Annotated in this window: 43 protein-coding genes (2 of these 43 running past the window's edge); 15 read left to right on the top strand and 28 right to left on the bottom strand. The window is 71.4% G+C overall.

The window, feature by feature from the left end:
* Both TU31_RS03885 and TU31_RS03890 read right to left on the bottom strand, forming a co-directional pair.
* A protein-coding gene (locus TU31_RS03885; RefSeq protein WP_042148842.1) for an AIM24 family protein crosses the window boundary here: on the bottom strand, positions 1–617 show its 5' portion. Its footprint begins 34 nt before the window's first position; 617 of the gene's 651 nt are visible here — the first part of the coding sequence; the start codon lies at positions 615–617; its stop codon lies off the left edge, out of view.
* Positions 617–1,255 carry an AIM24 family protein gene (locus TU31_RS03890; RefSeq protein WP_042148845.1) on the bottom strand — a complete coding sequence of 213 codons (639 nt, stop codon included), beginning with the start codon at positions 1,253–1,255 and terminating at the stop codon, positions 617–619. The genes TU31_RS03885 and TU31_RS03890 overlap by 1 nt, the downstream gene beginning before the upstream one ends.
* A gap of 253 nt (positions 1,256–1,508) precedes the next feature.
* On the opposite strand from TU31_RS03890, the gene TU31_RS03895 reads away from it, so the two are divergent.
* Both TU31_RS03895 and TU31_RS03900 read left to right on the top strand, forming a co-directional pair.
* A complete protein-coding gene (locus TU31_RS03895) occupies positions 1,509–1,859 on the top strand; it encodes a DUF3817 domain-containing protein (RefSeq protein ID WP_042148848.1) in 351 nt (116 codons plus the stop codon).
* On the top strand, positions 1,856–2,167 hold the full coding sequence (locus tag TU31_RS03900; RefSeq protein WP_042148849.1) for an MTH1187 family thiamine-binding protein: 312 nt from the start codon (positions 1,856–1,858) through the stop codon (positions 2,165–2,167). Before TU31_RS03895 ends, TU31_RS03900 begins: the two co-directional genes overlap by 4 nt.
* A gap of 33 nt (positions 2,168–2,200) precedes the next feature.
* Here the strand turns inward: TU31_RS03900 and TU31_RS03905 are convergent, their stop codons facing one another.
* A complete protein-coding gene (locus TU31_RS03905) occupies positions 2,201–3,187 on the bottom strand; it encodes an ArsR/SmtB family transcription factor (protein ID WP_042148853.1) in 987 nt (328 codons plus the stop codon).
* A gap of 80 nt (positions 3,188–3,267) precedes the next feature.
* On the opposite strand from TU31_RS03905, the gene TU31_RS03910 reads away from it, so the two are divergent.
* The 4 genes from TU31_RS03910 to icmA all read left to right on the top strand — a co-directional run bounded on the left by TU31_RS03910 (position 3,268) and on the right by icmA (position 7,445).
* Entirely contained in the window at positions 3,268–4,629 is a 1,362-nt protein-coding gene (locus TU31_RS03910) for an MFS transporter (RefSeq protein ID WP_042148856.1), read from the top strand.
* A 43-nt stretch (positions 4,630–4,672) separates the two neighbouring features.
* The gene (locus TU31_RS03915; RefSeq protein WP_042148859.1) at positions 4,673–5,182 is read left to right on the top strand and encodes a MarR family winged helix-turn-helix transcriptional regulator; all 510 of its coding nucleotides are present in this window, start codon (positions 4,673–4,675) and stop codon (positions 5,180–5,182) included.
* A 60-nt stretch (positions 5,183–5,242) separates the two neighbouring features.
* Positions 5,243–5,575, top strand: a complete 333-nt coding sequence (locus TU31_RS03920; RefSeq protein ID WP_042148861.1) for a DUF3817 domain-containing protein — start codon at positions 5,243–5,245, stop codon at positions 5,573–5,575.
* A gap of 169 nt (positions 5,576–5,744) precedes the next feature.
* Complete coding sequence (icmA, locus tag TU31_RS03925; protein WP_042148863.1) at positions 5,745–7,445, top strand: coenzyme B12-dependent isobutyryl-CoA mutase large subunit; 1,701 nt, start codon at positions 5,745–5,747, stop codon at positions 7,443–7,445.
* A gap of 117 nt (positions 7,446–7,562) precedes the next feature.
* On the opposite strand, the gene TU31_RS03930 is transcribed toward icmA, so the two are convergent.
* A complete protein-coding gene (locus TU31_RS03930) occupies positions 7,563–8,960 on the bottom strand; it encodes a sensor histidine kinase (RefSeq protein ID WP_042148866.1) in 1,398 nt (465 codons plus the stop codon).
* A complete protein-coding gene (locus TU31_RS03935; RefSeq protein ID WP_042148868.1) occupies positions 8,957–9,679 on the bottom strand; it encodes a response regulator transcription factor in 723 nt (240 codons plus the stop codon). Before TU31_RS03935 ends, TU31_RS03930 begins: the two co-directional genes overlap by 4 nt.
* 57 nt (positions 9,680–9,736) lie before the next feature.
* Between TU31_RS03935 and TU31_RS03940 the strand changes: the two genes are divergently transcribed.
* Positions 9,737–10,897, top strand: a complete 1,161-nt coding sequence (locus TU31_RS03940; RefSeq protein ID WP_042148870.1) for a UDP-N-acetylglucosamine--N-acetylmuramyl-(pentapeptide) pyrophosphoryl-undecaprenol N-acetylglucosamine transferase — start codon at positions 9,737–9,739, stop codon at positions 10,895–10,897.
* On the top strand, positions 10,894–11,898 hold the full coding sequence (locus TU31_RS03945) for a GDP-mannose 4,6-dehydratase (RefSeq protein WP_042148877.1): 1,005 nt from the start codon (positions 10,894–10,896) through the stop codon (positions 11,896–11,898). The genes TU31_RS03940 and TU31_RS03945 overlap by 4 nt, the downstream gene beginning before the upstream one ends.
* A 52-nt stretch (positions 11,899–11,950) precedes the next feature.
* On the opposite strand, the gene TU31_RS03950 is transcribed toward TU31_RS03945, so the two are convergent.
* On the bottom strand, positions 11,951–12,595 hold the full coding sequence (locus tag TU31_RS03950) for a TetR/AcrR family transcriptional regulator (protein ID WP_042149936.1): 645 nt from the start codon (positions 12,593–12,595) through the stop codon (positions 11,951–11,953).
* A 407-nt stretch (positions 12,596–13,002) separates the two neighbouring features.
* Here TU31_RS03950 and TU31_RS03955 point away from each other — a divergent pair, with 407 nt between their 5' ends.
* From TU31_RS03955 to TU31_RS03970, 4 genes are all read left to right on the top strand, one after another.
* Positions 13,003–13,974, top strand: coding sequence for a tetratricopeptide repeat protein (locus tag TU31_RS03955; protein ID WP_042149940.1), 972 nt, complete (start codon positions 13,003–13,005; stop codon positions 13,972–13,974).
* A 610-nt stretch (positions 13,975–14,584) separates the two neighbouring features.
* The gene (locus tag TU31_RS03960; protein ID WP_006603038.1) at positions 14,585–15,202 is read left to right on the top strand and encodes a DUF6230 family protein; all 618 of its coding nucleotides are present in this window, start codon (positions 14,585–14,587) and stop codon (positions 15,200–15,202) included.
* 128 nt (positions 15,203–15,330) lie between these two features.
* A complete protein-coding gene (locus TU31_RS03965; RefSeq protein WP_042148884.1) occupies positions 15,331–15,897 on the top strand; it encodes a DUF6114 domain-containing protein in 567 nt (188 codons plus the stop codon).
* A gap of 88 nt (positions 15,898–15,985) precedes the next feature.
* Positions 15,986–17,143, top strand: coding sequence for a hypothetical protein (locus TU31_RS03970; RefSeq protein ID WP_245698391.1), 1,158 nt, complete (start codon positions 15,986–15,988; stop codon positions 17,141–17,143).
* 95 nt (positions 17,144–17,238) lie between these two features.
* Here the strand turns inward: TU31_RS03970 and pyk are convergent, their stop codons facing one another.
* The 3 genes from pyk to pta all read right to left on the bottom strand — a co-directional run bounded on the left by pyk (position 17,239) and on the right by pta (position 22,105).
* Positions 17,239–18,666, bottom strand: coding sequence for a pyruvate kinase (gene pyk / locus TU31_RS03975; RefSeq protein ID WP_042148890.1), 1,428 nt, complete (start codon positions 18,664–18,666; stop codon positions 17,239–17,241).
* A gap of 61 nt (positions 18,667–18,727) precedes the next feature.
* Positions 18,728–19,963, bottom strand: coding sequence for an acetate kinase (locus TU31_RS03980; RefSeq protein ID WP_042148893.1), 1,236 nt, complete (start codon positions 19,961–19,963; stop codon positions 18,728–18,730).
* A 45-nt stretch (positions 19,964–20,008) separates the two neighbouring features.
* A complete protein-coding gene (gene pta / locus TU31_RS03985; RefSeq protein ID WP_042148895.1) occupies positions 20,009–22,105 on the bottom strand; it encodes a phosphate acetyltransferase in 2,097 nt (698 codons plus the stop codon).
* 231 nt (positions 22,106–22,336) lie between these two features.
* Here pta and TU31_RS03990 point away from each other — a divergent pair, with 231 nt between their 5' ends.
* Positions 22,337–23,362: an ATP-dependent 6-phosphofructokinase gene (locus TU31_RS03990; RefSeq protein WP_042148898.1), complete on the top strand. Its 1,026-nt coding sequence runs from the start codon at positions 22,337–22,339 to the stop codon at positions 23,360–23,362.
* An 84-nt stretch (positions 23,363–23,446) separates the two neighbouring features.
* Here TU31_RS03990 and TU31_RS03995 read toward each other — a convergent pair whose 3' ends face one another.
* From TU31_RS03995 to TU31_RS04030, 8 genes are all read right to left on the bottom strand, one after another.
* Positions 23,447–25,996 carry an ABC transporter permease gene (locus TU31_RS03995; protein ID WP_042148902.1) on the bottom strand — a complete coding sequence of 850 codons (2,550 nt, stop codon included), beginning with the start codon at positions 25,994–25,996 and terminating at the stop codon, positions 23,447–23,449.
* Between the two features lie 80 nt (positions 25,997–26,076).
* Entirely contained in the window at positions 26,077–26,871 is a 795-nt protein-coding gene (locus tag TU31_RS04000; protein WP_042148905.1) for an ABC transporter ATP-binding protein, read from the bottom strand.
* Between the two features lie 191 nt (positions 26,872–27,062).
* On the bottom strand, positions 27,063–27,773 hold the full coding sequence (locus TU31_RS04005; protein ID WP_042149943.1) for a helix-turn-helix domain-containing protein: 711 nt from the start codon (positions 27,771–27,773) through the stop codon (positions 27,063–27,065).
* A gap of 122 nt (positions 27,774–27,895) precedes the next feature.
* Complete coding sequence (locus TU31_RS04010; protein WP_042149946.1) at positions 27,896–28,744, bottom strand: carbohydrate ABC transporter permease; 849 nt, start codon at positions 28,742–28,744, stop codon at positions 27,896–27,898.
* Between the two features lie 23 nt (positions 28,745–28,767).
* Positions 28,768–29,691, bottom strand: a complete 924-nt coding sequence (locus tag TU31_RS04015; RefSeq protein WP_078885530.1) for a carbohydrate ABC transporter permease — start codon at positions 29,689–29,691, stop codon at positions 28,768–28,770.
* Entirely contained in the window at positions 29,688–31,052 is a 1,365-nt protein-coding gene (locus tag TU31_RS04020; RefSeq protein WP_042148909.1) for an extracellular solute-binding protein, read from the bottom strand. Before TU31_RS04020 ends, TU31_RS04015 begins: the two co-directional genes overlap by 4 nt.
* A gap of 63 nt (positions 31,053–31,115) precedes the next feature.
* Complete coding sequence (locus TU31_RS04025; RefSeq protein WP_042148912.1) at positions 31,116–31,796, bottom strand: response regulator; 681 nt, start codon at positions 31,794–31,796, stop codon at positions 31,116–31,118.
* Positions 31,797–31,845: 49 nt separating this feature from the next.
* On the bottom strand, positions 31,846–33,507 hold the full coding sequence (locus TU31_RS04030; protein WP_042148914.1) for a sensor histidine kinase: 1,662 nt from the start codon (positions 33,505–33,507) through the stop codon (positions 31,846–31,848).
* A 165-nt stretch (positions 33,508–33,672) separates the two neighbouring features.
* Between TU31_RS04030 and TU31_RS04035 the strand changes: the two genes are divergently transcribed.
* On the top strand, positions 33,673–35,079 hold the full coding sequence (locus tag TU31_RS04035) for a cation:dicarboxylate symporter family transporter (RefSeq protein ID WP_042148915.1): 1,407 nt from the start codon (positions 33,673–33,675) through the stop codon (positions 35,077–35,079).
* Between the two features lie 295 nt (positions 35,080–35,374).
* Here TU31_RS04035 and glgB read toward each other — a convergent pair whose 3' ends face one another.
* From glgB to TU31_RS04065, 6 genes are all read right to left on the bottom strand, one after another.
* On the bottom strand, positions 35,375–37,933 hold the full coding sequence (gene glgB / locus TU31_RS04040; protein WP_370682695.1) for a 1,4-alpha-glucan branching enzyme: 2,559 nt from the start codon (positions 37,931–37,933) through the stop codon (positions 35,375–35,377).
* Positions 37,934–38,105: 172 nt separating this feature from the next.
* Entirely contained in the window at positions 38,106–39,614 is a 1,509-nt protein-coding gene (locus TU31_RS04045) for a maltokinase N-terminal cap-like domain-containing protein (protein ID WP_042148917.1), read from the bottom strand.
* 386 nt (positions 39,615–40,000) lie between these two features.
* A complete protein-coding gene (gene treS / locus TU31_RS04050; protein WP_042148918.1) occupies positions 40,001–41,719 on the bottom strand; it encodes a maltose alpha-D-glucosyltransferase in 1,719 nt (572 codons plus the stop codon).
* Positions 41,716–43,719 (bottom strand): alpha-1,4-glucan--maltose-1-phosphate maltosyltransferase, encoded by a 2,004-nt coding sequence (locus tag TU31_RS04055; protein ID WP_042148920.1) that lies wholly within the window; start codon positions 43,717–43,719, stop codon positions 41,716–41,718. Before TU31_RS04055 ends, treS begins: the two co-directional genes overlap by 4 nt.
* A gap of 645 nt (positions 43,720–44,364) precedes the next feature.
* The gene (locus tag TU31_RS04060; RefSeq protein WP_042148923.1) at positions 44,365–45,933 is read right to left on the bottom strand and encodes a sensor histidine kinase; all 1,569 of its coding nucleotides are present in this window, start codon (positions 45,931–45,933) and stop codon (positions 44,365–44,367) included.
* Positions 45,930–46,619 carry a response regulator transcription factor gene (locus TU31_RS04065; protein ID WP_042148926.1) on the bottom strand — a complete coding sequence of 230 codons (690 nt, stop codon included), beginning with the start codon at positions 46,617–46,619 and terminating at the stop codon, positions 45,930–45,932. Before TU31_RS04065 ends, TU31_RS04060 begins: the two co-directional genes overlap by 4 nt.
* Positions 46,620–46,783: 164 nt before the next feature.
* On the opposite strand from TU31_RS04065, the gene TU31_RS04070 reads away from it, so the two are divergent.
* On the top strand, positions 46,784–47,383 hold the full coding sequence (locus TU31_RS04070; protein WP_042148930.1) for a hypothetical protein: 600 nt from the start codon (positions 46,784–46,786) through the stop codon (positions 47,381–47,383).
* A gap of 181 nt (positions 47,384–47,564) precedes the next feature.
* Here the strand turns inward: TU31_RS04070 and TU31_RS04075 are convergent, their stop codons facing one another.
* From TU31_RS04075 to TU31_RS04095, 5 genes are all read right to left on the bottom strand, one after another.
* Positions 47,565–49,196, bottom strand: coding sequence for a M4 family metallopeptidase (locus tag TU31_RS04075; protein WP_042148934.1), 1,632 nt, complete (start codon positions 49,194–49,196; stop codon positions 47,565–47,567).
* A 287-nt stretch (positions 49,197–49,483) separates the two neighbouring features.
* Positions 49,484–51,763, bottom strand: a complete 2,280-nt coding sequence (locus TU31_RS04080; protein ID WP_042148937.1) for a M4 family metallopeptidase — start codon at positions 51,761–51,763, stop codon at positions 49,484–49,486.
* 453 nt (positions 51,764–52,216) lie between these two features.
* Positions 52,217–54,052, bottom strand: a complete 1,836-nt coding sequence (locus TU31_RS04085) for an ABC transporter ATP-binding protein (RefSeq protein WP_107070606.1) — start codon at positions 54,050–54,052, stop codon at positions 52,217–52,219.
* Positions 54,052–55,917: an ABC transporter ATP-binding protein gene (locus tag TU31_RS04090; RefSeq protein ID WP_045867291.1), complete on the bottom strand. Its 1,866-nt coding sequence runs from the start codon at positions 55,915–55,917 to the stop codon at positions 54,052–54,054. Before TU31_RS04090 ends, TU31_RS04085 begins: the two co-directional genes overlap by 1 nt.
* A gap of 26 nt (positions 55,918–55,943) precedes the next feature.
* Positions 55,944–57,671, bottom strand: the 3' portion of a protein-coding gene (locus TU31_RS04095; protein ID WP_042148941.1) for an ABC transporter ATP-binding protein. The gene runs 165 nt beyond the window's last position; only the last 1,728 of its 1,893 coding nucleotides appear in the window; the start codon falls outside the window, past its right edge; it ends in the stop codon at positions 55,944–55,946.

Raw genomic sequence — 57,671 nt, forward strand, 5'->3', positions numbered from 1 at the left:
GTGCCCTGGCCCGACAGCTCCAGCTGGAAGGCCTCGCCCGAGCCGCGGCCGACCATGTCGCGCCAGCCGAGCGCGGTGGACAGTTTGTTGCGGACGTCGCCGCGGTGGGCGACATAGGCCTGCGGGTCGACATGGACCGGGCGCTGGGGCGTGATCGGGAGTTCGATCACCCCGCCGTGTGCCATCACCGCGGCCGAGCCGACGCCCTGGAGGGTCGTGGTGAACAGGCCCTGGCCGGTGACCTGGCCGCGCACCATGCCCATCACCCCGCCCTGCGAGCCCATGAACATCGTGCCCTGCTGGAGCCCGCCGTCGAAGGCCAGCAGCCGGTCCGCCTCGACGTAGAGCGTCTCGCCGGTCAGGTCGACGACATGGACGTGGTGGCCGCCGTGGCCGAACATCACCGTTCCGGTGCCCTCGACGGTCATCAGGGGGGTGGCCTCGCCGGCGATCCGGCGGCCGATCATCGAGCCGATACCGCCCTGGCCGCCCTGGAGGTTCGGGGTGAAGGAGACCTCTCCGCGGTAGGCGAGCATCGCGCCGCGCTGGCTGAACATCCGCTGGCCCGGACCGATCCTGGCCTCCACCATGCGGGAGTTGAGCGTCGTGAACGGCATCAGACCTCACCGCCCACGGTGTTGCGCTCGCTGGGCTGGACGTACACCAGGCCCTCGCCCTCGAAGCGGATCTGGAAGGCCTCGCCGGAGCCCTCGCCGATGAAGGTGCGGAAATTCACGCCGGACTGGAAGTGCTGTTTGAGGTCGCCGGTGTGGGCGACATAGGCGCCCGGGTCGACCTGGAGGGGGTATTGCTTGGTGACCCGCAGCACCACCGCGGGGCCGTCGGAGGTGATCGCCGCCTGGCCGCTGCCCTCGACGGTGGTGGTGAACAGGCCGTTGCCCTGGGAGGCGCCGCGCAGGCCGGTGAAGGTCGTGCCCGTACGGAGCGCGGCGTCCGTGCACAGCAGATTGCTGGCCTCCACGAACAGCTTCTCGCCCTGCAACCGCACCAGGTTGATCTCGCTCGCGCGATCGGCGAAGTAGCAGGTGCCGTGGCCCTTCACCTCCATCACGTCCATCTGCTCACCCGTGAGCCGCCGGGTGACCATGCCGCGCAGGCCCTCGCCGCCGCCGGACATCTTCTTGAACGCCATCTGGCCGTCGTACGCGACCATCGCACCGTTTTTCGCCTTGACGGCGTCGCCGGTCATGTCGACGGCGAGCACCTTGCTCCCCTGGAGCCGAAACTGAGCCACGGATCAGACCGTAGTCGGCCGGGGCCGCGAGGGGCAGGTCCTTTGTCCCTGATATCGCCCTGAATCTCGTGCCGCGCACCGGTCTGTCGGTCCTTGCCTCCCCCCGGCGCGGTGATCGCCGAGGCGGCTGTAACAATGGGGCGAAGTTTGTGAACTCTTGCACAAGCAGTTGCGCCCGCCCGTCGCCCGACCTCCACCCCCAGAAGACGGCGCTGCGCGCCGACCGCCCACCTGCCACCCGAACGAGGTTCCCGTGGACATCAAGACCGCCGCCGCCCTGCACCGACTGCGCCTGGCCTCCATCCCCGAGGCCATCTCCTTCCCGGCGCTGCTGATCTTCGGCACCGGCTTCCGTCTGGCCTTCGACTACGACTCGCTGGTGATGCCGCTCGGCCTGATCCACGGCCTGCTCTTCCTCACCTACGTGGTGCTGCTGCTGGACGTGTGGAACCGCACCAAGTGGCCTTTCAAGCGCGTCGCCTTCTTCTTCGTGCTGGCGGTCCTGCCGTTCGGCGGTCTCTTCGGGGACCGGATCCTCAAGCGCGAGGAGGAGGCCGGAGTGATCGCGGCCCGCGCCCGTAAGGAAGGGGTCGTGAACGCATGATCGTCGCCTTCTCCGTCAGCCCGCTGGGCGTCGGCGAGGACGTCGGTGAGTATGTCGCCGACGCGGTCCGGGTCGTCCGGGAGTCCGGCCTGCCGAACCGTACGGACGCCATGTTCACCTCCATCGAGGGGGAATGGGACGAGGTCATGGACGTCGTCAAGCGTGCGGTCGCGGCCGTCGAGGCCCGCTCCGGGCGGGTCTCGCTGGTGCTGAAGGCCGACATCCGGCCCGGCGTCACCGACGGACTGACCTCGAAGGTCGAGACCGTGGAGCGGTATCTCACCGAGGGCGGCACTCCCCGGGCCTGAGCGGTCCCGGCCCCCCGGCGCCCCGACGGGGCGTCAGCCGCCCGTCGCCAGGGTGATCCCCAGCGGGGTGCGCTCGTAGCGCACCTGATGTCCGTGCCGACGCGAGACCAGCAGACCGGCGTCGCGCAGCACGGACAGATGCCCCGAGACGGAGGACGGCGCCAGGCCGAGGCGGTGGGCCAGGGCCGTCGTGGTCGACGGGGTGTCGAGCGCGGCCAGCACGGCCGCGCGGTTCGCCCCCAGCAGCCGGGCCAGCGCCGGGCCCGTCTCCGGTTCGGTCCACAGCCCGCCGATCCCGCGTGCCGGGTAGATCACGGTGGGCTGCCACGGCGGGTCGAACCCGCTGACCACGTCCGGCCACACGAAGACGCTGGGCAGCAGCAGCACCCCGCGGCCGTCCAGATCCTGTATCTGGGTGAAGTCGGTGCGGGTGCGCACCGTCAGGGTGTCGCCCGACCAGGACAGCCGCGGATGCAGATCGGCGAACAGCCGCTGGAGGCCGCCGCCCGCCAACTGCCGCGACCGGTAGGCGATCTCGGCCTCCAGCAGGGCCCGCAGCCGCGGCCAGTCCGGTGCGAGCAGCGCCCGCCAGGCCCGTTCGGTGACATCGGCCAGCTCCTGGACGGCCCGGGCCGGATCGGCCAGCGCCGCCCGGCCGCGCGCCGACTCCGCGGCCTCCGGCCTGCTCGCCAGCGACTTGGCCATCTCGGCGCGGGCCAGCGCCGGGTCGGTGGCGCGCAGCCGCGCCAGCTCCTCGTCGAAACAGGCCACCGGGGTGTCCGGCGGGCTGCCCAGGAAGTCGGGCGTGTAGCCCGGGGGGATCGACGGCATGAAGAGCCACAGCGGCGTCAGGTCCAGTCCGGCCAGCGTCTCGCGCATCCGGCGCAGCCACGGCGTGTGATAGCCGTGCCGGTCGGAGCGGCGCAGGGTCCGTACGGCCTCATGGGTCTCGCACAGCGGGGAGATGGCGAACCGGATGCGGAGCAGGTCATCGGCGCCGAAATGCAGGTTCACCGGCACGGCCGCACGCTCCCCCGACGCAGGATTCGGCTGGAGCCGAAAGAATACGGGGCGGTGCCGGGCTCCGGCAGGCTGCGGACATGCCCTCGCCTTCCGGGCCCGCGCCGTCGGGCCGCCTTCCCGCCTGCCCTGATGAGGGCGCCGCCGACGCCGGCCCGTCCACCGGTGTGGCCCGCCCGGACGGCTATCGCGCCGTCTTCGCCGTCCCCGAGTTCCGGTACGTCTTCGCCGCGCATCTGCTGTCCTCGCTCGGCGTGGTCGTGTGCGAGATCGCGCTGTCCGTCCTCGTCTTCCGGCTCACCGCGTCGCCGCTGCTCAGCGCCCTGACCTTCGCGCTGGGGCTGCTGCCGTACGTGGTCGGCGGGACGCTGCTGTCGGCGGTCGCCGACCGGTATCCGGCCCGGCGGGTGCTGGTCGGCTGCGATCTGCTGTGCGCGCTGGCGGCGGCGGGGATGGTGGCGCCGGGCACCCCGGTCGCGGTGCTGCTGGTGCTGCGCTGTGTGCTCGCGGCCATCGCACCGGTCTTCGCCGGGACCCGGGCCGCGACCCTGGGGGAGATCCTCGGCGAGGGGGAGCTGTTCGTGATGGGGCGCTCGGTGATCCGCATCGTGAACCAGAGCGCGCAGCTCGCCGGGTTCGCCGCGGGGGGCCTGCTGCTCACGGTGGTGTCCCCGGCGGCGGTGCTCGCGCTCACCGCCGGTGCGTTCCTCGGGTCGGCGCTGCTGCTGCGGCTGGGGACCCTGGCGCGTCCGGCGCGGGACGGCATCGGGGGCCCGGCGCGCGGGGCGCTGCTGGCGGCCTCGCTGGGCGGGGCCCGGTGGCTGCTGACCGACCGCCGGGTGCGGGCGCTGCTGCTGCTCACCTGGCTGCCGCCGGCGTTCGTCGTGATCCCCGAGGCGCTGCTGGTCCCCTACGCCGGCCTGCTCGGCACCGGGCCGGCCGGTATGGGGCTGCTGATGTGCAGCATGCCCATCGGTGCGGTGCTCGCCGAGAGCCTGGTGGGCGCGTTCCTCGGGCCGCGGGCACGCACCCGGCTGACCTTCCCCATGGGCGTCTTCGCCGTGCTGCCCTCGCTCGGCTTCGCCGCACAGCCCTCCCTCGGCTGGACGCTGCTGCTGCTCGTGCTGACCGGCACCGGGATCTCGTACAACTTCGGGGTCGACCGCTGGTTCGTCGCCGCGGTCCCCGACGCCCTGCTGGGCCGGGCGATGACGGTGATGCAGGCGGGGCGGATGACGGTGATGGGCCTGGCGATGGGGTTGGCCGGGGTCGCCGCGGAGTACGCGCCGCTGCGGGTGGTGATGCCGGCCGCGGGGGTGCTGGGGGCGGTCTGCGTACTGGCGGTGATCTTCGAGGTGCGGCGTACGGCGCCGGGGACGGACCGGACGTCCCCCGGGCCGGTGCGCGGGCCGGCCGGACCGGTGACCCGGACCGAAAAATGAGACGCGGCTGACCACCATATGGCCGCCCGGTAGGGTCGGAGGCGTGCCGAAGCCGCTCAGCCTTGCTTTCGATCCCATCGCGCGCGCCGACGAACTGTGGCAGCAGCGATGGGGCGCTGTGCCCTCGATGGCCGCGATCACCTCGATCATGCGCGCCCATCAGATCCTGCTGGCCGAAGTGGACGCGGTGGTCAAACCGTACGGGCTGACCTTCGCCCGGTATGAGGCGCTGGTGCTGCTGACCTTCTCCAAGGCGGGCGAGCTGCCGATGTCGAAGATCGGCGAGCGGCTGATGGTGCACCCCACCTCGGTGACCAACACCGTCGACCGGCTGGTGAAGTCCGGGCTCGTCGCCAAGCGGCCGAATCCGAACGACGGGCGGGGCACGCTCGCCACGATCACGGAGAAGGGCCGCGAGGTGTGTGACGCGGCGACCCGCGACCTCATGGCGATGGACTTCGGGCTCGGCGCCTATGACGCCGAGGAGTGCGCGGAGATCTTCGCGCTGCTGCGGCCGCTGCGGGTGGCGGCGGCGGACTTCAAGGACGAATAGGACCGGCGTCCGGAGGGGGGCGGCGAAGATCGCCCCGGAACGGCTGGTTACCCTCGGGGCATGAAGCGAAGCGTCCTGACCCGCTACCGGGCGATGGCCTACGTCACCGCGGTGATGCTGCTGGTGCTCTGTACCTGCATGGTTTTCAAGTACGGCTTCGGGATGGGCAAGGACCTCACCCTCGTCGTCTCCCAGATCCACGGCGTGCTCTACATCATCTACCTGGTCTTCGCCTTCGACCTGGGCTCCAAGGCCAAGTGGAAGTTCGGCAAGCTGCTGTGGGTGCTGGTCTCGGGCACCATCCCGACCGCGGCGTTCTTCGTGGAGCGCCAGGTGGTGCGGGAGGTCGAGCCGCTGATCGCCGGTGACGCTCCGGAGCCGGTGAACGCCTGACGGCCGCCCCAGCCCCCCTGGAAACCCTGCGGAACGCGCCTGTCCCTCTGAGGGGCGGGCGCTTTTGCGTGCCCCATGCCCTCACGGACAGTGAGTATCGCCACGCATAGGGCGACTCATGAGCCTCTCCCGTCGACAAGTACTAGGACGTCCTAGTAAATTCAAGGGTATGGACGCTGACGCGATCGATGAGGGCCGCCGCCGCTGGCAGGCCCGGTACGACTCCGCCCGTAAGCGGGATGCGGACTTCAGCACGCTTTCGGGTGATCCTTTCGAGCCGGCGTACGGGCCCCGGCCCGGGGACTCGGTCGAGGGGTTCGAGCGGATCGGGTGGCCGGGCGAGTTCCCCTTCACGCGAGGGCTGTATCCGACCGGCTACCGGGGGCGGACGTGGACGATCCGCCAGTTCGCGGGCTTCGGCAACGCCGAGCAGACCAACGAGCGCTACAAGATGATCCTCAAGGCGGGCGGCGGCGGCCTCTCCGTCGCCTTCGACATGCCGACGCTCATGGGCCGCGACTCCGACGACCCGCGCTCGCTGGGCGAGGTCGGGCACTGCGGTGTCGCCATCGACTCGGCCGCCGACATGGAGGTGCTGTTCCGTGACATCCCGCTCGGTGATGTCACGACCTCCATGACGATCAGCGGCCCCGCCGTACCGGTCTTCTGCATGTATCTGGTGGCCGCCGAGCGGCAGGGGATCGACCCGGGTGTCCTGAACGGCACGCTCCAGACGGACATCTTCAAGGAGTACATCGCGCAGAAGGAGTGGCTCTTCCAGCCGGAGCCCCATCTGCGGCTGATCGGCGACCTGATGGAGCACTGCGCCCGCGGCATCCCCGCCTACAAGCCGCTCTCGGTCTCCGGCTACCACATCCGCGAGGCGGGCGCGACGGCCGCGCAGGAGCTGGCGTACACCCTCGCCGACGGCTTCGGCTATGTGGAACTGGGCCTCTCCCGCGGGCTGGACGTCAACACCTTCGCCCCCGGCCTGTCCTTCTTCTTCGACGCGCATCTGGACTTCTTCGAGGAGATCGCCAAGTTCCGCGCCGCGCGCCGTATCTGGGCCCGCTGGATGCGCGATGTGTACGGCGCCACGAGCGAGAAGGCGCAGTGGCTGCGCTTCCACACCCAGACCGCCGGTGTCTCGCTGACCGCCCAGCAGCCGTACAACAACGTCGTCCGCACCGCCGTCGAGGCCCTGGCGGCCGTGCTCGGCGGCACGAACTCGCTGCACACCAACGCCCTGGACGAGACCCTGGCGCTGCCCAGTGAGCAGGCCGCGGAGATCGCGCTGCGCACCCAGCAGGTGCTGATGGAGGAGACCGGCGTCGCCAATGTCGCGGACCCGCTGGGCGGTTCGTGGTTCATCGAGTCGCTCACCGACCGGATCGAGGCGGACGCCGAGAAGATCTTCGACCAGATCAAGGAGCGCGGCCGGCGCGCGGTGCCGAACGGTGAGCACCCGATCGGCCCGATGACCTCCGGCATCCTGCGCGGCATCGAGGACGGCTGGTTCACCGGCGAGATCGCCGAGTCCGCCTTCCGGTACCAGCAGGCGCTGGAGAAGGGCGACAAGAAGGTCGTCGGCGTCAACTGCCACCACGGCTCGGTCACCGGCGATCTGGAGATCCTGCGGGTCAGCCACGAGGTCGAGCGGGAGCAGGTGCGGGTGCTCGCGGACCGTAAGGCGGCGCGGGACGACGCCCGGGTGCGGGCCGCGCTCAAGACGATGCTGGATGCCGCACGGGCCGGCAGCAACATGATCGAGCCGATGCTGGAGGCCGTACGGGCCGAGGCGACGCTCGGCGAGATCTGCGGCGCGCTGCGCGACGAGTGGGGCATCTACACCGAGCCCGCCGGGTTCTGACGCCCGGCCGGTGTGCGAACGGGGCGGGGCGGCGGGTGACTCACCCGCCGCCTCGCCCTCGTGCGCGGCGCCCCGGCGGCGCACCGGGCGCACCGGCCCCGCCGCCCGCCGGCCGCGCTACGGCAGCGGAATCCGCAGCCGGAAGAGCGCGCCGCCCCCCGGTGCCTGCTCGGCGGTGAGATCGGCCCCGTGGGCGCGGGCGATCTGGCGGGCCATCGCCAGGCCCAGGCCGGAGCCGGGCAGGGCGCGGGCCGCCTTCGCACGGTAGAAGCGGTCGAAGACATGGGGCAGGTCGCCGGCCTCGATGCCGGGGCCGTGGTCGCGCACGGTCAGCTCCAGCGCGCCCGGTACGCCGGAGAGCGCGGTCTCGACCGGGCCGCCCGGCGGGGAGAACTTCGCGGCGTTGTCGAGCAGGTTGGACAGCAGCCGGGCCAGGCGGGGCGGCACTCCGGGGACCGTGGTGTCCGCCGCGGCCGGGTCGATGGCGGCGGTGAAGGTGAGCTCCGGCCAGTGCTCGCGGGCCGCGCCCACGGCGTGCTCCAGGAGGGCGGCCGGGCGTACCTGCTCGACCAGCGGCTGGGGCTCCTCGTCACGGGCCAGTTCGATCAGATCGTTGACGAGCGTGGTGACCTCGCGCAGCTGGCGGCCCAGGGCGGCCGCTGCGCGGTCGCGCTGGGCGTCGGTCAACCGGTCGGCGCGGGCCAGGAGTTCGGCGTTGGTGCGGAGCGCGGTGAGCGGGGTGCGCAGCTCGTGCGAGGCGTCGGCGACCAGCCGGCGCTGGGCGGTGACGGACTGCTCCAGTTCGCCGAGCATGGTGTTGAAGCTGGTGGCGAGCCGGGTGATCTCGTCCTCCCGGGCGGGCGGTCCCGCGGGGAGTTCGATGCGATGGCGGGCGTCGCGGGTGGCGGCGATGCGCTCCGCGGTGGCGGTGAGCCGGGCGACCGGGGCCAGGCCCGTACGGGACACCCAGTAGCCCAGTGCGGCGGCCAGCAGGACGCCGGCGCCGCCGACCGCGGCCAGCGCCCAGGCGGCCTGTTCCACGCCCCGGTCGACGGTGTCGGAGCGCTGGGCGACCTGCACCGCCTCGTCCCTGTCCGTCATGCGCGTGGTGAGCATCAGGACCGGCCGGCCGGCCACCTTCTGCCGTTCGTAGAACGCCGCGCTCCGGCCGTCGGCGACCTGCCGGGTGGCGTCGGACACGGGCAGCACATACGGCTTGCGCGGGTCCTCGGCGGGGTCGGACGGCACGATCTGGACACAGGACGAGGCCGGGTACTGGCAGAGGGTGTCACTGGGCGTCGGGCCCCAGTCGTGGCGGTCCCGGATCATCTGGGTGGCCGTCTGGGTCAGGGTCAGCTTGAGCTGACGGGTCATCTGGTAGTCGATGACGGTGAACGCGGCGGCGCAGACACCGACCGCCACCAGCGCCACCGCGGCGGAGGCGGCCAGGGCCAGCCGGGCGCGCAGCGGACGGCGCCGTCGCCAGCGGGCCCCCAGCCCGCGGGTGCCGGTCATGTGCCCTCCGCGGTGCCCAGGCGGTAGCCGATCCCGTGCACGGTGTGGACGAGCCGCGGCTCGCCGCCCGCCTCCAGCTTGCGGCGCAGATAACCGATGTACACGGCCAGCGAGTTGGAGTCCGGGCCGAAGTCGCGGCCCCAGACGCGCTCCAGGATCACCTCGCGCGGCAGCACCTGCCCGGGGTGCAGCAGCAGCAGTTCCAGCAGCGCCCATTCGGTGCGGCTGAACTCCAGGGGACGGCCCGCCCGGTGGCCGGAGCGGGTCACGGGGTCGACGACCAGATCGCCGAAGGTGAGCCGGGGGTCCTCCACGGCCGTGGTGGCCGCCCGGCGCAGCAGGGCCCGGATCCGGGCCACCAGCTCGTCCAGCGCGAACGGTTTGACGAGATAGTCGTCGGCGCCGGCGTCCAGCCCGTCGACCCGTTCGCTGACCGAGTCCAGCGCGGTCAGGACCAGGATCGGGGTGCGGTCGTCCAGCGCGCGCAGCCGGCGGCAGACGGCCAGGCCGTCCAGCACGGGCATCAGCACGTCCAGGACGAGGGCGTCCGGCTGCCAGGCGGCGACCTCCGAGAGGGCGGCCAGACCGTCGGCGGCGCCGCGTACCGCATAGCCCTCCACGGCGAGGCCGTCCTCGACGGCGGCACGCACCTCGGGTTCGTCGTCGACGACGAGGATCTTGGGGGCGGGGGTGTTCCCGGGCGTGGGCGGCATGGACATAGGCTGCCAAACACCTCTCTTAGAAGCTTCTTAGGGCATGTCGCGAGCGTGGCGGCCATGCGCACACCACTCTCTGTCGTGATCGGTGCGGGCGGCACCGGCGGCCATATCTATCCCGGACTCGCGCTCGCCGACGCACTCCGCCGGGCCGTGCCCGAGGCGGTGATCTCCTTCGTCGGGACCGAACGCGGACTGGAGACGCGGCTGATCCCGCAGGCCGGATACCGGCTGCACACCGTTGACATGATCCCCTTCGATCCCGCACTCGGCGCCCGACGCTATCTGCTGCCGGCCGCGCTGCTGCGCTCGGGCGGCCAGTGCCGGAGCATCCTCAAGGAACAGAACGCCCAGGTCGCGGTCGGTATGGGCGGCTATCCCAGCGCCCCGGTGATCGTCGGGGCGCGGCTGGCCGGACTGCCGAGCGTGATCCATGAGTCCAACGCGGTGCCCGGCCGGGCCAACAAGTTCGCCGCCCGGCTCACCCCGCATCTCGCCCTCGCCTTCGACCGCAGCCGGGAGCATCTGGCCGGCGGCGAACGGGCCGAGACGGTGGGCATGCCGCTGGTCGGCCCGCTGGCCGACCTGGACCGCGCGCGGCTGCGCCCCGCCGCCCGCCGGGAGTTCGGCATCCCGGACGGCGCGCGGCTGCTGCTGGTCAACGGCGGCAGCCTGGGCGCCGCCCGGCTCACCGAGGCGGCGGTGGGGCTGGCCGGCCGCCACCGGACGCGGACGGATCTCCGGCTGCTGATCAAGACCGGGCCCGCGGCTCTGGAGGAGACCCGGGCCCAACTCGCGGCCAACGGCGGGGCGGCGGTCGCCACGGCCGTGCCGTACCTCGACCGGATGGATCTGGCCTATGCCGCCGCCGATCTCGTGGTGTGCCGGGCCGGTTCGGCGACCGTGGCGGAGCTGGCCACGATCGGGATGCCGGCCGTCCTCGTCCCGTATCCGTACGCACCGGGCGACCACCAGACCCATAACGCACGGGTGCTCTCCGACGCCGGGGCGGCGCTGCTGCTGGCCGACGCGGAGACCTCGGCCGAGCGTCTGGACGCCCTGGTCGGCCCGCTTCTCGACGATCCCGGCCGGCTCGCCGCGATGGGCGCGGCGGCCGACCCCGGCACCCATGCCCGCGCCGCCGACCTGCTGGCCGCCAAGGTGCTGGCGCTGGCCGGTCACCCGTACACCGCACACCCCACGATGAAGGAGTCAGCATGAGCAGCAACACGCAGCAGTGGACGGGCCGCAGGGTCCTGGTCACCGGGGCCGAGGGGTTCATCGGCTCGACCCTGGTCGACCTGCTGGTGGAGGCCGGCGCCGAGGTGCGCGCGTTCGTCCATTACAAGCCGTACGCCGAAAAGGGAAATCTGGCGCGCTATCTCGTGCCGGGCGGCCCGGTCGAGATGATCTCCGGCGATGTCCGGGACGCGGGCCGGGTGATGGACGCGGTCGAGGGCTGCGACACCGTCTTCCATCTGGCCGCGCTGATCGGGATTCCGTACAGCTATGACTCGCCGGGCGCCTATGTGCAGACGAATGTGGTGGGTACCGAGAACGTGGCGGAGGCCTGCCGACGCCATGCGGTGCGCCGGCTGGTGCACACCTCCACCAGCGAGGTCTACGGGACGGCGCTGACCGCGCCGATCAGCGAGGACCACCCGCTCCAGCCGCAGTCGCCGTACTCCGCCTCGAAGATCGGCGCGGACATGATGGCGCTGTCGCACCGGCACGCCTTCGAGCTGCCGGTGACCGTGGTGCGGCCGTTCAACACCTACGGGCCGCGGCAGTCGGCGCGCGCCGTGATCCCCACGATCCTGGCCCAACTCCACGCCGGCGCCCGGCAGATCAAGCTCGGCTCGCTCACCCCGACCCGCGACTTCACCTATGTCACGGACACCGCGGCCGGGTTCATGGCGATGGCCGACTGCGACCGGGCGCTGGGCGAGGTCGTCAATCTCGGCACCGGCCGGGAGATCGCGATCGGCGCGCTCGCCGAGGCACTGATAGCGGCGTCGGGCCGGGAGGCCGAGGTGGTGGTGGACGCCGCGCGGCTGCGGCCGGCCGGCAGCGAGGTCGAGCGGCTGCTGTCGGACAACTCCCGGGCGCGCGAGTGGGCTTCGTGGCGGCCGGAGGTGTCGCTGGAGCAGGGCCTGAAGTGGACGTCGGAGTGGGTGGCGGAGCACCTGCACCTCTTCGCGGCGGACCGCTACCAGGTCTGACCGGCAACCGGGGCCGGGTGTCCGCCGCCGCACCGCGGCGGGGCGCCCGGCCTCAGTCCGATGCGCCCAGCCCGGCCAGGCCGGTCAGGAAGAGGGCCGTGAAGTCCCGTCCCCACGCGGTGTCCACGGGCTCGCCGCTGACCAGGGTGCGGTGCACGATCGCCCCGGCGATCACATCGAAGATCAGGTCCATGTTGCGGGTGGCCGCCCGTTCGCCCTCCTCGCCCGGGGTGTCCGGGGGCAGCTCACCACGGGTCTGGGCGCGCGAGCGGCCGAGCAGGACCAGCCGCTTCTGGCGGTCGACGATCGCCGAGCGGATCCGCTCGCGCAGCGCTTCGTCGGTGGTCGACTCGGCGACCACGGCCATCAGCGCCGTCTTGGTCTCCGGCCGGGCCAGCAGCGCGCCGAACTGGAGCACCACCCCCTCGATGTCGGAGCGCAGCGAGCCCCGGTCGGGGAGTTCGAGCTCGTCGAAAAGGACCGCCACGGCGTCCACGACGAGCTCGTTCTTGTTGGCCCAGCGGCGGTAGAGCGTCGTCTTGGCCACGCCGGCGCGGGCCGCGACATCGCTCATGGTGAGCCGCCCCCAGCCCAGGTCCACGAGCGCGGCGCGGGTCGCGCAGAGGATCGCCCGGTCGGTCTCGGCGCTGCGGGGGCGGCCCGTGCGGCCCTTCCGGGGGCTGGGGGAGTCGTGCATGCGGGCGACCATACCGGCCGGTCCGGGACCGGCCGGCGGCTCCCGTGAGGGAGATCACTCGGCGCGGGGCCGGAAGTGGTGGTTGCGCAGGGGTGCCGAGGAGTTACGCTACGGGTCGTAGCGTAAGAGCGATAACCACTGGCCGTGGGTGGGGACCCATGGCCGCGCACGACGGCTCTCCTCGGGGCCGCAGAACGGTCCTCCTCGGGACCGGACGGGCAGTGCTCCCGGACGTACACCGGCATTCCGGCGGGGTGTGCGCACGGGCCGCGGTGCCCGGCGAAACGGCCCGGCCCCACGCCGGAGCCGCCTTCCGCACCACCGACCGCAGTACCGGCCAGATCGACGACCGCACCGCTTTCCGGATCGCTTTTCGGAACGGGCCGCCCAGGGGGGAGGATGGACCCATGCAGCCACGCAATATGTCCATGAGTGGAGTCGTCGACCTCGCAGCGGTGAAGGCGGCCGGTGAAGCGAAGCAGAAGGCGGAGCAGGCACGCGCCGAGGCCGCCCGTACGGGCCGGGCGCCCACGAGCGGTGCCCGCCTGGTGTTCGATGTCGACGAGGCGGGGTTCCAGCAGGACGTCCTGCAACGCTCCACCGAGGTTCCGGTCGTCATCGACTTCTGGGCCGAGTGGTGCGAGCCGTGCAAGCAGCTCGGTCCGCTGCTGGAGCGCCTCGCGGGGGAGTACGCCGGCAAGTTCGTGCTGGCCAAGATCGACGTCGATGCCAACCAGATGCTGTTCCAGCAGTTCGGGGTGCAGGGCATCCCGGCGGTCTTCGCGGTGGTGGCGGGCCAGCCGATCCCGCTGTTCCAGGGCGCGGCCCCCGAGTCGCAGATCCGCGAGGTGCTCGACCAGCTGGTGCAGGCCGCCGAGCAGCAGTTCGGCATCGTGGGCGCGCCGGTCGACCCGCAGGCCGCGGGCGAGCAGCCGGAGGCCGAGGCCCCGGCGCCGGCCGGTCCCTATGACGCCCTGCTGGAGGCCGCGAACCAGGCGCTGGACTCCGGCGACCTGGGCGGTGCCGTCCAGGCTTACAAGAACGTGCTCTCCGACGACCCGGCCAACCCGGAGGCCAAGCTCGGTCTGGCGCAGGCCGAACTCCTGCACCGGGTGCAGGACCTGGATCCCCAGGCGGTGCGCAAGGAGGCCGCGGAGAACCCGGCCGACGTGCAGGCGCAGATCCGTGCCGCGGACCTCGACCTGGTCGGCGGGCATGTCGAGGACGCCTTCGGGCGGCTGATCGACGTGGTGAAGCGGACCGCGGGCGCCGACCGGGAGTCCGCGCGGGTGCGGCTGCTGGAGCTCTTCGAGGTCATCGGCGCGGACGATCCGCGGGTGACGACGGCCCGTACGGCGCTGGCCCGCGTGCTGTTCTGACCGCTGTCCGCGGAGTCGCCCTCTTCTGACCAGTACGGCCTCCGCGAGTTGACCAAACAAACGAAGCAGCGGCCACGTTTTACCAAAACTTGGTAAACGTGGCCGCTGTTACTTCAAGTAAGTCTCAGCGGCCCTCTTGCGGCAGTGTGTCCGCAATTGCCTCATGTCCTCTTGCTGTTAACAGCGACAGTGTGTGTCCAGTCGATCTCGCCGTGTGCAGGCGTGTTTATCGGGCCGTTACCCGCAAGTAACGAGCCCCTTGTGCGGCGGCCGTGAATGGACCACGATCGGCCACGCTCGGTCCATTCCCGCAGCCCGGCATCCGGCCGGTGCCGCGGGGCACTTGGGTCCCCACCGAGTGGTCGGCGGCAGTGGCGCCGACCGTGGACAGGGGGGTCTCTGCCCCACCCGGCAGGGCCTGTCCAGGAGGTTGCGCGAGAGCGTGGCCAGTGGTTGTCGCTCGGGGGTGATCGCCGGTATTCGGAACACGTTGTGCCTCCGAGGACAGGCGCTCTTCTTCCCGAGGACGTAGCACTTCTCCCATCCCAGGTACCGCTTCCCAACTCGGGCGGCCGGTACCGGAGATGTACGTCCGAGAAGGAGGAAAGTCATGGAGTCCCTGGCTCGTGGCGGGACCAGATGGAAGCGGTTCGCCGTCGTCATGGTGCCGAGCGTCGCGGCGACCGCCGCGATCGGCGTCGCCCTCTCGCAGGGTGCGCTCGCGGCATCGTTCAGCGTGTCCGGCCAGCAGTTCAAGGTCGCTACCGACCGGCTGGACGGCACCGGATTTGTTCAGTACGGAGCCATTGACGCCCAGAAGGGCGGCAAGCAGGTCCCGGTGGCGGTCTCGGGGTTCTCGAACGCCAAGATCAAGAACCTCTGCCAGTCGGTGGTCGTTCCGGTCCCGGTCTTCGGCGATGTGTCGATGAAGCTGTCGGCCGGTGGCGGTGACACGCCGGTCGAGGCGAAGAACCTCTACATCGACCTGGACCAGCTGTCCGCGGACGCGACCTTCAACAACATCGACATCGGTGTTGCTGCGGGCTCGACGACCAAGGGTCCGGGCATGCACAAGGGCGACAAGGCCGACCCCGGCTCGTTCGCCCAGCAGGCCGATTCGGCCACGCTGACCCACGTCAAGCAGACGGCCTGGGCCACGACGGCCGGCACGTTCAAGCTCAGCGGCCTCAAGATGAGCGTCGCCAAGGGCAAGAGCGAGTGCTACTGACGCACTGAGCGTGCGGGCGCGGGGCGAGCTGTACGGCTGACGCCGTTCCCCGTGCCCGTACGCGGGTAGCGCTAGTAGGACACTCAGCACAGAACCACCGATTTGCCAGTCCCGAGGAGCTGTACGACATGAGCGCCGAAACGCGACCACGGCTGATCGAGACCATCGGCCGGAAGCGGATTTCGTTCCGGGAGTGGCGCGGACACCGCCCGTTCTGGGGCGGCATGCTGACTCTGCTGGCCGGCATCCCGATCATGTACATCCCTTACGCGAATCTCACGATCGGTTCCCTGACCGTCCGCATGGCGACCACCGCCGGCGCCGGCTCGCTGATCATCGGCGTACTGCTGGTCGTGCTCGGTCTGACCATGTGGTTCCAGCCCGCCTCGCGTGTCTTCGCAGGTGTGGCGGCGATTCTGCTCTCCCTGGTCTCCCTGGTCGTCTCGAACTTCGGCGCCTTCCTGATCGGCTTCCTTCTGGGGCTGATCGGCGGTGCGCTCGGTGTCTCCTGGGCTCCGGGCAAGGCCACCCAGGGCGGGGACGACTCCGAGGAGCCGGGCCGCACCACGGTCGCCGGACCGGTGCTTGCCACCCACCCGGCGCCTGCCGCCGGTCCCGGGTCGGGCAATGGACTGGACGACCTGTCAGGAACGAGCCCGATCAACGGAGAGAACGGGAGGCACCGTGCCGGGTGACGAGCTGCCGGAGGAGACCGCAGCCACCGGGGCGAGAACGGGGCCGAGGCATGCGGCGCCGAGGAAGCCGCTGCTGACTCGGCTCCATGTGCCCGCAGGCAAGGCGATAGCCATCGCCGCCATGCCGTCCGCCGTGCTGATGGGGATGGGGCTGACGCCCCAGATGGCGATAGCCAAGCCCGCGCCCCCCAAGAGCCCCTTCAAGGACGGCCCGTGCGTCACTGCTCCGGACAAGGTGGAGCAGAAGGACGGCAAGTCCAAGGACGGCGCGAAGGACACCAAGGACGACACCAAGCCGTCCGCGGAGCCCTCCGCCTCGCCCTCCCCCTCGGCCGGCAAGGACACGGACAAGACGCCCGCGCCCGAGCCGTCCGGCTCCGCGAAGACCGACGAGCCCTCGGGCTCCGCGACCCCGTCGCCGTCGGCCTCCGAGGAGGAGAAGGACGACGGAGGTGTGCTGGGCGGCATCGGTGATGCGCTCGGCGGTCTCCTGGGCGGGGACGACAAGGACGAGGAGCCGGCCGCCTCGCCGAGCCCCTCCGCGTCCGACAGCGCCTCCCCGAGCCCCTCGGCGTCCGCGTCGAAGGACGACGGATCGGCCGCTGACAAGGTCACCAAGCCGGTCACGGACACCGTCGACGGCCTCAAGGACGGCGCCGAGAACGGGTCGAAGACGGTCAACGACACCGTCCACGGCGCCGTGGGCGCGGCGGACAACGCGCTGCCCGGCGGCGGTGTCGACGGCAAGGACGCCGACGGCAAGAAGGCGTTCCCCTGCGTCGTCGAGAACAAGCAGAAGGGCGAGGACGAGCAGACGCCCGTCACCCTGCCCGACGACCCCTGGCACCTGGAGTCCAGCGCGCTCACCCTGCGCGGTCTGAACTACGAGGGCGTCGTCAACGTCACCACCCAGAACGGCCACACCAAGCAGGCCCTGAAGTTCACCGCGGACAGCGTCGACATCGGTGATCTGCACCAGACCGTCGACGACCGGGCGTCCGGCAAGAAGTACCACGTACAGGCGTCCCAGGGCTCCACGTCCACGATCCGTGGCGGCAAGGTGACGATGTACACCGAGCGGCTCCAGGGCAACCTCTTCGGGTTGATCCCGATCGTCTTCGACCCCGAGCACCCGCCGCCGCTCAATGTCCCGTTCGCCTACTTCACCAAGGTGAAGATCGACCAGGCGGGCCAGTTCGGCGGCAACCTCCACGTCCCGGGTCTGCACCAGTTCATGACCGGCTGAGCACGCCCCGGGCCACCGACCCGTTCGGGAGCCGCAGAAAAGGCGGTGGGCCACCCCCACAGGGGTGGCCCACCGCCTTTTCGTGCGCCGGTGCGTCAGGCCTGCTCGCCGCCGAGGTGGTGCACCCGGACCATGTTGGTGGTGCCGGGGACGCCGGGGGGCGAACCGGCGGTGATCAGCATGGTGTCGCCCTTGCTGTAGCGCTTGAGCTTGAGCAGCTCGGCGTCCACCAGGTCGACCATGGCGTCGGTGTTGTCGACGTGCGGCACGACGAAGGCATCGACGCCCCAGCTCAGCGTGAGCTGGTTGCGGGTGGACGCCTCGGTGGTGAAGGCCAGGATCGGCTGGGCCGCGCGGTAGCGGGAGAGCCGGCGGGCGGTGTCACCGGACTTGGTGAAGGCGATCAGCGCCTTGCCGTCCAGGAAGTCGGCCATCTCGCAGGCCGCGCGGGCCACCGAACCGCCCTGCGTACGCGGCTTCTTGCCGGGCACCAGCGGCTGGAGGCCCTTGGAGAGCAGCTCCTCCTCGGCCGCCTCGACGATCTTCGACATCGTCTTGACGGTCTCGATCGGATACTGGCCCACCGACGACTCGGCGGAGAGCATCACCGCGTCGGCGCCGTCGAGGATGGCGTTGGCGACATCGGACGCCTCGGCGCGGGTCGGGCGGGAGTTGGTGATCATCGACTCCATCATCTGGGTCGCGACGATCACCGGCTTGGCGTTCCTGCGGCACATCTCCACCAGGCGCTTCTGCACCATCGGGACCTTCTCCAGCGGGTACTCCACCGCCAGGTCACCACGGGCGACCATGACGGCGTCGAAGGCCATCACGACCTCCTGCATGTTGGCGACCGCCTGCGGCTTCTCCACCTTGGCGATGACCGGGACCCGGCGGCCCACCTCGTCCATGACGCGGTGCACGTCCTGGACGTCCTTGGCGTCCCGCACGAAGGACAGCGCGACCATGTCGCAGCCCATCCGCAGGGCGAACTTGAGGTCCTCGATGTCCTTCTCGGACAGCGCGGGGACGTTCACCGCGGCGCCGGGCAGGTTGATGCCCTTGTGGTCGGAGATGACCCCGCCCTCGATGACGATGGTCCGCACCCGCGGGCCGTCGACCTCGACGACCTGGAGCGCGACATTGCCGTCGTTGATCAGGACCGGGTCGCCCTTGGAGACGTCGCCGGGCAGGCCCTTGTACGTCGTCCCGCAGATGGTCTTGTCACCGGGGACGTCCTCGGTGGTGATCACGAACTCGTCGCCCCGCACCAGCTCCACGGGGCCGTCGGCGAAGGTCTCCAGGCGGATCTTGGGGCCCTGGAGGTCGGCCAGGACGCCCACGGCGCGGCCGGTCTCCTCGGAGGCCTTGCGAAGGCGGTGGTACCGCTCCTCGTGCTCCGGCTGGGTCCCATGGCTCATGTTGAAACGGGCCACGTTCATGCCGGCCTCGATCAGCGTCTTCAGCTGGTCGTAGGAGTCGACGGCGGGGCCCAGGGTGCAGACGATTTTGGAACGGCGCATGGGCAGGATCCTATCGGTTTGTTTAGCGGCGGAATATTTCGGTAGGTGGAAACACCGAGTCCTAGGCGCTGACCAGGGCGTATGTCTGCTGGGCGATCTCCAGTTCCTCGTCGGTCGGGACGACGGCGGCCGCGACCCGGGCGTACTCGGGGGAGATCAGCCGGGGCTCGCCGGACCGTACGGCGTTGAGGTCGGCGTCCACGGCCAGGCCCATCTCCTCCAGTCCGGCCAGGGCGGCCGCGCGCACCGGGGCGGCGTTCTCCCCGACGCCGGCGGTGAACGCCACCGCGTCGACCCGGCCGAGCACCGCGGTGTAGGCCCCGATGTACTTCTTCAGCCGGTGGATGTAGATGTCGAAGGCCAGCCGGGCGCGCTCGTCACCCTCGTCGATCCGCCGCCGGATCTCCCGCATGTCGTTGTCCCCGCACAGCCCGACCAGCCCGCTCTTCTTGTTGAGCAGCACATCGACGTCGTCCTCGGACATCCCCGCGACCCGCTTGAGGTGGAAGGTCACCGCGGGGTCGATGTCGCCGGAGCGGGTGCCCATGACCAGGCCCTCCAGCGGGGTGAGCCCCATCGAGGTGTCCACACAGCGGCCGCCGGCCACCGCCGAGGCGGAGGCGCCGTTGCCCAGGTGGAGCACGATGACATTGACCTCGGACGGGTCCTTGCCCAGCAGCTCGGCGGTCTTGCGGGAGACATAGGCGTGCGAGGTGCCGTGGAAGCCGTAGCGGCGGATGCGGTGGGCGTCGGCGGTGGCCACGTCGATGGCGTAGCGGGCCGCGTACTCCGGCATCGTGGTGTGGAACGCGGTGTCGAAGACCGCCACCTGCGGCAGGTCCGGACGCAGCGCCTGGGCGGTCCGGATGCCGGTGATGTTCGCCGGGTTGTGCAGCGGGGCGACCGGCACCAGCCGCTCGATCTCCTGGAGCACCGCGTCGTCGATCACGGTCGGGGCGGTGAACTTCAGCCCGCCGTGCACCACCCGGTGCCCGATCGCGGCCAGCTGCGGGGAGTCGAGGCCGAGACCGTCGGCGGACAGCTCCGCGGCGACGGCCTTCAGCGCGGCCTCGTGGTCGGCTATCGGGCCCTCGGTCTCCCGCTTGTCGCCCCCGGTCGCCAGCGGCGTGTGGGCCAGGCGCGAGGTCTCCTCGCCGATCCGCTCGACCAGTCCGACGGCGAGACGGGTGCCCGCGGCGGGGCCGCCGCCGGAGTCCGGGTTCATGTCGAGCAGCTGGTACTTCACCGACGAGGAGCCGGAGTTGAGGACGAGGACGCGGGTGGCGGTGGCAGTCATGTAGCGCTTTCCGGGGGCGGGAGGGGGAGACGGACGGGGCCGGGGTCAGCCGGTGTGGGCGGCGCCGGGCTGGGCGCCCTGGGCCTGGATGGCGGTGATGGCCACGGTGTTGACGATGTCCTGCACCAGGGCGCCGCGCGAGAGGTCGTTGACCGGCTTGCGCAGACCCTGGAGGACCGGGCCGACGGCGACCGCACCGGCCGAGCGCTGCACGGCCTTGTAGGTGTTGTTGCCGGTGTTGAGGTCCGGGAAGATCAGCACGGTGGCCTTGCCCGCGACATCGGACTCCGGGAGCTTGGTCTGCGCGACCGCCGCGTCCACCGCCGCGTCGTACTGGATCGGGCCCTCGACCAGCAGATCGGGCCGCAGCTCGCGGACGATCTCGGTGGCCTTGCGGACCTTGTCGACGTCCGCGCCGGAGCCGGAGGTGCCGGTGGAGTACGACAGCATCGCGATCCGCGGCTCGACACCGAACTGGGCGGCGGTGGTGGCCGACTGGATGGCGATGTCCGCCAGCTGCTCGGCGTTCGGGTCCGGGTTGACCGCGCAGTCGCCGTAGACCAGCACCCGGTCGGCCAGGCACATGAAGAAGACCGACGAGACGATCTGGGCGTTCGGCCTGGTCTTGATGATCTCGAAGGCGGGGCGGATGGTGGCCGCGGTGGAGTGCACCGCACCGGAGACCATGCCGTCGGCCAGCCCTTCCTGGACCATCAGCGTGCCGAAGTAGGAGACATCCGCGACGACGTCGAAGGCCAGCTCGACACTGACGCCCTTGTGGGCGCGCAGCTGGGCGTAGCGCTCGGCGAACCGCTCGCGCAGCTCGGAGGTCTGCGGGTCGATGATCTGGGCGCCGGCCAGATCGATGGCCAGGTCGGCGGCGCGCTTGCGGATCGCCTCCTCCTCGCCCAGCAGCGTCAGATCGCAGACATCGCGGCGCAGCAGCACATCGGCGGCGCGCAGCACCCGCTCCTCGCCGCCCTCGGGGAGGACGACCCGGCGGCGGCCGGCGCGGGAGCGCTCGATCAGCTCGTGCTCGAACATCATCGGGGTGACCCGGCCGGAGCGGGCGACGGAGATCCGGTTGGTCAGCTCCACGGTGTCCACATGCCGCTCGAAGAGGCCGAGCGCGGTCTCCGCCTTGCGCGGGGAGGCGGCGTTGAGCTTGCCCTCGATCGCGAACAGCTCGCCCGCGGTCGGGAAGGAGCCGCCCGGTACGGAGACCACCGGGGTGCCGGGCGCGAGGCGGGCGGCCAGCGCCATGATGTCGGGGCCGGGCCGCTCGTCGAGGGTGAGCAGCACACCGGCGATCGGCGGGGCACCGGCGCTGTGCGCGGCGAGCGAGCCGATGACCAGGTCCGCCCGGTCCCCGGGGGTCACCACGAGAGCGCCGGGGGTAAGCGCCTTGAGGAAGGTCGGCAGCATGGCGCCGCCGAAGACGAAGTCCCTGGCGTCCCGGGCGAGCCCCGAGTCGTCGCCGAGCAGTACCTCGGCGCCCAGGGTGTGCACGATCTGGCCGACGGTCGGCGCGGAGAGCGAGCCGTCCTCGGGGAGCGCGTAGCAGGGCACCGGGAGCCGGGCGGAGAGCCGGTCGACGATGGCCTCGCGGTGCGCGGGGTCCACCCGGTTGACGACCACGGCGACGACGTCGCAGCCCAGCGAGTGGTACGCCTGATAGGCGTTGCGGGCCTCGGCGCGGACGGACTCGGCCTCCTGGCCCTGGCCGCCGACGACGGTCAGCACCGCGGCACCGAATTCATTGGCGAGCCGGGCGTTGAGGGCCAGCTCGGCCGGCAGGCTGGTGTCCGCGTAGTCCGAGCCGAGGACCAGGACGTACTCATAGTCCCTGGCAACGGCGTGAAAGCGGTCGACGAGCCGGGAAACCAGCTCGTCGGTGCCGCGCTCGGCCTGGAGGGTGGCGGCCTCGTCGTAGCTGAGGCCGTATACCGTGTCGGCTGCCTGGGTGAGCCGGTAGCGGGCCCGCAGCAGATCGAAGAGCCGGTCGGGTCCGTCGTTGTGCATCAGCGGGCGGAAGACTCCGACCCGGTCGACATGGCGGGTGAGGAGCTCCATGACTCCCAGCTCGACGACCTGGCGGCCGTCGCCGCGGTCGATACCGGTCACGTACACGCTGCGCGTCACGCGTGCTCTCCGATCCATTCCGTTGGTCGCAAGGTCAAAATCAGCCGTTATTGTGGGCTTGCCCCTCTTGACAATACCTGCGGCGGTCGATACGCCGCTCTCCCAGTTTCCCTTGCGGGGCGGGTACGGGGACAGTAGGGGTGAGGTCTGTGTGCGGGGAGGGCCGGGCTGCCCGTGAAACAATCGGACCGGCTCACACGAACCAACAGCGAGCACAGGAGACACAGCACGATGCGTATCGGAGTCCTCACCGCAGGCGGCGACTGTCCTGGCCTCAATGCTGTGATCCGGTCTGTTGTCCACCGTGCCCTCACCGGGCACGGCGACGAGGTCATAGGTTTCGAGGACGGCTTCAAGGGCCTGCTCGAAGGCCGCTACCGCAAGCTCGATCTTGAGGCGGTCAGCGGCATCCTCGCCCGCGGTGGCACCATCCTCGGCTCGTCCCGGCTGGAGCGCAACCGGCTCCGCGAGGCCTGTGAGAAGTCCAAGGACATGTCCAAGGACTACGGCATCGACGTCCTGATCCCGATCGGCGGCGAGGGCACCCTCACCGCCGCGCGGATGCTGGCGGACGCCGGGATGCCGGTCGTCGGCGTCCCCAAGACCATCGACAACGACATCTCCTCCACCGACCGCACCTTCGGCTTCGACACCGCCGTCGGCGTCGCCACGGAGGCCATCGACCGCCTCAAGACCACCGCGGAATCGCATCAGCGGGTCATGGTCGTCGAGGTGATGGGACGGCACGCGGGCTGGATCGCGCTGGAGTCCGGAATGGCCGGCGGCGCCCACGGCATCTGTCTGCCCGAGCGCCCCTTCGACGTCGACGACCTGGTCACGATGGTCGAGGAGCGGTTCGCCCGGGGCAAGAAGTTCGCGGTCGTCTGTGTCGCGGAGGGGGCCCACCCCGCCGAGGAGACGATGGACTACAAGAAGGGCGCGATCGACCAGTTCGGTCACGAGAGGTTCTCCGGTATCGGCAACCATCTGGCCACCGAACTGGAGAAGCGCCTCGGCAAGGAAGCCCGACCGGTCATTCTCGGCCATGTGCAGCGCGGCGGTACCCCCACCGCGTACGACCGGGTGCTCGCCACCCGCTTCGGCTGGCACGCCGTCGAGGCCGCCCACCGCGGCGACTTCGGCAAGATGACCGCCCTGCGCGGCACCGACATCACGATGGTGCCGCTGGCCGAGGCGGTCACCGAGCTCAAGACGGTGCCCGCGTGGCGGATGGACGAGGCCGAATCGGTCTTCTGAGTCCCGCGGTTCGCGCGCGGACATGACGGCGGCGCGCCTCCCCTCGGCCGAGGGAAGGCGCGCCGCCGTCATGAGTACGCCCGGTCACTGCGCGCCGATGGCCTCCAGCATGTTCAGCCGGGCCGCCCGGCGGGCCGGCCACAGCGCGGCCAGCACCCCCACGGCCGCCGCGATCAGTACGAACAGCGCGAGCCGGCCCCAGGGCAGCAGCAGCTCGTAGGTGGGCAGGCCCTGGCTGACCAGGTTGCCGGTGGCCCAGGAGCAGAAGACACCCACCGCGATGCCCAGGCCCGCGCCGAACAGCGCGATGACCACCGACTCCAGCCGGACCATCTGCTTGATACCGCTGCGGGCCAGGCCGACCGCCCGCAGCATCCCGATCTCACGGGTCCGCTCGAAGACCGACATGGCGAGGGTGTTGACGACGCCCACCACCGCGATGATGACGGCCATGCCCAGCAGCCCGTAGGAGACGTTGAGCACCATCTCGATGTTCGCGGCGTTCTCCTTGCGCAGGTCGGCGTGGTCCTGGACCTTCAGCAGCGGGCTGTCGCCGAGGGTGTGCCGGATCTGCTTCTCCAGCTCCTCCGACGGGCCGTCCTGGGCCTTCACCAGCAGTGTCTCGACCTTCGGCACGAGCTGGTGCGGCGCCGCCAGCGAGGTGGCGCCGATCGAGTCGCCGAGCAGCTGGTTGTCCGCGTAGATTCCGACGATCTTGAGCTTCGCCTTCTTCTTGTCGAAGAAGGTGGCGTCCAGGGTGTCGCCGGTGTGCCAGCCCTTCATCTTGGCCATCTCCTGGGAGACCGCGATGTCGTTGCCTCCGGCGCCCGGCAACGAACCGCTGGTGAAGTCCAGTTGGGTGACCTTGTCGATCGTGCTCAGGTCGGTGCCCATCAGGCTCATGATGGAATTGGGGGTCTCGAAGCCCGTATTGCGCAGCGGAGCCGTCGCCTCGACGCCCGGGACGTCCGCCACCTTCTGCGACAGCTCGGGGTCCAGACCGGAGGACGTGGTCCCGATCTTGTAGTCGGCCTTCAGCCCCTGGGCCGTCATCTTGTCCATTGCCTGCCCGGCCGAGTTCCCGACGACCGTCATACCGGTGATCAGGGTGAGGCCGATCATCAGCGCCGAGGCGGTCGCCGCCGTACGGCGGGGGTTGCGCAGCGTGTTCTCCTTGGCCAGCTTGCCGCCGATGCCGAAGAGCCGGGTGGTGACGATGCCCGCCAGCGAGACCAGGGGCCGGGACAGCAGCGGCGCGAGGATGATGACGCCGGTCAGCGTCAGCATTCCGCCCACCATCGCGATCGGCAGATCGTCGGCCTCCTTCAGCGTGGAGACGTAGAACATGGTCGCGATGCCGAGGCCGGTGATGACCGCGCCGAGGGAGTTGCGGAGCACCAGGCTGCGCAGTGCCGGCGGCGCCTCGACGGTGTTGAGCGCCTCCACCGGGGCGATCTTCGCCGCCTTGCGGGACGGCAGCCAGGCGGCGAGTACGGTCACCACGACGCCCACACCGAGCGCGGAGAGCACCGCGGCCGGGCTGATGACGACCGGTCCGGCCGGGAAGCCCGAGCCCGTGGCGTCGAGCACCGCCCGCAGACCCACGGCGAGGCCGATGCCCAGCGCGAATCCGACGGCCGACGAGATCAGGCCCAGCAGGGCCGCCTCCGCGAGTACCGAGCGCACGACCTGACGGCGGGAGGCGCCGATCGCGCGCATCAGGGCGATCTCCCGGCTGCGCTGGGAGATCAGCATGGTGAAGGTGTTGGCGATGATGAAGACGCCGACGAACAGCGCGATCCCGGCGAAGGTCAGCAGCGTCTGGGTCAGGGCCTCGTTCTGGCCGGCGACCATCTTGGACTGCTCGGCGGCGAGTTCGGTGCCGCTGGTCGCCGTGGCGCGCTTCTTGGGCAGCACCTCGCTGACCTTGGCGGTCAGTGCCTGCTGATCGGCGCCGGGCGCGGCACCGATGACCAGCTCGTCGAACTGGCCGGGGTGCAGGAACAGCTTCTGTGCGGTGGCGGTGTCGAAGAGCGTCAGGCTGCCGCCCGCGGTGACCTGCGGGTCGTCGGTGGAGACGATGCCGACCAGCTTCTTCGTCAGCACCGGTCCGTCGGTGGCGAGCCGCACGGAGTCACCGATCTTGTGGCCGGACGCCTTCGCGGTCGCCTCGTCCAGCGCGATCTCGTTGCCGGCGGCCGGTCCGCGGCCCTTCAGCAGCGGGTAGCGGGGGTCGTGACCGTCCTTGCCCGGCTGGAAGTTGGCGGCGAGGTTCTGCCAGTCGTGGCCGAGCGGCACATTGTCCGGGCCGGCGACGGTGGCCGTGCCGTTGACGTTGCGGCGTACGGACTGCACGCCGGGCAGTGCGCGGATGGTGTCCGCCAGCTTTGCGTCGACGAGGGTGGTCCGCTTGCCGTCCTTGCCGATGTCCGGGGTGTTGTCGTCGGCCTGGGCCTGGACGGAGACGGCCACCCCGTCGAGGTTCTTCTCGGACGCCTTCTTGACGGCCGAGCCGACGGTGTCGCTGAAGATGAGGGTGCCGGCGACGAAGGCGACGCCGAGCAGGACCGCGAGCGCGGTCATCATCAATCGGGCTTTGTGCGCAAGCACGTTGCGCAGGGCGGTTCGCAGCATGGTGGTGGTGTCAGTCCTGGTCCGGTGGCTCGGGATGAGGGGCAGTGCGCCGGGGAGCGCGGGTGGGCGGTGCGCCGGCGTCAGCTCGTACGGCCCTTGGCGTCGAAGAGCCGCATCCGGTCCAGGACGGTGTCCGCGGTCGGCTCGTGCAGCTCCTCGACGATATGACCGTCGGCCAGGAAGACCACCCGGTCCGCGTAGCCGGCGGCGACCGGGTCATGGGTGACCATCACCACCGTCTGGTTCATGGCCTGCACCGACTCCCGCAGGAAGCCCAGTACTTCGGCCCCGGAGCGGGAGTCGAGGTTGCCGGTCGGTTCGTCGGCGAAGATGATCTCCGGCTGGGCGGCCAGCGCCCGGGCGACCGCGACCCGCTGCTGCTGGCCACCGGAGAGCTGGGCCGGCCGGTGCGCCAGGCGCCCGGACAGGCCGACCGTCTCGACCACCCGGCTGACCCACTCCCGGTCCGGCTTACGGCCCGCGATGTCCATGGGCAGCGTGATGTTCTCCAGCGCGGACAGCGTCGGCAGTAGGTTGAACGCCTGGAAGATGAAGCCGATCTTGTCCCGGCGCAGCCGCGTCAGCTGCTTGTCGTTCAGCGACGCCAGCTCCACATCGCCGATCCGGGCCGATCCGGACGAGATCGCGTCCAGGCCGGCCATGCAGTGCATCAGCGTCGACTTGCCGGAGCCGGAGGGGCCCATGATGGCGGTGAACCGGCCCTTGCCGAACTCGACCGAGACGGAGTCCAGCGCGACCACCCGGGTCTCCCCCTGGCCGTAGACCTTGCTCAGATCCGTGGCGCGGGCGGCGACGGCGGCGCGGGTGGGGGTGGAGGAACCGGGGAAGCCCGGGAAAGCAGCCGCGTGGGACACGGGGACTCCTGGAGAAGGAACGGAAGATTTCGACGTTCCTATTCTTCGAGCGCAGGTCAGCGCAGTCCTCACCCGGAGGGACCGAAAGCCGGACCGGCCGGAAGTGCCATCACCGGCCCCGGCGTCATTCTCTGGACGGACGCCCGTACGCCCAGCGGCCGACGGGAAAGGTCAGGGTTGCCCGGCAGCGCTCAGCGTTCCTGGCCGCCGGCCCGGGCCCAGAATTCCGCCACGATGTCATCGAGAAAGGCGCGCCCCGCCCGGCCGGATTCCTCGGCGCTGCCCCCGTCGCCCCAGTGGAGCGTGGCGGCCATGGTCCTCTGATACTCGCCGTGCAGGTCCTGTAGTACGTCCTGGAGCTGCTGTTTCGGGAGCGGTACGAGCTTGCCGACCGGCCGGACATAGGCCTGCCAGCGGGTGGTGGCGGCGCTGGTCAGCAGCTCCGCCAGCTTCCCGTCCCGGCCGGTGAAGCGGAGCAGTGCGGGCAGCGGCAGCCGCAGCACCTCGGCGAGCGCCGCGGCCTGCCGGTCGTTGCCGCGCCAGGTCCCGCCGGCCTCCAGCCGCTCGTACGCGCCCGCGTCCATGCCGATACGCAGCGCGAGGTCCGCCGGGGCGAGGCCGAGCGCCAGCCGGTATTCGCGCAGGGTGCCCGGTGCGCCGAGCAGCTCGCCCGGTGCGCACCACAGGGCACCGGCCAGCGCGGTCAGTTCGGCCTCCGTGGGGGAGCTCTCGCCCCGTTCCCAGGAGGCCACCGTTTCGGGCGCTATCCGTATTCCGAAGGCGGCCGCTATTCCATAGGCGACATGGGCGGGGGTCATGCCGAGGGCCTCACGGAGGCGGCGGGCGGCCGCGGCGTCGAAAGGGGGACGACCGGTCTCCCCGGCGTGCGTGTTCACCGGCACACGGTAAGTGACGGAGTCCGGCCGCACCTATCGTGCGGATACCCAAGCCGGAAAGTCGTAGGAACCTCCTAACCGGCCGGTTTTCGGCTCCGGCCTCGGGCGCTTTCCGGCGGAAAGGCTCCTCAGCCCTTTACGGCACCGCCGAGCGCGAAGCCGCCGCCGAGCCGTCCGGAGATAAGGATGTACAGCACGACGACCGGTGTCGAGTACAGAATCGAGAAGGCCGCGAGTTCGCCGAAGGCAATGGCGCCGTAATTGCCGAAGAACGTGAAAATGCTGACCGAGGCGGGCAGTTGCTCGGGGGAGAGCAGCAGCATGAAGGGGACGAAGAAATTGCCCCACATCATGATGAAGGTGTAGATCGCGACGACGGCGACGCCGGGGCCCATCAGCGGCAGGATCACCCGCAGCAGGGTCTGCGGCCAGGAGGCACCGTCCGTCCACGCCGCCTCCTCCAGGACCTTCGGCACCCCGTCCATGAAGTTCTTCATCAGCCAGATGGCGAACGGCAGTTGGGCGGCGGCCAGGAACAGCGCGGTGCCGTACCGGGTGTCGATCAGATCGACCTGCACGAAGAGCCCGTAGACCGGGACCATCACCGCGGTGACCGGCAGACAGGTGGAGAACAGGACGGTGAGCAGGTACGGGCGGGCCAGCCGCGAGCGGAAGCGGGAGAGCGGATAGGCGGCCGACGCCGCGCAGACCACCGTCAGCAGGGTCGCGCCGCCGCAGATCAGCAGGCTGTTGAGCATCGGGGTGAAGGTGATCTCGTCGGTCAGCACCGCCGAGAAGTTGCGCAGCGTCGGGGACCGGGACGGTCGCACCCGCAGCGTCGCCTCCGTGTCCAGCGACGCCAGCACCAGCCAGACCAGCGGCACCGCGAACGCCACCGCGACGACCAGCAGCCCGGCGTCGGCGGCCAGCCGATGGGTGCGCCCCCTGCGCGGAGCGTTCCGGAGAGCTGGGGGCACGTGACGGCGGGGGAGCGGCACGGTCAGACCTCCTCGCGCAGCAGACGCAGATAGATGACCGAGAACAGCGCGCCCACCAGCAGCAACAGCAGTGCCACCGCGGTGCCGTAGCCGATCAGGGACTTCAGGAACGCCTGGTCGTACATGAACACCGGCAGGGTCTGGCTGCGGTTTCCCGGACCGCCCCGGGTCATCGTCCAGATCAGCCCGAAGACGGAGAGCGTCTGCAGGGTGTTGAGCATCAGATTGGTGCCGATGGAGCGGCGGATCATCGGGAGCGTGATGTGCCACAGCCGCCGCAGCCCGCCCGCCCCGTCGACCTCGGCGGACTCGGTGACCTCCTGGGGGATCCCGGCCAGCGCCGCGGAGTAGATCAGCATCGAGAAGGCCGTACCGCGCCAGACGTTGGCGAACGACACGGCCACGATGGGCAGCGTGAACAGCCAGTTCTGGGCGGGCAGCTGGAGCTGGTCCAGCAGGGCGTTGAGGGTGCCGCGGCGCTCGAAGAAGGTGTAGAGCAAGAAGCCCGCCACGATCTCCGGCAGCACCCAGGCGGTGATCACCATCGCGCCGGTCAGGGCCCGTACCGGCCGTGACGCGCGGCGCATCAGCCCGGCCAGTGCCAGGCCCAGGGTGTTCTGCCCGACGAGCGAGGAGAGCACGGTGAACACCAGGGTGAGCACCACGGCGTTGCGGAAGGCCGGATCGCCGAAGGCCCGGCGGAAGTTGGCCAGTCCGACGAAGGACGCCGACTCCTGGCCGGTCAGCTGGGTGTCGGTGAAGGCGATGAGGACGCAGTAGCCGATCGGGCCGACGAGGAAGAGCAGCAGCAGGACGGTGGCCGGGACGAGCGGGGACCAGCGCAGCAGCCGGGTGCGGCGGCCACCGGCCGACGGGGCGCCGGGCCGCCGGACGCGGGCCGCGGCCCGGGCGACGGCGCTGGTCACGGCTTGGCGACGGTGCGGCCGCCGACCAGGGACTTCAGCGTGCTGTCATAGTCCGCGGCCGCCTTGTCCGGCGAGGCGTCATCGGCGGTGACCGCCTCCATCGCCTCGCCGATCGCCGCGGCCACCCTGGGGTACTCGGGCAGCGCGGGCCGGTACCGGCTGACCCCGACCAGACCGGTGAAGAAGCCGATGCCGGGCACCGACGTCCGGTAGCGGGGGTCGGCCGCGACGTCCTTGCGCACCGCGATCTGGGCGCCGCGTACGCACCATTCCAGGGCGTTCGGCTTCGACTGGAAGGTCTCGATCAACTCCCAGGCCAGCTCGGGCCGCTGGGCCTTCCGCGGCACCGACCACGTCCAGCCGCCGGCCAGGCTGACCTTGCCCGGCGGGTCGCCGTGCTGGGTGGGGAACGGCGCCTGGCCGAGTGTGGACGACCATTCGGGCCAGGGGTTGCCGCCGCCCGTCTTCTGCCACTGCTGGCCCAGCCAGGAGCCGTCGAGATCGATCGCGAGCTTCTCCTCGGGCAGCAGTTCCGCGGCCACATTGGTCTGGATGTTGGGGCTGAGCGCATCGGAGACATCGGGCCCGAGCCGCTCCTTGTAGACCGTGTCAAGGAAGGTCAGGCTGTCCCGGAAACCCCGGGTGCCGGTCACCCACTTCTTCGCGCCCGGGTCGTAGAGCTGGTGCTCGCCGGTGCCGTAGAGCAGCATCTCGAAGCCCTGCATCACGGCGGCCTCGCCGGCGCCCTTGCCGGTGAAGACGTTCAGCGGGATGACGCCGGGGACCTTGCGCTTGACGGTCCGGGCCGCGTCCAGCACCTCGTCCCAGGTCCTGGGCCGCCAGTCGGCGGGCAGTCCGGCCTTCTTGAAGATCTTCTTGTTGAACCACAGTCCGCGGGTGTCCGTACCGTCCGGGACCCCGTACGTCCGGCCGTCCTGCCCCCTGGCCGCGGCCTTCGCGGCCGGCTCGAACTGCCGCCAGTCGTCCCAGGTCCGCAGATGGGTGTCCAGCGGCCGTAACAGCCCCGCGGTGATATCGGAGTTGACCAGGAAGGTGTCCTCGTAGACCACATCCGGTGCGGTCCGCGGGGAGCGCATCATCTGCTGGATCTTGGTGTAGTAGTCGTTCTCGGACGCCTGGATCGGGATCAGCCGGACCTTCTTGCCGGGGTGGTCCTTCTCGAACTGCCGGGCCACCAGCCGGACATAGTCGTCCCGGACGGTGACCTTGCTGTTGGTGTCCTTGATGAAGGCGACCTTGACGGTGTCGGTGTCGCTCCCGGACCCGCTGCCGCAGGCGGTGAGCGTGCCGGCGGCCACGACGGTGGCGGCGAGAAGCATCAGCGGGGCGGTGGGGCGCACGGCACGACCTCCAACTAACCACGGTGTCCTGCCCGCTGAAAGTAAGTCACCGGTCACAGTGGGTCAATGGCCCGACCAGCGATAGCGCAATTCCGGGCGGCCCACCTGGCCGTACTGCGGGGCGCGGGCGGCCCGGCCGCTCTCCACGAGATGTTCGAGATAACGGCGGGCGGTGATCCGCGAGATGCCCACGTCGGCGGCCGCCTCGGTCGCCGTCAGCCCGCTCCCGGCGGCCCGCAGCACGGTGGTCACCGCCTGGAGGGTGGCCGCGGTCAGCCCCTTGGGCAGCGCGGCCGGACGCGGTGCGCGCAGCGCGGCGATCGCCCGGTCCACCTCGTCCTGCCCGCTGGCCTCGCCGGTGGCGGCCCGGAACTCCGCATAGCGGGTGAGCCGGTCGCGCAGGGTGGCGAAGGTGAACGGCTTGAGGACGTACTGCACCACGCCCAGCGAGACGCCCTCACGCACCATCGTCAGGTCCCGGGCCGAGGTGACCGCGATGATGTCGGCGGTGTGCCCGGCCGCGCGCAGCGTACGCACCAGCTGGAGCCCGTGGCCGTCGGGCAGGTAGAGGTCGAGCAGCAGCAGATCGACGGCGTGCTGTTCGAGGTGGCGGCGGGCGTCGGCGCCGGAGTGCACGGTGCCGGAGACGGTGAAGCCGGGCACCCGCCCGACGTACAGGGCGTGGGCGTCGGCCGCGACCGGATCGTCCTCGACGACGAGGACCCGGATGTCGGAGGGGGTCACCGCATCCATCCTCTCGCTGCCGGGCGGACCACGCAGCGCGGCTGCCGTCTCATCTCGCGGCCTCCGCCCGCAGCGGCAGCCGTACGGTGAACCGCGCGCCGCCCTCCGCTGCCCGGTCCAGGGTGACGGTGCCGCCGTTGCGGCGGACCGCCTGCTGGACCAGGGCCAGGCCCAGCCCGCGGCCCCGGGCGGGCGTCGCCGTGCCCGTCTTGGTGCTCCAGCCCCGGCGGAAGATCTCCTCGGCGGCCTCCGCGGCCACCCCCGGCCCGGTGTCCGCCACTCGCAGCAGCAGCTCGCCCCCGGCGGCCCGTGCGGTGACCCGCACCCGGGGCGGCTCGGTGGCGCCGTGGTCCTGGGTCGGCGCGGCGGCGTCGATGGCGTTGTCCAGGAGGTTGCCCAGCACGGTGACCAGATCGCGGGCCGGCAGACCGGGCGGCAGCACCCCGTCGTCGATCCGGCTGTCGGGCGTCAGCGTCAGTTCCACGCCGCGCTCGTTGGCCTGGGCCGCCTTGCCGAGCAGCAGCGCCGCGAGCACCGGCTCGGCGACCGCGCCGACGACCTGGTCGGTCAGCGCCTGTGCCAGTTCCAGCTCCGCGGTGGCGAACTCCACGGCGTCCTCGGCCCGCCCCAGTTCGATCAGCGAGACCACGGTGTGCAGCCGGTTGGCGGCCTCGTGGGCCTGCGAACGCAGCGCCTCGGTGAAGCCGCGTACCGAGTCCAACTCCCCGGAGAGTGCCTGGAGTTCGGTGTGATCGCGCAGGGTCACGACGCTGCCGCGCCGCTCACCGCCGGAGACCGGCGAGGAGTTGACGACCAGGACCCGCTCGCTGGTCAGCTGAAGCTCGTCGACCCGCGGGCCGGGCTCCAGCAGCGCCTCGGTCAGCGGCTCCGGCAGCCCCAGTTCGGTGACGCGGCGGCCCACCGCGTCGTCGGACAGCCCCAGCAGCTCCCGCCCGCCGTCGTTGATCAGGGCGACCCTGCGCTGCCCGTCGAGCATCAGCAGCCCCTCGCGTACGGCGTGCAGCGCGGCCTGGTGGTAGTCGTGCATCCGGCTGAGTTCCCCGGCGTTCATCCCGTGGGTGTGCCGCCGCAGCCGGGCGTTGATCACATACGTCCCCAGGCCGCCGAGCGCCAGCGCCGCGGCGGCCACGCCCACCAGCGCCAGCACCTGGTCGCGCAGCTGCGCACTGATCGTCTCGATGGTGATCCCGGAGCTGACCAGCGCCGTGATCCGGCCGCCGCGCTGTGGGTCCCGGACCGGTGCGACGACCCGTACGGAGGGCCCGAGCACCCCCAGGTGCGTCTCGGGGAAGATCTTGCCGCGCAGCGCCGGGCCGATGTGCCCGAAGTACTTCTTGCCGATCGCGGACGGCTCGGGGTGCGTCCAGCGGATGCCCTTCGGCGACATGATCACCACGAAGTCGACCCCGGCGTCCCGCCGCAGCCGTTCGCTGTACGGCTGGAGCGCGGCCGTCGGGTCCTTGGTGCGGGCCGCCGCCACGACCGCCGGGGAGTCGGCGACGGCGGTGGCCGCCGCGGTCGCCTGCCGCCGTGCGGTCTCCTCCGCCTGCCGGCCGGCGCTGACGTATGCGAAGAGCGCGCAGCCCATGACGACCACCGCCACCAGCACCACCTGCATGGCGAACAGCTGCCCGGCCAGGCTGCGGGGGCCGCGCAGCCGGCGGGAAGGGCGGGGTCGGGGGAGTCGCATGCAGAACAGTCTGCACGGTGACCGCGAAACAGTCTGCACGGTCACTTTTACGTGAACGAAATGTACGTAAGGGTGACGGGCGCCACAGTGGCGTGCATAGTCACCGGAACTTGTGGTGTGACAGAGCCGCAGATCAGCGCACAGCCGTAGACCGAGGAGGCAGCCGTGGCTGCACAGACCCCGCCGCGTGGGGGCACCACCGGGGAGACCGCGCCCGTGAAGCGGGACCGGACCCATTTCCTCTACATCGCCGTGATCGGGGCGGTGCTGCTCGGCATCGTCGTGGGCTTCGCCGCGCCCGGTGTCGCCGTCCAGCTCAAGCCGCTCGGCACCGGGTTCGTGAACCTGATCAAGATGATGATCTCGCCGGTCATCTTCTGCACCATCGTGCTGGGTGTCGGCTCGGTGCGGAAGGCCGCCAAGGTCGGTGCGGTCGGCGGCCTGGCCCTCGGCTACTTCATGGTGATGTCCACCGTCGCGCTCGCCATCGGCCTGGTCGTCGGCAATCTGCTGGACCCCGGTTCCGGCCTCCATCTGACCGAGACCGTCAAGCACGCCGGGCACGCGCAGACCGAGGGCGGCGGCGAGTCGCTGCCCGAGTTCCTGCTCGGCATGATCCCCACCACGCTGGTCTCCGCCTTCACCCAGGGCGAGGTGCTCCAGACGCTGCTGGTGGCGCTGCTGGTCGGCTTCGGGCTCCAGACGCTGGGCTCGGCGGGCGAGCCGGTGCTGCGCGGTGTCGGGCACCTCCAGAAGCTGGTCTTCCGGGTCCTGGCCATGATCATGTGGGTGGCGCCGGTGGGTGCCTTCGGCGCCATCGCGGCGGTGGTCGGCGAGACCGGCCTGGACGCGCTGAAGTCCCTCGCCGTCATCATGGTCGGCTTCTACATCACCTGTCTGCTGTTCGTGATCGTGGTGCTCGGCGCGCTGCTCCGGCTGGTCGCCGGCGTCAATATCTTCCTGCTGCTGAAGTACCTCGGCCGGGAGTTCCTGCTGATCCTGTCCACCTCCTCCTCGGAGTCGGCGCTGCCCCGACTGATCGCGAAGATGGAGCATCTGGGCGTCAGCAAGCCGGTGGTCGGCATCACCGTCCCCACCGGCTACAGCTTCAACCTCGACGGCACCGCCATCTACCTGACGATGTCCTCGCTGTTCGTGGCCGAGGCGATGGGCAAGCCGCTTTCGCTCGGCCAGCAGATCTCGCTGCTGGTGTTCATGGTCATCGCGTCGAAGGGGGCGGCCGGTGTCACCGGCGCGGGCCTGGCCACGCTGGCCGGCGGTCTCCAGTCGCACCGACCCGAACTGGTCGACGGCGTCGGCCTGATCGTCGGCATCGACCGCTTCATGAGCGAGGCGCGCGCCCTGACCAACTTCGCCGGCAACGCGGTGGCCACCGTGCTGATCGGCACCTGGACCAAGGAGATCGACAAGGGCCGGGTGACCGAAGTGCTCGCCGGACAGGTGCCGTTCGACGAGAAGACGCTGGTCGACGACGCGCACGCGCAGCCGGCCGCCGCGGCGGTCGTCGCACCGCGGGACGGCGGCGCGGAGAAGGCGCCCGCCAAGGTCTGACCCCGGGCCTCAGGAGGGGAGAAGGGGCGGGTGCCGGACACGGCGCCCGCCCCTTCGGCGCACCCTGCCGCCCTCGCCCTCGACCACCGCTCCGACCTGCACGTTTCCCTTCCGTGGAGGGATTGTCAGTGCCCCCTGACACCATGCAAGTGACAGGAAAACGCGGTCGGCCGGCGCCGGCCGCGCGGGGGTACGAACAAGGAGGAACGGGCCATAGCGACGTGGGGGACGGATCTGTTCGGCGGGGGAGTCGCAGCAGTGGAAGCAGGGTCCGACAACCATCAGCCGTGAGCGGTCAGGACGGTCGTAGCCAGAGGGTGGCCAGTGGGGGAAGCACCAGGGAGAGGGAGACGGGGCGGCCGTTCCAGGGGGTCGGTTCGGCCTTGAGGACGCCGGGGTTGCCGACACCGCTGCCGCCGTAGCGCGGCTCATCGGTGTTGAGGACCTCGCGCCAGGCGGGGAATTGGTCGGGGACACCGAGCCGGTAGGCCCGGCGGACGACGGGGGAGAAGTTGGTGACCGAGATCAGCGGCGACCGGTCGGCGGCGAAGCGCAGGAAGGGGAAGACATTGTCCTCGCTCGCCTCGCCGTCGATCCAGGAGAAGCCGGCCGGGTCGGTGTCGCGCTCCCACAGTGCGGGCGTGGCGGCGTAATGACGGTTCAGCTCGCGCACGAGATCGCGTACGCCCCGGTGGTCCGGCTCCGCCTCGTACGAGGAGTCGAGCAGCCACCAGTCCGGCCCGTGGCTCTCCGCCCACTCCGCGCCCTGGGCGAACTCCTGCCCCATGAAGAGGAGTTGCTTGCCGGGGTGGGCCCACATGAAGCCGAGGTAGGCCCGGTGGCCGGCGCGCTGCTGCCACCAGTCACCGGGCATCTTCGACACCAGTGCGCGCTTGCCGTGCACCACCTCGTCATGGGAGATCGGCAGCACATAGTTCTCGGAGTAGGCGTAGATCATGGAGAAGGTCATCTCGCCGTGGTGGTACTTCCGGTGCACCGGATCCTTGGAGACATAGCCGAGGGAGTCATGCATCCAGCCCATGTTCCACTTCAGGCCGAAGCCCAGACCGCCGAAGCCGCCGGGCCCGACATGATGCGTGGCGCGGGTGACGCCGTCCCAGGCCGTGGACTCCTCGGCGATGGTGACGACGCCGGGGCAGCGGCGGTAGACCGTCGCGTTCATCTCCTGGAGGAAGGCGACCGCATCGAGGTTCTCCCGGCCGCCGTGCTCGTTCGGTGTCCAGCCGCCGTCCTCGCGGGAGTAGTCGAGATAGAGCATCGAGGCGACGGCGTCCACCCGGAGACCGTCGATATGGAACTCCTCGCACCAGTAGACGGCGTTGGCGACCAGGAAGTTACGGACCTCGGTCCGGCCGTAGTCGAACTCCAGGGTGCCCCAGTCCGGGTGCGCGGCCCGTGCCGGATCCTGCGGCTCGTAGAGCGGGCGGCCGTCGAACTCCGCCAGCGCCCAGTCATCGCGCGGGAAGTGCGCCGGCACCCAGTCCATCAGCACCCCGATGCCGGCCCGGTGCAGCGCGTCGATCAGGAAGCGGAAGTCGTCCGGCGTGCCCATCCTCGCGGTGGGCGCGTAGAACCCGGTCACCTGATAGCCCCAGGAGCCACCGAAGGGATGCTCGGCGACCGGCATGAACTCGACGTGGGTGAAGCCCAGGTCCTTGACGTAGGCAGGGAGCTGCGCGGCCAGCCGGCGGTAGGTCAGGCCCGGCCGCCAGGAGGGGAGATGCACCTCGTAGACGGAGAACGGGGCTTCGTGCACGGGGCGCGCGCCGCGCCGGGCCATCCAGTCGGCGTCGTTCCAGTGGTAGTGCGACGCCTCCACGATCGAGGCGGTGGCCGGCGGACACTCGGTCCGACGGGCCATCGGGTCGGCCCGCACCGTCCTGGAGCCATCGGGCCGGGTGATCTCGAACTTGTACAGCTCGCCCTCGCCGAGGCCCGGGAGGAAGAGCTCCCAGACACCGGACGAGCCCAGCGAGCGCATCGGGAAGCCGGTGCCGTCCCAGTAGTTGAAGTCGCCGACGACCCGGACGCCCTGGGCGTTGGGGGCCCAGACCGTGAAGCGGGTGCCGGTCACGCCCTGGTGCTCCATGATCCGCGCGCCGAGCGCCTGCCACAGCTGCTCGTGCCGGCCCTCACCGAACAGATGCAGATCCAGCTCGCCGAGCGCGGGCAGAAAACGATAGGGGTCCTGCACGGTCACGGTGTGGTCGCCGTAGTCGACCAGCAGCTCGTAGTCCGGGACGGTACGCAGCGGCAGCACCCCGGCGAACAGCCCGTCCCCCTCCGACGGCAGCTCGGCCCGCAGCCCCTTCGCCAGGACGGTGACGCCCTTCGCATACGGCCGCAGGACCCGCAGGAGCAGCCCGCCGCGTACGGGATGGGCGCCGAGCAGCCCGTGCGGATCGTGATGAGCACCGCCCAGCAGCCGACCTCGGTCCTCGTCGGACAGCGGTGCGGCGGCCCGGACCCCGTGGCTGCCCTTCGGCCGCTCCGTCCGGGACGGGCCCGCGGGCCCGCCGGTCCGGCCGGGCGCCCCGGCCGGGTCCCGGAGGCCGGACGGCCGGGCGGCGAAGGTGGGACCGGCGGCGCTCCCACCGGTCGCCGCGGCGCCGCCGGCCGGCGGCCGGGGCGCGGCCGCGTGACCGGGCCGTCCCGCCGCGCCGCCGTAGGCCGGACCCGGGGCGGGTGCGGCGCCGGGAGGGGTGGGGCGGGACGGCGGAGATCCCGAGGGGGTTGAGGCAGCCATTCCGGGGGCGGGCGACGGAGAGCCGGCGGGGGTTCCGGCCGAATGGGTGGCGGGCGACGGGGATGCAGAGGGGGATGGCGTAGCCATTCGGGCCGGGGTGGTGGTGGGCGACGGGGATGCGGAGGGGTATGGCGTAGCCATTCCGGCTGGGGTGGTGGTGGGCGACGGGCGGGCGGTCACGAGAGGGCCTCCTCGGGGCGGGGCATCGGTCGGGTGTCGGGGGTGGACGGGCGGCGGTGCGGCGGTCGGCTGCGGCCCCTCACCCCCGGCCGTCGGGCCCGGCGGCCCGGGACGGGCCGGCCCCGTCGCTGCCCACGGCCCGCTCCCCGCCCGCCGCCAGGCGCCGGATGGCGGCCATCGGGACGGCCAGCCAGTCGGGCCGGTGCCGGGCCTCGTAGAGCACTTCGTAGACGGCCTTGTCGGTCTCATAGGCGCGCATCAGTTCGGGCGCGGAGCGCGGATCGAGCCCGCCGGCCTCCGCATATCCGAGGCAGTAGGCGTCCCGGGTGCGCCGCGCCCACTCCAGCGACCAGGGGTCGCCGCCCGCCGGTCCGCTGCGCGCGGCGTAGTCGAAGGAGCGCAGCATCGCCGCGACATCACGCACCGCGGGCTGTGGCCGGCGCCGCTCGGCGAGCGGGCGGGCCGGTTCGCCCTCGAAGTCGATCAGCGACCAGCGGCCCTCGTCGGCGGAGCGCAGCGTCTGGCCCAGGTGCAGATCGCCGTGGATGCGCTGGGCGGCCCAGCTGCGGCCGTCGTGGCCGATCGCGGCCAGCGCGTCGAAGGCGGTCCGCAGCCGGGCCCGGTAGGGCTGGAGCACGGGCACGGCGCGGGCGGTGGCCGTCAGCCGCTCGGTCATCTGGGCGGCGATCACCTCCAGCTGCGGGCGGCGCAGCTCGGTGGTCGGCAGCGTCTGGGCGAGCGCGGTGTGCACCTCCGCGGTGGCATGGCCGAGCGCCCGCGCCGAGCCGGTGAAGTCGGCGCGTACGGCCAGCGCGTTCAGCGCCAGCTGCCAGCCGTCCGCCGAGCCCGGCAGGAAGGGCTGGAGCACGCCCAGCGTGGTCGGCTCGCCGCCCTCGTCGGGGGCCGCCGACTCGAACCATGCCGCGGGCGCGGGCACCCGTGCGCACTTGGCGTCCGCGAGTGCGCGTGGCAGCTCCAGGTCCGGGTTGATTCCCGGCTCGATCCGCCGGAAGACCTTCAGGATGAACGAATCGCCGTAAACGATCGAGGAGTTGGACTGCTCGACGGCGATCGGCCGGCCCGGCAGCCCGGAGGGGATGACGGCATCGGGCTCCCGGCAGAAGCGCAGCGCGCCGAGCCGGCCCGGGACCCGCAGCCGCTCCAGCAGCAGCCCGCACAGCCGGCTGTCGAGCAGCGCGTCATAGACGGTACGGCCGCGCAGCGGACCGCCGCCGGGGCGCCCGATCACGGCGGGCGCCAGCTGGGGCGGCGGCGCGGGGTGCACCCCCAGCAGAAGCTGGTAGCGGTCGCCGCCGGCCGGTGTACGGCTCGGGGGTGCGCTCTGCTGGGCGCGGACGAGCAGTTGCAGCAGGCCCGGTGCGGTGCCGTCGCCGGTGCACGGCAGCAGCTCGGTCGCCGAGAGCAGGCTGAAGCCGGTGACCAGCCGCCCCTTGCCGGCGAACCAGCGCTGGCGTGGCACCCAGTCGGCGAGCAGGGGGACCAGCGAGGACAGCAGATCGGGGGCGGAGACGAGCGGGCGGCGATCAGGGGTGTTGCGGGTGGCACGGGTCGAGGCGGTGTCCGACATGGCGTCGCGTCCTTTCCCCGGGCACACGACATATAGGACGAAGTGTCCCGGAATGCGGCCTTGACTGTGCGGCGGCGCGGTGGGGGTACCCCCAGACGGAGTCCGGGGCTCGGGCGTATCCGCAAGGTCCCGTCCGGCTCGCGGCGGATGACGGGACCTTACGGACACGCCCGAGCGGGCGAGAGCGTCCGTACGGCAGCGGTCTTCCGGCGTGCGTTGTTCCGCTGCGCGGCGGGCCCCTCCCGAGCCGGGGGACCGACGAGGGCTCACCCGGCCCGTGCGGTAGTAGGGAGGCTGCCCGGGCGAAAGGTCAAAAAACGCCCGTACAGGCCAGGTGGCCGCGTACGGGCGTCTTTCCCGCCCGTGCCCGGTCAGGGCACCGTCCGCTAACCGGAGTTTCTGCGCAGCCGGAACCAGTAGAACCCGTGGCCTGCGAGGGTCAGCAGATACGGCAGCTCCCCGATGGCCGGGAAGCGCACCCCGCCGATGAGTTCCACCGGATGGCGGCCGCTGAACGACCGCAGGTCCAGCTCCGTGGGCTGGGCGAAGCGCGAGAAGTTGTGCACGCACAGCACCAGGTCGTCATCCGCGCCGCCGGTGCCCGGGGCCTCCCGCAGGAAGGCCAGCACCGCCGGATTGGTGGAGGACAGCTCGGTGTAGCTGCCGAGCCCGAACGCCGGATTCTGCTTACGGATCTCGATCATCCGCCGGGTCCAGTGCAGCAGCGAGGAGGGCGAACTCATCGCGGCCTCGACATTGGTGACCTGGTAGCCGTAGACGGGATCCATGATGGTCGGCAGGAAGAGCCGGCCCGGGTCGCAGGAGGAGAAGCCGGCGTTGCGGTCCGGCGTCCACTGCATCGGGGTGCGCACCGCGTCCCGGTCGCCGAGCCAGATGTTGTCGCCCATACCGATCTCGTCACCGTAATAGAGGATCGGCGAACCCGGCAGGGACAGCAGCAGGGCCGTGAAGAGCTCGATCTGATTGCGGTCGTTGTCGAGCAGCGGGGCCAGTCGCCGGCGGATGCCGATATTGGCCCGCATCCGCGGGTCCTTGGCGTACTCCGCGTACATGTAGTCGCGCTCTTCGTCCGTGACCATTTCGAGGGTCAGCTCGTCGTGGTTGCGCAGGAAGATGCCCCACTGGCAGCCGGACGGGATCGCCGGGGTCTTGGCGAGGATTTCCGAGACCGGATAGCGCGATTCGCGGCGTACCGCCATGAAGATGCGCGGCATGACCGGGAAGTGGAAGGCCATATGGCATTCGTCGCCGCCGACGCCGTAATCGCCGAAGTAGTCGACGACGTCCTCCGGCCATTGATTGGCCTCGGCCAGTAGCACGGTGTCCGGGTAATGCGCGTCGATTTCCGCGCGGACCCGCTTGAGGAAAGCGTGCGAGGCGGGCAGATTCTCGCAGTTGGTGCCCTCCTCGGCGTAGAGATACGGCACCGCGTCCAGCCGGAAGCCGTCGATCCCCAGATCGAGCCAGAAGCGCAGGGCGGAGATCATCTCTTCCTGGACCGCCGGGTTCTCGTAGTTGAGATCCGGCTGGTGGGAGAAGAAGCGGTGCCAGTAGTACTGCTTGCGGACCGGGTCGAAGGTCCAGTTGGAGGCCTCGGTGTCGACGAAGATGATGCGGGCGTCGGCGTACTGCTTGTCGTCGTCGGCCCAGACGTAATAGTCGCCGTACGGCCCCTCGGGGTCGGTGCGCGATTCCTGGAACCACGGGTGCTGGTCGCTGGTGTGGTTCATCACCATATCGATGATGACCCGCATACCGCGGTGGTGTGCGGCGTCCACGAATTCTACGAAATCGGCCAGGTCGCCGAATTCTGGGAGCACCGCGGTGTAGTCGGCGACATCGTAACCGCCGTCCCGCAGCGGGGATTTGAAGAATGGCGGCAGCCAGAGGCAGTCCACCCCCAGCCATTGGAGATAGTCGAGCTTGGCCGTGATGCCCTTGAGGTCGCCGATGCCGTCGCCGTTGCTGTCCTGGAAGGAGCGCACCAGGACTTCGTAGAAAACGGCCCGTTTGAACCAGTCGGGATCGCGGTCCTTCGCCGGGGTGTCCTCGAATGTGTCGGGGACAGGCTCATTGACGATCAATTGGGTGACCCTCCGATCGGTGAGGACGGTCGCAGCGACAGCACATGGGCGGGCGCGAGAGAGCGGCCCGGCTCCAGGCGCACATAGTTGTCCCTGCCCCAGTGGTAGGTATCGCCGGTGAGCTCGTCGCGCACCGGAAAGGACTCGTGCCGGCCGAGGCCGAGTTCCGGCATGTCCAACGACACCGTCGCCTCGTGGGTGTGGTGCGGGTCGAGGTTGACCACCGTGAGCACCGTGTCGGCCCGGTCGCCGTTCCCCTCGCGCTTGGAGTAGGCGAGGACGGCCTCGTTGTCGACGTGGTGGAAGTGCAGGTTGCGCAGCTGTTGCAGGGCAGGGTGCCGGCGGCGGATGCGGTTGAGCGTGGTGATCAGGGGGGCGATGGTGTGCCCCTCCCGGGCCGCCGCATCCCAGTCGCGCGGCTTGAGTTGGTACTTCTCCGAGTCGAGGTACTCCTCGCTGCCGCGGCGTACCGGCGTCGACTCGCAGAGCTCATATCCGGCGTAGACACCCCAGGTGGGGGAGAGGGTGGCGGCCAGTACGGCGCGTACCTCGAAGGCGGGGCGGCCGCCCTCCTGGAGGTAGGCGTGCAGGATGTCCGGGGTGTTCACAAAGAAATTGGGCCGCAGGTAGGAGGCGCTCTCGCCGGTCAGTTCGGTGAGGTAGTCGGTCAGCTCCTGCTTGGTGTTACGCCAGGTGAAGTAGGTGTACGACTGGTGGAAGCCGATCTGCGCGAGGGTGTGCAGCATGGCCGGGCGGGTGAACGCCTCGGCGAGGAAGAGCACGTCCGGATCGGTGCGGTTGATGTCGCCGATCACCTTCTCCCAGAAGGCCACCGGCTTGGTGTGGGGGTTGTCCACCCGGAAGATCCGTACGCCCTTGGCCATCCAGAAGCGCAGTACGCGTTCGGTCTCGCGGATCAGCCCGCGGAAGTCGGTGTCGAAGGCGAGCGGGTAGATGTCCTGGTACTTCTTCGGCGGGTTCTCGGCGTAGGCGATCGAGCCGTCCGCGCGGTGGTGGAACCACTGGGGGTGCAGGGTGACCCAGGGGTGGTCCGGGGAGCACTGGAGCGCGAAGTCCAGGGCGACCTCCATCCGCAGGTCACGGGCGGTGCGGACGAAGTGTGCGAAGTCGTCGAAGGTGCCCAGGTCCGGGTGGAGGGCGTCATGACCGCCGGCCGGTGAGCCGATGGCCCAGGGGGAGCCGACATCGTCCGGGCCGGCCGTGAGCGCATTGTTGGGGCCCTTGCGGAAGGCGGTGCCGATGGGGTGGACGGGCGGCAGATAGACCACGTCGAAGCCCATGGCGGCAACGGCCGGCAGCCGGTCGGCGGCGGTGCGCAGGGTGCCGCTGACGGCCGTGCCGTCCGGGGTGACGGTGGCGCCCTCGGAGCGCGGGAAGAGCTCGTACCATGAGCCGAAGAGGGCCCGCCGGCGCTCGACGACCAGCGGCATCGGACGTGAGACGGTGAGCAGTTCGCGCAGCGGATGGCGGGCCAGCGCCTCGGTGACCTGGGGGGCGAGCGCCGCGGCCAGCCGGGTCGCGGCGGGCCGCCCGGCGTCGCGCAGCGCGTCCACGGCGGCGAGCACCGCCTCGCGCCCGTCGTTCTTGGGGACCTCGGCGGCCGCCCGCTCATGGAGCTCGGCACCCTCGGCGAGCATCAGCTCGGTGTCGATCCCCGCCGGGATCTTGATGGCGGCATGCCGCCGCCAGGTGGTGACCGGATCGGACCAGGCCTCGACGGTGAACGTCCAGCGGCCCTCGATGCCGGGGGTGACCTCGGCGCTCCACCGGTCGGAGCCGGGGGCCCGCTCCTGCATCGGCGTCCAGGGGCCGCAGCGCCCGGCCGGATTGCGCAGCACCACATTCGCCGCGACGGCGTCATGCCCTTCACGGAAGACCGTGGCCGAGACCTCGAAGGTCTCACCCACCACAGCCTTCGCCGGGCGGCGGCCGCAATCGATCTGCGGGCGGATGTCCAGAACAGGAATGCGACCGATCATGGGCTCACCTGGGCTTGTGATGCTTTGCAGGGTTTTGTCCTTTGTATCCGCTTCACGGCAGGCGGACCGGGTGCGGGCATGGGCGCTCCTGTCCGCTTTCACTCGGCTGGCGGATGGCACGGCGGGGCGGTTCGGTGCTCTCCCGGCCCCGGCCGGTGGTTCCCCCGACGGATCCTGTGCGGGTGGGCCATGCGGGTGGCGGGTGGACCCGGGGAACCCCGCCCTCGGTGACGACCGGGACGTCCGGCTGGACCAGGCCCCGCCGGCCGGTCACCACGCGCCCGCCATGACCCGGCGGACACCTCCCGGCTCTCGCGCGGGCGACTGCGGCGCTGCGCTGACACGGTCGGCGTTCGCCTCCTCAACTCGGTGTGATCACAGCGGAGTTGCGGTGTGCGGATGTCCGGTGCCGCGCCGGGGCCCATCGGCGCCACACCGCAGCCTCTCTCCAGGAGGGAGTCCGTACAAGAGCGCATGAGGGGGTGGAATCAGCCATATCGGCGGACGGGGCGGTAGGGGGCGCCGGGCTGCGGCCCGTAGGGGTAAGCCGCCTGTGACGGTGGCGAGTTGAGGGCGACGGTCTGCGGGTTCGCCTCCGAAGGGGCCGGTCCGGCGGGCGTACGGCGTGCGCCGGCACGGCCCGCCCTAGCGTTCCCGGCGGTGCACCACGCTCTTCTTGACCAGCCGCTCGTCGTCGGTGAAGCAGAGCTCGTAGGCGGAGTCGGAGCCGGGGTGGACGCTGTAGTAGACACAGGTCCGGTCGTGCGGGGGCGGCGGGGTGCCGTCCGGCGGGGCGTCCAGGGCGAAGAACGGCAGCACGGACTCCACCCGGGAGCGGTCGGCGCCGAGGCGGAGCGCCGTGTAGTGCTCCCGCTCCAGCACCGTCCAGGACGGGCTGACCAGGTGGTAGATGCTGCTCAGCAGCACCAGGGCGGCCAGCAGCGCCACCGGGGCCGCCACCATCTGCCGGAGCCTGCGCTGCACCTGCCGCCGGGCGTGTGCCAACTCCCGCTGGGCCGCGGTGGGTTCGGGACGGGTGAGGGCCTCCGGCCGGGCGCCGCCGGCGGTCGGCAGCCGGGCCGAGACCGTGAAGCCGCCCTCCGGGGCGGGGCCGGCCCGCAGCGCGCCGCCCGCCAGCCGTACCCGCTCGTCCAGTCCCACCAGCCCGCTGCCGCCGGAGACCGGCCCGGCCCCCGGACCGGCCGTTCCCGCGGTGTTGGCCACCGTGACCTGCACCTGCCCGGCGGCCCGTCCGATCCGCACCCGGACGGCCGCGCCGGGGGCGTGTTTGGCGGCATTGGTCAGGGACTCCTGGACGACGCGGTGCAGGGCGTGTCCGGTCATGGCCGGAAGCGTGCCGGTCCCGGTGTCGTCCGCCTGCTCCAGGGTCACCGTCATCCCGGACGCCCGCGCCCGGTCCACCAGCCGCGCCACGCTCTCGTCGGCCGGTACCCGGGGCGCGCTCTCGTCATCCGTGCGCAGGACGCCGATGATCTCCCGCAGCCGCTCGGTCGCCGTCCCGGCCGCGGCCCGCAGCTCACCGGCCGCCGCCTGCCGGTCCGCGTCCAGCCGCGGATCGACCTCCAGCGCCCCGGCCCGCAGGGCGATCAGGGCCAGGTCATGGCCGAGGGAGTCATGCATGTCACCGGCGATCCGGGCGCGTTCGCGCAGCCGGGTGCGATCGGCGACGGCCTGCTGTTCGCGCTCCATCCGCTCGGCGAGCTGCCAGCCGGTACGGGCCAGTTCGGCGTACTGCCGACGGTAGCGGCCCAGCAGCCACGGCAGCACCACATTGAGCAGCAGCGTCAACAGCAGCGAGAACCACGGCCACACCGTACGGCCCACCACCGCGGCCAACGGCAGCCCGCCGGCCGCCACGGCGCCGAAGAACCACAGCGCGGGACGGGCCCGGGACAGCCGGACCCCGGCCAGATAGCCGAACGCCGCCAGCGCGGCGCAGTAGCCGGTGGTGAACAGATCCAGCGAGATCACCAGGCTCGGCGCGATCGGCAGCGCCAGCGCCGTCAGCGGACTCCGCCTCCGCAGCAGCACACAGACGCCGAGCAGCGGAAAGGCGGCCACGGTGGCCCACCGCTGGGCGCCGTCGAGGGAGGCGATGACGAGCGCCGCCGGACCGCACAGCGCGAGCCAGAGTCCCAGCGCGGGGGCGTGGGCGCGCAGCCGATGGGCGTCCGGGCGCTTCCACCGCCTCATGACGCCGGGACCAGGCCCGCCTCGTACGCGAGGATCGCCGCCTGGACGCGGTTCTTGAAGCCCAGCCGGGCGAGGATCGCGCTGACATACGCCTTGACGGTGCCCTCGACCAGGAACAGCCGCTGGGCGATCTCCGCGTTGGACAGCCCGGCGCCGACCAGCCCGAGCACCTCGCGCTCCCGCCCGGTCAGCTCGGCGACCCGGGCGCGGGCGGCCGCCCCGCGGCCCAACTGCCCGCCTCCCAGGTGCGAGATGACCCGCCGGGCGACGGACGGGGAGAGACAGGAGCCGCCCTCGACGACGGCCCGGACCCCGGCGATCAGCTCCCGCGGATCGCCGGACTTCAGCAGGAAGCCGGCCGCGCCCGAGCCGAGGGCGCCGGCGATGTACTCGTCCTCGGAGAACGTCGTCAGCATCACGACGGCGGTGGTGGGCAGCGCCCTGGCCAGCTCCGCGGCGACCCCGAGGCCGTCCAGCCGCGGCATCCGGATGTCCAGCAGACAGACGTCGGGCCGGTGCCGGAGCGCCTGGTCGATCGCCTCGCGGCCGTCGGCGGCCTCCGCGACGACCTCGATATCGGGCGCCGTGCCGAGGATCGCGCGCACACCGGCCCGCATCAAGGGCTCGTCGTCGGCGAGAAGGACCCTGGTACGGCTGACGGGCGGGCCGCCGCGGGACTCAGTCATACCGTCAGACTAAGCGGCGGGAAGGCGCACCGGTCCGCGGCCACGGTGCCGCGGTGGGCGGCTCCTCCCCCAACCGGGCGGGGTCCCGGGCCCGTCCGGCACGGTGCCGGGGCCGACGGCGGGCGGTGCCGGATGCTGAGGGCCTCCGACCCGCAGGAGAGACCGTGAACCAGCCCGGCCCGCACGGCACCCGGGAACCGGCACGCCCCGGAGCCGGCCAGGCCACCGGCGGGGAAGCCGGGGTCATCGGCATCGCCCTCGCCGCCGTGCTGACGGCCGCTCTGGCGCAGGGCTCCTGGCAGTGGTTCGCCACCTACGTCGGGGTGACGCTGCTCGCGGTGGTCTGCTCCTTCTACGCGCTGCCGGCCTGGACGCCCGGCCTCCGCACCGCGTATGTGCGGAAACTGGTCGCGTTCGCGCTGACCGTCGGTCTGTGCGTCGCGATCACACTGGCGCCGATGCTCCAGCGCTGGGCGTGGCTGTTTCCGATGGAGGGGACCCGCAGCGGATGCGGTGAACTGGGCAGATACGAAAGCCTCCGGGCGGAGGCGGAGCTGGCGCAGCTGAGCGGTCGCGACCGGACCGCGCTGGCCCGCGCGCAGCAGGCCCGCAGCCATGTGGCCGTCGCCGACTGCCTGTCGGCCACGACGACCCTCTGGCTGCCGCTGTACGGGGCCGGGGCGGCGGTGCTGGTGGGTGTGGGCGCATGGAGCTACGGCCGGGCCCGGGCGAGGAGGGAGAGCGGGCCGGCGGCGTCCCACTGAGGGCTGTCCCGCCATCCCCGGCGGGCGGGCGCTGACCTCCTCGTCAGCCGGCCGCGCTCGGGCCGGGCGGCCGGATTCCCGGCCCCGTCACGCGCGAAGGCGGTGCCCGGAGGATCTCCGGACACCGCCCGCTCCGGGGTCACTTCACCCCGGGACGATCAGCACGTTCCCGCACGTTGCGTCACTTGACGGCGACACCGGTCCAAGCGGCCTCGACGCCCTTGACCTCGGCGCTGCCGGCCTTGTACAGGTCGGTGGCGGCCTTGACGGTCGCCTCACGGGCGGCCTTGTAGTCGGTGTTCGAGGTCATGTACTCGGTCAGGGCCTTGAACCAGATCTTCTCGGCCTTGTCCCGGCCGATGCCCTCGACCTTCTTGCCGTCCGCCGTCGGGCTGTCGTACTTGACGCCACCGATCTCCTTCGGGCCGCTGCCCTCGGACAGCAGGTAGAAGAAGTGGTTGGCGACACCCGAGGAGTAGTGCGGGTCGAGACCGCCGGTCTTGGAGTCCCAGTTGTCCTGCGACTGACCGTCCTTGGACGGCTTGTCCATGTAGCGCAGCGGGGTACCGTCACCGTTGATGTCGATCTTCTCGCCGATGAGGTAGTCGCCCGGGTCCTTCTCGCTCTTGGCGAAGAACTCGGCCGAGGTCCCGAAGATGTCCGAGGTGCCCTCGTTGAGGCCGCCGGACTCACCGCTGTAGGTGAGGTTGGCGGTGGCGGAGGTGACACCGTGCGACATCTCGTGTGCCGCGACGTCCAGCGCGGTCAGCGGGGCCTTGTCGCCCTCGCCGTCGCCGTACGTCATGCAGAAGCAGCTGTCGTCCCAGAAGGCGTTGACGTAGCTCTTGCCGTAGTGGACGCGGGAGGAGGCACCCTTGCCGTCGCCCTTGATGCCGCTGCGGCCGTGCACCTCCTTGTAGTAGTCCCAGGTCACGCCCGCACCGTAGTGGGCGTCGACGGCCGCGGTCTGCGGGTTGTCCGGCTTGCCGGTGCCCCACTTGTCGTCCTCGTCCGTGAAGGCCTTGCCGTCACCGGACTCGCTGTTCTCGAGGTTGGTGGTCTTGTGGCCACCGCGCTCCTTGTCGGTCAGCGTGAAGCCGTTGCCCTCCTTGGAGGTGCCCAGCTCGACGCTGCCGCTGTACTCGCTCTCGCCCTTGCCGGTACGGATCTCGTCGTACTGGAACAGCTTCTTGCCGCTGTTGGCGTCGGTGATGACGTGCATCCGGCTCGGCGTGCCGTCCTTCTTCACGCCCTTGACGACGGTGTCGTAGGCGAGAGTCGGGGTGCCGGAGGCGGCCCAGACGACCTTCTTGGGCGCCTGCGCGTCGGCCTTCTTCGCGCTGAGCGACTTGACCGCGGTGCCCTGGGCCGACTTCGCGGCGGCCGTCGGGGCGATCTTCGCGGTGGTGGAGGCCACCTTGACCGTCTTCTCGGTCGACTTGGTGGTGCTCTTGACCGCGCCGCCCTTGGCGGTGTGCACGATCAGGTCGCCGCCCAGCACCGGCAGGCCGGCGTAGGTGCGGTCGTAGCGGGTGTGCGTGGTGCCGTCAGCGTCCTTGATGACGTCCTTGACGACCAGCTTCTCCTGTGCGCCCAGGCCCAGTTCCTTGGCGGTCTGCGCCTTGGTCGCGCTCGCGTCGCGCAGCAGTTCCGCGCGGTGCGAAGCGGTGAGCTTGAGGGGCGAACCGTCCGCGGTGGGGGTCTGGGCGGGGGAGGCGCCGGCGGTACCAGCGGTGATGCCGGCGGCCACGAGGGCCGCGACGGCGATCGAGGTACCGACGACACGGGTCTTACGGGATATGCGGGGGGTCACGCGTGCTCCTTCAACTTTGCCAAGTGGTGGGGGTGCAAAGCGATGCGGGTGTGACGTGCGTTCGGGAAGACTGCCATTCGAACGCGTGCATGTCAGGAGGGTGTTCGGGGATTGGCTGAAAATTGTCCGTAGAGAGGTACGCGCCGTTCGTATAACGGAGCTGGGCGCCGCCCCCGGATACCAGGGGACGACGCCCAACGCGCGTGCTTCGTGTGTCAGTTGTGCGGTGGCGAGATCTGTGACCCGCCTATGTCACACCTAGGTGACGGCTGAGTGTCGCCTCCCGGTCAGAAGGTCAGCTTCCAGCCGTTGATGTAACCCGTGTCCTGGGAGTAGACGTCCTGCACCCGCAGCTTCCAGGTGCCGCTGGCCTTCTCCGCGGAGGCGTTGACGGTGTACGTGGTCTTCACGTTGGCCGCCGAGTCGAACGCGCTGGCGTTCTTCAGCCGGTAGGCCGTGCCGTCCGGGGCGATCAGGTCCACGACCAGGTCACCGCGGTAGGTGTGCACGATGTCCACCGCGACCTTCAGCGTGCTCGGTGCGTTGCCGGTGCGGCCGACGTTGATCGGCGAGGTGACCGCCGAGCCCGCGTCCGGGATCTGTACGTCGTCGGCGTTCTCGAAGACATTGCCGCCGCCGGCCGGGTTGACCGTCCAGGTGAAGGCGGTGGTGCCGGTCTTCTTCGCGGCGTCGGTGACCGTGACCGTCACATTGCCGGTCCCGGCCGTGGTCGGGGTACCGGAGATCAGACCGGTGGTCGCGTTGATCGACAGCCCGGCGGGCAGCCCGGTCGCCGCGTACGACAGCGCGCCGGCGGTGCCGCTGCTCGCCTTGATCTGGAGGCTCGCCGCCTGGCCCACGGTGCTGGTCTGGCTGCCCGGGTTGGTGACGGAGACCGCGCCGCTGTCCGGGACCCGGGAGCCGACGTTGACCGCCGCCCAGGTGTTGGCGACCGTGTTGTACGAGGCGCTGCCCTCACCGAACAGGTCGGCGGCGGCCTTGAGGGTGGCGGTGCGGGCGGCCGCGTAGTTGGTGTTGGCGCTCATGTACTGGCTGAGTGCCTTGAACCAGACCTTCTCGGCGTTGGCCCGGCCGATGCCCGGGACCGGCAGGTTGTCGAAGGTCGGGCTGTCGTAGTGGACGCCGCCGATGTCCTTCGGGCCGCTGCCCTCGGACAGCAGGTAGAAGAAGTGGTTGGCGACACCGGACGAGTAGTGCACGTCCTTGTTGCCGACGTTGCTCGACCAGTAGTCGGCCGAGGCACCGTCCTTGGACGGCTTGTCCATGTAGCGCAGCGGGGTGCCGTCGCCATTGATGTCGATCTTCTCGCCGATGAGGTAGTCACCGGGGTCGGAGGAGTTGTTGGCGTAGAACTCCACCGCCGTACCGAAGATGTCGGAGGTCGCCTCGTTGAGGCCGCCGGACTCACCGCTGTAGGTGAGGTCGGCGGTGGCCGCGGTGACACCGTGCGACATCTCGTGGCCGGCCACGTCGATGGAGGTCAGCGGGGCGGAGTTGCCGCTGCCGTCGCCGTACGTCATGCAGAAGCAGCCGTCGTCCCAGAAGGCGTTGACGTAGCTGTTGCCGTAGTGCACCCGGGAGTAGGCGCCGACGCCGTCGCCCTTGATGCCGCTGCGGCCGTGCACGTTCTTGTAGTAGTCCCAGGTCACCTGGGCGCCGAAGGCCGCGTCGGCACCCGCCGTCTGGGCGTTCTGCGGGGTGCCGTCGCCCCACGTGTCGTCGGCGTCGGTGAAGAGCGAACCGGTGCCGGACGAGCCGTGCTTGAGGTCATAGGTCTTGTGGTTGCCGCGGGTGGGGTCGGTCAGCGAGAAGTTCGGTGCCGAGCCCGACGAGCCGACGGTGACCTTGCCGCTGTACTGGGTGTTGCCGACGCCGTTCTCGATCCCCTGGTACTCGAAGATCTTGGCGCCGGTCGTGGCGTCCGTGATGACGTGCAGCTGGTTGGGGGTGCCGTCGTCCTGGAGCCCGCCGACCACCGTCTCGTACGCGAGCAGCGGCTTGCCGTCGGCGACCCAGACCACCTTGCGCGGGGCCTTCGCGGCCTCGGTCTTCTTCGAACCGAGCGCCTGCGCCGCCTTGACGGCCTTCGCCTCGGCCGTGGCGGGCTTCACCTTCGCGGTGGTGCTCGCGACCTTCAGCTGGGAGCGCACGGCCTTGGTGACGCCCTTGAGCGTGCCGCCCTTGCTCTCGTGCACCACGAGGTCACCGCCGAGGACGGGCAGTCCGTCGTAGGTGCGCTCATAGCGGGTGTGAACGGTGCCGTCGACATCCTTCGAGACGTCCTTGACGACCAGCTTCTCCTTCGCGCCGAGCTTCAGCTGCCGCGCGGTCTCGGCGGTGGTGGCACCGGCTGCCCGTATCAGCTCCGCACGCTGGGACGGGGACAGCTTGGCCGGCAGGGCGCCGGGATCGGGGGTGGCATGCGTGGTGCCCGGCCGCGGGGCGGCCGCCGTGCCGGTACCGGCCTGAACGCCGACGGCCAGCATCGCCGTGACGGCGACCAGTGCGCCGGTCGCGACGGCGCGTCCATGGGGGGTGCGTCTCACACTGACTCCTTCTGCGGTGGCCGCCACGTGACGATGCGGCCGAGGGGGACCGGGCGGCGAAGCGGCCGTCCGGGCAGAGCGAGGCAGAACTCTTGGAGCGTGTGGGGGGAGACGTACGTGAGGTGCTGGATGTTCGGGTGGAACGGATAGTGCGGGTGGTGCGTTTGGTGCGGGTGGAACCTCCGGCCGCGGGGAGTGGTGCTGTGGGGGCCCGTGCGGCGGTTGCCGGGAAGAGTCCCACCGTCAGCGGCTTGTTGTCAGGCTCCGTTCAACTAATTGGCCGGAAACCGTCCGTTGCCCGAAATCGGTGTCCGGAAGCCGGACGGGCGGCTGAACGTCCGTACGAACCGGGCCCGGCCGCGCCGGCCCGTACGGACGTCTCCTACGGGACGCCCAGGGGACACCTACGGGAGAGCAGGCGTCGCGCGCCCGCCAGGCATTACGGGGCAGCCCTTAGCTGTGCCACGAGTGCCACAGGGCGGCGTAGGCCCCGTTCGCCGCCACCAGGTCGTCATGGGTGCCGAGTTCGGTCAGCCGGCCCTCCTCCATGACGGCCACCCGGTCCGCGTCGTGGGCGGTGTGCAGACGGTGTGCGATGGCGATGACCGTACGGCCCGTCAGGACGGCGGCCAGGGCGCGCTCGGTGTGCCGGGCCGTCCGCGGATCGAGCAGGGCGGTCGCCTCGTCCAGGATCACCGTGTGCGGATCCGCCAGCACCACACGGGCCAGGGCCAGTTGCTGCGACTGGGAGCCGTCGGGGCGGTGGCCGCCGGCGCCCAGCTCGGTGTCCAGGCCGGCCGGCAGCTCCGCGGCCCACTCGGCGCCCACGGCGGCCAGTGCGGCACACAGCGCGGCGTCCTCGGCGTCGGGCGCGGCGATCTGGAGGTTGTCCCGGAGCGTGCCCAGGAACACATGGTGCTCCTGGGTGACGAGGACGACCTGCGGGCGCAGCGCCGCCGGGTCCAGCGCGGCGACCGGCACCCCGCCGACCGTCACGGAGCCCTGGCGCGGCGCGTCGATCCCGGCCAGCAGCCGCCCCAGGGTGGACTTGCCGGCGCCCGAGGGGCCGACCACGGCGAGGCGTTCGCCGGGGCGGACGGTCAGGTCCACACCGTGCAGGACATCGCGGTCCGCGGCGGGGCTCGCGCTCCCTGCGCCGTAGGCGTAGTGGACGGCGGTGACCTCGATGCGGTCGTCGGCGGGGAGGGCGGGGGAGGGTTCCGCGGAGGGGTGCGGGAGGAGGGCCGCGGGGACGGTCCTCGTTCGCGGCGCCCGGCCCAGCCCCTCGACGCGGGCGAACGCGGCGCCGCTGCTCTGGAGTTGCTCGGCCCAGAACAGGATCGTCGCCAACGGGTCGGACAGCTGCCGAAGATACAGCGCCGCGGTGATGACCACGCCCAGGCTGATCCCGCCCCGCCCGTGCAGTGCCCCGCCGGCCAGCAGCACGCCGACCACCGGGACGACGTAGGCGACATCCACGGCCGGCAGCAGCACACTGCGCAGGAACAGCGTGCGGGTGCGGGTGCGGCGGCAGCGCTCGACGGCCTGTTCGCTCGCCGCCGTCCGGCGCTCCTGGAGCCCCAGCGCCTCGACGGTCCGGGCGCCCGCGGCGGTGGCCGCCAGCAGCTCGGCGAGCGCCGAGGTCGCCGCACCCTCCGCCAGATAGGCGCCGTGCGCCCGGCGCAGATACCACCGGACCGCGAACACCCCGCTGAACACGCCCAGCCCGCACAGGCCGAGCAGCGGATCGAGCACCACCACCGCCCCCAGCAGGAACAGCGCCTGGGCCGCGGCGACGCACACCTCCGGCACGGCGTCCCGCAGCGCCTGGGCGACCGAGGTGACATCGGATGTCCCACGGGCCGTCAGATCGCCGGTACCGGCCCGTTCCACGATGGCGGCCGGCAGCGCCAGCGCCCGGTCCACGTACTGCTCGCGGACCCGCGCCACGGTCCGCTCGCCGAAGCGGTGCCCGACGTACCGGGCGTAGCGCGCCAGCAGCAGCTGCGCCAGCCCGCACGCCAGGATGACCAGCGCCAGCCGGTCCACCGTGTGCACGCCGCCGCCGGACCGCACCGTGTCCACGATCCGGCCGAGCAGCCAGGGGCCGGCCAGCCCGGCGCCGGCCGCGAGCGCGTTCAGCGCGAGCATCAGGGCGACGGCCCGGCCGTCCCGCCGGACCAGCCGGAGCGCCGCCCGCCGGGTCGTGGCCGGATCGGTCACCGGCAGCGCCGCACCGGCCGGCAGCGCCTCCCCGGACCGTCCGGGCCGGGTGGCGGTCGCCGTCATCACGCGTCCTCCTTGGTCACGGGGGCCTCGGGCCGGGGGTATGTGGCGCTGTCCGTACCGGTCAGGTCCTCGCCGCTCCCGTCCGTGCCGTCCTCGTCCACGCCGCCTTCGTCCTCGCCGCGAGCCACCAGGCGGCGGTATCCGGGCTGTTCGGCCAGGAGTTGGCGATGGCTGCCGACGGCGGCGACCCGGCCGTCGACGAGGTAGTACACCCGGTCGGCCCGGTCCAGCAGCAGGGGGGAAGTGCTGGTGACGACGGTCGTACGGCCCGCCCGCGCGCGGTGCAGCCGGGCCGCGATACCGGCCTCGGTGTGCGCGTCGACCGCGGAGGTCGGCTCCACCGCGAGCAGCACCTCGGGGTCGGCCAGCAGCGCCCGCACCAGGCGCAGCCGCTGCCGCTGCCCGCCGGAGAGATTGCGGCCCTGCGCCTCGACCGCCGAGTCGAGCCCGTCCGGCAGCCCACGGACGATGTCCTCGGCCAGGGCCGTCCGGACCGCCCGGCCGATCGCCTCCTCGGTCCGGTCCCGGCGCCCGCCGACCACCTCGCGCAGCGTCCCCGCGAACAGATCGGCCTCGTTGTCGGCGACCAGGATCCGGTCGCGGACCTGCGGCAGCGGGATCTCGTCGAGACGTACCGCGCCCCAGGTGGCGGCCGAATCCGCGAACCGGCCCAGACGGTCGACCACCGCCGCCGACTCGCCCGGCCGGGCGGCGGCCAGCGCGGTCAGCAGGCCGGGCACCACCTCGACGCCCGACGCCGGATCCCGCAGCACGGAAGCGGCCTCGGGGACGTCCCCGGCCCCGCTCCCGGCCGCGTCCCTGCTCCCGGCCGCGTCCCTGCTCCCGGCCGCGTCCCCGGAGCCCTCCGCGGCAGCCGGCTCCAGTCGCAGAAACCGGACCACCCGCCGGGCGGCGACCAGCCCGCGGGTGAGGTCGTAGCCGCCCTCGATGAAGAACGAGACCGGCACCACCAGCGCCGCTGCGTATCCGTAGACCGCCACCAACTCGCCCACGGTGATGGCCCCTTGGGTCGCCATCCTGGCCGCGAGCCAGGTCACCGCGGCCAGGAACAGCGTCGGCAGGCCGACCCCGAGGGCCTGCACCCAGCTCGTCACCGCACCGACCCGATAGCCCTCGTCCCGCAGCGCCCGCGCCTCGCGCCGGTGACGGTCGGCGAACACGTCCTTGCCGCCCAGGCCGTTGAGCACCCGCAGCCCGCCGACCAGGTCCGTCAGCCGCGCCGCCAGCCCGCTCTGCCGCTCGCGGTAGCGCGACTCGGCCCCCTGTAACCGCCCCAGCAACGGCCCGACCAGCAGCGCGAGCAGCGGGACGCCCAGCAGTACCACCCCGGCCAGCAGCGGCGAGACGGTCAGCAGCAGCACGGCGACGACCCCATAGGCCAGCACCCCGCCGACGCCGGGCCCGGTCATCGTCAGCGTCTGGCTGATCACGCCGACATCGCCGATCCCGATCGTCACGACCTCCCCGGCCGTCACCTTGTGCGGCAGCGCGGCCCCCAGCCGCAGGGTGTGCGCCACGATGACCCGCACCGTACGGAAGGTGGCGTCCATCCGGATCCTGGTCATGGTGCGATGCCGCATGACCGCCAGCCAGGCGTTCGCCACCCCGACGCCGAAGAGCACCGCCACCCAGCCGAGCAGCACCGGCATCCGGCCCGGCACCAGCCCCTCGTCGATGGCCCGGGACAGCGCATAGGGCGGCAGCATCAGCCCGACCATCCACAGGCTCCCGTAGGTGGCGCCCGCCGCCACCCGCCCCCGCTGGCTGACCACCAGCCACCACACATAGCGTCCGGCGCTGCGGTGGTCGGGGATTCCCGGCCCTCGTGCGGTGTCGGTCCTCATTGCGCCCCCCTCGCGTCGTTGCCCCCCTACCCCACGCTGTCCCGCCACGCCTGGTGCAGCTGCGCGAACCGGCCCCGTGCGGCGATGAGTTGCTCCGGCGGGCCGTCCTCCACGATCCGGCCGTCGGCCATGACCAGGACCCGGTCGGCGATGTCGACGGTCGAGAGGCGGTGGGCGATCACCAGGGCCGTACGGCCCTCCAGGACAGTGCCCATCGCGCGCTGCACCGCGCGTTCGCCGGGTATGTCCAGGGAGCTGGTGGCCTCGTCGAGGATGAGCACGGCCGGGTCGGCGAGCAACGCCCGGGCGAAGCCCACCAGTTGGCGCTGGCCGGCGGAGATGCGGCCGCCGCGCTTGCGGACATCGGTGTCGTAGCCGTCCGGCAGGGCGGTGATGAAGTCATGGGCGCCGAGGGCCTTCGCGGCGCGTTCGATCTCCTCGCGGGTGGCGTCCGGGCGGCCGAGGGCGATGTTGTCGGCCACCGTGCCGGAGAACAGGAACGCCTCCTGGGTGACCATGACGACGCCACGGCGCAGCGCGGCCGTGGACAGCTCGCGCAGATCGACCCCGTCGAGCAGCACCTGGCCCTCGGTGGGGTCGTAGAAGCGGGCCAGCAGCTTGGCGAGGGTCGACTTGCCGGCGCCGGTGGCACCCACCACGGCCACGGTCGACCCGGCCGCGAGGGTCAGATCGAAACGGGGCAGCACCTCGCTGCCGGTGCGGTACGCGAAACGGACCTCGCGGAAGGTGACCTCGCGGCCCGGCCGGCCGGCCACGGCGGGCGGCAACGTGGCCGATACGGCCGGCTCCGGGACGCCGGGGCGCCGGGCGAGCAGTCCGGCGATCTTCTGGAGGGAAGCGGCCGCGGATTCATAGGAGTTGAGGAACATCCCGAGCCGGTCGATGGGGTCGTACAGCCGGCGCAGATAGAGCACCGCGGCGGCGAGGACGCCGAGCGCCAGGTCGCCCGTGGCCACGCGGTAGGCGCCCCACAGGACGATCGCGGCGACCGCGATATTGGCCACCACCCGGGAGGCGACGACATAGCGCGCCATCTCCAGGAGCGTGTCACCGTTGAGCCGTGCGTGCTGGTGGTTCAGCCGGGCGAAGGCGGCCTCGTTCGGGCGCTCGCGGCGGAACGCCTGCACCGGCCGGATGCCGTTGAGGGTCTCGGTGAACTTCACGATGACGGCCGCCATCGCCGTGGACTTCGCGCCGTAGGACCGGTGCGAACGGTGCCGGAAGGAGCGGACGAGGAGGGCGAGCGGGCCGGCGGAGGCGAGGGCGGCGGCACCCAGGCCCCCGTCCAGCCAGACCAGCATCACGGTGATGTAGGCCGACGAGAGGAAGACCGTGATCAGCTCTTGCAGCCCCTCGTCGAGGAGTTCGCGCAGCGCCTCCACATCGGTGGTGGCGCGGGAGATCAGCCGGCCGGACGTATAGCGCTCGTGGAAGTCCAGGCTCAGCGCCTGGCCGTGCCGGAAGATCCGGCCGCGCAGATCGAGCAGCACATCCTGGCTGACCCGCGCGCTGAACTCGATGAAGCCGAACTGGAGCCCGCCGGACGCCGCCGCGCACAGCACCGCCGCCACCGCCACGGTGAGCAGCGGCCCGTGGTCGCCGGCCCGCAGCGCCGGCACCGCCCGGTCGAGCGCGTAGGCGACCAGCAGCGGACCGGCCTGCACGGCCGCCTGCTGGAGCAGCAGCAGAACGGCCACCAGCCCGACGCGGCGCCGGTGCGGGGCCAGCAGGGA

This window comes from Streptomyces lydicamycinicus, from assembly GCF_000829715.2.
In the GTDB taxonomy this organism is placed as follows: domain Bacteria; phylum Actinomycetota; class Actinomycetes; order Streptomycetales; family Streptomycetaceae; genus Streptomyces; species Streptomyces lydicamycinicus.

What these genes read in the sequence shown, in the direction of transcription:
- TU31_RS03910 (WP_042148856.1), top strand. Translation starts at nt 3,268, where the DNA reads ATGCCCTCGCCTTCCGGGCCCGCGCCGTCGGGCCGCCTTCCCGCCTGC.
- TU31_RS04045 (WP_042148917.1), bottom strand. Translation starts at nt 39,614, where the DNA reads ATGTCGGACACCGCCTCGACCCGTGCCACCCGCAACACCCCTGATCGC.
- TU31_RS03960 (WP_006603038.1), top strand. Translation starts at nt 14,585, where the DNA reads ATGGAGTCCCTGGCTCGTGGCGGGACCAGATGGAAGCGGTTCGCCGTC.
- TU31_RS03935 (WP_042148868.1), bottom strand. Translation starts at nt 9,679, where the DNA reads ATGTCCATGCCGCCCACGCCCGGGAACACCCCCGCCCCCAAGATCCTC.
- TU31_RS03920 (WP_042148861.1), top strand. Translation starts at nt 5,243, where the DNA reads ATGAAGCGAAGCGTCCTGACCCGCTACCGGGCGATGGCCTACGTCACC.
- TU31_RS04060 (WP_042148923.1), bottom strand. Translation starts at nt 45,933, where the DNA reads ATGAGGCGGTGGAAGCGCCCGGACGCCCATCGGCTGCGCGCCCACGCC.
- TU31_RS03955 (WP_042149940.1), top strand. Translation starts at nt 13,003, where the DNA reads ATGCAGCCACGCAATATGTCCATGAGTGGAGTCGTCGACCTCGCAGCG.
- TU31_RS03990 (WP_042148898.1), top strand. Translation starts at nt 22,337, where the DNA reads ATGCGTATCGGAGTCCTCACCGCAGGCGGCGACTGTCCTGGCCTCAAT.
- TU31_RS04030 (WP_042148914.1), bottom strand. Translation starts at nt 33,507, where the DNA reads ATGCGACTCCCCCGACCCCGCCCTTCCCGCCGGCTGCGCGGCCCCCGC.
- TU31_RS04085 (WP_107070606.1), bottom strand. Translation starts at nt 54,052, where the DNA reads ATGACGGCGACCGCCACCCGGCCCGGACGGTCCGGGGAGGCGCTGCCG.
- TU31_RS04090 (WP_045867291.1), bottom strand. Translation starts at nt 55,917, where the DNA reads ATGAGGACCGACACCGCACGAGGGCCGGGAATCCCCGACCACCGCAGC.
- glgB (WP_370682695.1), bottom strand. Translation starts at nt 37,933, where the DNA reads ATGGCTACGCCATCCCCCTCTGCATCCCCGTCGCCCGCCACCCATTCG.
- TU31_RS03980 (WP_042148893.1), bottom strand. Translation starts at nt 19,963, where the DNA reads ATGACTGCCACCGCCACCCGCGTCCTCGTCCTCAACTCCGGCTCCTCG.
- TU31_RS03995 (WP_042148902.1), bottom strand. Translation starts at nt 25,996, where the DNA reads ATGCTGCGAACCGCCCTGCGCAACGTGCTTGCGCACAAAGCCCGATTG.
- TU31_RS03945 (WP_042148877.1), top strand. Translation starts at nt 10,894, where the DNA reads ATGAGCAGCAACACGCAGCAGTGGACGGGCCGCAGGGTCCTGGTCACC.
- TU31_RS03930 (WP_042148866.1), bottom strand. Translation starts at nt 8,960, where the DNA reads ATGACCGGCACCCGCGGGCTGGGGGCCCGCTGGCGACGGCGCCGTCCG.
- TU31_RS03900 (WP_042148849.1), top strand. Translation starts at nt 1,856, where the DNA reads ATGATCGTCGCCTTCTCCGTCAGCCCGCTGGGCGTCGGCGAGGACGTC.
- TU31_RS04065 (WP_042148926.1), bottom strand. Translation starts at nt 46,619, where the DNA reads ATGACTGAGTCCCGCGGCGGCCCGCCCGTCAGCCGTACCAGGGTCCTT.
- icmA (WP_042148863.1), top strand. Translation starts at nt 5,745, where the DNA reads ATGGACGCTGACGCGATCGATGAGGGCCGCCGCCGCTGGCAGGCCCGG.
- TU31_RS03940 (WP_042148870.1), top strand. Translation starts at nt 9,737, where the DNA reads ATGCGCACACCACTCTCTGTCGTGATCGGTGCGGGCGGCACCGGCGGC.
- TU31_RS04055 (WP_042148920.1), bottom strand. Translation starts at nt 43,719, where the DNA reads ATGATCGGTCGCATTCCTGTTCTGGACATCCGCCCGCAGATCGATTGC.
- pyk (WP_042148890.1), bottom strand. Translation starts at nt 18,666, where the DNA reads ATGCGCCGTTCCAAAATCGTCTGCACCCTGGGCCCCGCCGTCGACTCC.
- TU31_RS03965 (WP_042148884.1), top strand. Translation starts at nt 15,331, where the DNA reads ATGAGCGCCGAAACGCGACCACGGCTGATCGAGACCATCGGCCGGAAG.
- TU31_RS03950 (WP_042149936.1), bottom strand. Translation starts at nt 12,595, where the DNA reads ATGCACGACTCCCCCAGCCCCCGGAAGGGCCGCACGGGCCGCCCCCGC.